Origin of the sequence: Chondromyces apiculatus DSM 436, from assembly GCF_000601485.1 — a bacterium.
Taxonomy (GTDB): Bacteria; Myxococcota_A; Polyangia; order Polyangiales; family Polyangiaceae; genus Chondromyces; species Chondromyces apiculatus.
This window is the reverse complement of record NZ_ASRX01000030.1, coordinates 57672-115342: the sequence shown is the minus strand read 5'-3', so window position 1 is coordinate 115342 and position 57671 is coordinate 57672. Positions and strand designations below refer to the sequence as shown.

Sequence of the window (57671 nt, the reverse complement as noted above, 5' to 3'; positions counted from 1 at the left end):
CAGGGGTGAGCCAGGAAAGTCTGACGAGAAAGCTGGCGAGAGGGCCAGGGGCGCGTCAGAGAACGCTGGCAACGCTGGCAACGCTGGCAACGCTGGCAACGCTGGCAACGCTGGCGATGCGCACCAGAAGCACCACGAGGAGGACGCGCGATGATGTCTGAGCTTCCGTGCAGGCGGGTGGAGCTGCTCGGCGACGCCCCTGGCGCAGGTGAGGATCCGGAGCACGGAGAAGACCCGGCGAGCGCGGAGTGGCTGGTGACCAACGGCCTCGGTGGGTACGCCTCGGGCACCATCCCCGGCCTGATCACCCGCCGCTTCCACGGCATCCTGATCGCGGCGCTGCCTGCGCCGCGCGGCCGCACCATGATGCTCAACCACCTGCGCGAGGTGGTTCACCCCGAGGGCTGGGTCGACGGGGACAAGCACGCGCTGGCGCTCGGCGCGCAGGGGGAGCCGGGCCTCACCCACGACGGCTGCGCGCTCGCGAAGCTCAGCGCGTTCCACCTGGAGGCGGGGCTGCCGGTGTGGCGCTACGCGCTCCCTTCCGGGGGCACGCTGGAGAAGCGGCTCCTCATGGTGCACGGCCAGAACACGACCCACGTCACCTACCGCCTGGAGGGCGGCGGCCCGGTCTGTCTGGAGCTGCAGCCCTGGGTGAACTTCCGCCCCCACGAGGGCGCGCTCGACAGGCCCCAGACCGGCGGCTACGCGCTCACCGTCATGCCGGAGCGCTACGAGCTGGCCGGCGAGGAAGCGCTGCCCCCACTGCGGCTGGAGATCTACGGCAAGCAGGCCTCGATCCACATCGAGGGCAAGCCCATCCGCGACATCCCCTACCGCATCGAGCAGAGCCGCGGCTACGACGCGAGCGGCGACCTGTACACGCCGGGCACCTTCCGGCTGGATCTCGCGCCGGGCTCGGAGGTCACCCTCGTCGCGTCGACCGAGGCATGGGACGTGATCCGGGCGCTCTCGCCCGAGAATGCGCTGCGCTCGGAGCACGAGCGCCGAAAGCGCCTCCTGCTCGCGACGAAGCCCGAGCTGCGCGAGGGGCTCGCGGCCGAGCTGGTGCTCGCGGCTGACCAGTTCCTGATCACCCCCGCCGGGCGCGTGGCCGACGCGGCGCGGTGCCGCGCCTCAGGCGACGAGATCCGCACGGTGATCGCCGGCTACCCGTGGTTCACCGACTGGGGGCGCGACACCATGATCAGCCTGGAGGGCCTGACCCTGACCACGGGGCGCCACGATGAGGCGGGGTACATCCTCCGTACCTTCGGCAAGTACGTGCGCGACGGGCTGATCCCCAACATGTTCCCCGACAACCAGAACGCGGGCCTCTACCACACGGCCGACGCCACGCTCTGGTTCTTCCACGCGATAAACCGCTACCTCGCCGCGACCGGCGACCGCGAGACGCTGCAGATCCTCCTGCCCACGCTGAAGGACATCGTCGCGAAGCACCTCGCAGGCACGCGCTTCGGCATCGGCGTCGACCCGAAGGATGGCCTGCTCCGGCAGGGCGAGGAGGGCTACCAGCTCACCTGGATGGACGCCAAGGTGGACGGGTACGTGGTCACCCCGCGGCGCGGCAAGGCCGTGGAGCTGAACGCGCTCTGGTTCAACGCCCTCCGCCTGATGGAGCGCTGGGCGGGCGAGGAAGGAGACGCGAGCGCCGCGGGCACGTACGCCGGGCACGCCGAGAGGGCGCAGGTCTCGTTCAACGCGCGGTTCTGGTACGAGCAAGGCAACCACCTCTACGACGTGATCGACGGCGAGCAGGGCGACGACGCCGCCTTCCGCCCGAACCAGCTCTTCGCCATCGCGCTGCCGCACCCCATCCTCGCCGAGGCGCGCTGGGCGCCCGTGGTGGAGCAGGCCCGCGAGAAGCTGCTCACGCCCTACGGCTTGCGGTCGCTGTCGCCGGACCACCCGGACTACCGCCCGCGCTACTTCGGCAACCTGCGCACGCGGGACATGGCCTACCACCAGGGGACGGTGTGGGGATGGCTGATCGGGCCCTTCATCGACGCCTGGCTGAAGGTGCACCCGGACGCGCGCGCGGAGGCGCGGGGCTTCGTGACGACGTTCGCGCCGCACCTCAGCGAGGGAGGCGTGGGCACCATCAGCGAGATCTTCGACGCGGAGGCGCCGTTCGTGCCCCGGGGCTGCGTGGCCCAGGCGTGGAGCGTGGCAGAGGTGCTGCGCTGCCTCGCGAAGACCACCACGCCGGAGCCACGGCGTTGACGAGGCCCTGAGGCGACGAAGCCGTGGGGGGGCCTCGCCCTTCCCGCGATGACTCGCGGCGATCTGCGCCTCTGAAGCGGTCGCCGCCCCGCCCGGGGCGGCGACGTTCTATGATTTTGCCTGCATGCCCCCGGATGCCCCCGTCGACGCGCACCTCTGCGGCTACGCCGAGTCCTACCGCATGAACAATGGATCCCTGGAGAGCGCCCTGCGGCAGCTCTCCGAGGTGTCGTCGCTGGATGAGATCACCGCGAGGCCGCTCACCACCGCGGTCGCCGTGCTCCTCGCGGCGGTGCTCCTCTGCTGGATCCTGCAGTGCATCACCCGCAACTACTCGTGGGTCGATCGGCTGTGGTCGGTGATGCCCGGCATCTACGCCTGGATCTTCGCGCTGTGGAACCCCAACCGCGACGGGCGCATCGTGCTGATGGCGGTGCTGGTCACCGCGTGGTGCGTGCGGCTGACCTTCAACTTCGCACGCAAGGGCGGGTACAACCCCAAGGAGGAGGACTACCGCTGGCCCATCGTGCGCGCCTGGCTCGCCGAGCACGACCCCACCCACCCGCTCGGGCGGGAGCTGTTCAGCCTGCTGTTCATCTCGGTGTACCAGCACCTTCTCATCGGGCTGTTCAGCATCCCGCCGCTGTTCGTCGCGCATGCGCTGTTGCAGCGGGTGAGCTTCGGGCCGTGGGACGGCGTCGCGGCGCTCGCGTTCCTGGCGCTGCTCGTGGGGGAGACAGTGACCGACCAGCAGCAGTGGCGCTTCCAGCAGCGCAAGGCGGCCCTCTCCCCGGAGGAGCGCGCGCAGGCCGGGGGAGACCTCGCCCGGGGGTTCCTCACAACGGGGGTGTTCCGGTACTCGCGGCACCTCAACTTCTTCTGCGAGACGAGCCTGTGGTGGGTCTTCGCCTGCTTCGCGGTGATCGCGGGGGCGTCGGTGATGAACTGGACGTGGGGCGGCGCCTTCCTGCTGACGCTGCTCTTCCAGGGGTCGACGTGGCTCACCGAGCTGATCTCGGTGAAGAAGTACCCAGCTTACCGCGACTACCAGCGCACCACCTCGCGCCTCCTGCCGCTGCCGGCCGGCAAGCCCCTCGACTGAGGGGAGCGCCGCGGGTCAGGGGGGGGTAGGGGCCCGGAGCGGGACCACGGCGTTGCACCCGCCGCCGGTGATGGTCGCGGTGGCTCCCTTCACCGTGGCGCGCACGTCGCTGGACCACGCCGTGAGGAGCAGCAGCGCCTCCCCCGTGGTCAGCGCGTGGTAGGTCTGGGTGCGGGTGTCCCGTGACAGCGTGGCCGCCTGGCCGCACTGCGCGCACTCGATCCGGCCCAGCTCCACGTCCGCCTGCAGGTCGGGCTTGCAAGCGCCGGGCAACGGGGCGCTGTCATCATCGGCTTGATCGCTCCAGACATCGAGCGCGTTGAGCGTGACCCCCGCGCCGTCGGCTGCGGGGATCTCCTCGGAGCGTGGCTCGTCGTCGAGGAGCATCCATGCTTCGCCGGCGCGTTCGAGCGGGCGTGGTGCAGAGCCTCCGCAGGCGTATCCGCATGTGCGCTGTCCCGTCGTGCCGGATGCCGATCTCTGCGGGATGCAGGTCGCTGGCGCGGGGGCAGGGTCAGGGGTTCTTGCGGGGCGCGGCTGCGTCGGAGACCACCTCCACCGGGGTGAGCCGCCCCTCGACGAGCTGGCAGGTCAGCACCTCGCGCGGGAACCGCGTCACCTTGCCGAGCGTGGGGAGCTTGCCGTGCGCGAGCTTGCTGGTGGCGAGGAGGCGCTCCTGCTTGCCCCCGTCGCTGTCGCTGTAGACCACCGTCAGCGCCTCGTGATCGCCTGGCAGCACGATCTTGAAGCGCACCGGGCCGACGCCGCCTGCGGGGGCTGCGCGCTCGACGGAGAGCGCCAGGGCATCGGGCTTGCCGAAGGCGGGGAAGACCTTGCCGTCAGCGACGCGGATGCCCCACTGCTGCGGCAGGTTCCCTGCGTCGACGCAGTGCTGGTCGTAGCTCGGGAGCGCCTTGCCGAGCCAGATCTCCAGGTGATCGTCGCGCACCCAGTTCGCGCTGGGGCCGACCAGCTTGTCGTCCTCGATCTCGACGTAGAGCGTCCCCGGAGGCGCGCTGAACACGCGCAGGGTGGCGTCGGAGGCCTCTCCAGGCTTGCCATACGTCACGAAGCCTCCCTTTCCTGTGCCGTCGATGGAGAGGGCGCAGCGGCCGAGGCCCGCGGTCTTCCAGCCCGAGGTGGCGAAGGAAGCGTCGACTTCAGCCTGAGGAATGGAGGCGAAGGTGTACTCGTGGTCGCCGCGCTCGCCGGGGCCGCTGTCGAGGAGCGCGGGGGGGAGGTCGGGCGCGCCGTTCGCGTCGCAGGGCGGGCTGTACCAGGAGGTGGTGCCGGCGAAGTCGTCGAAGCTCCACTGGGTCTCCTGGAAGTTCACGGAGACGTTCCAGTAGCCGAACGACGAGGTGCGGCGGGTGCGCAGCGGCGTGAGGGTACGCTCGGTGGTGTCGCTCCAGCGCCAGGCCGAGCCGCCCGACACCGCATGCGTGAAGGCGTTGTCGCCGATGGTGATGGTGTCCTGTCCGACGCTGGCGGCGCCGTAGCCGTCGTTGCACGTGTCGAGCAGCTTGGTGGTGTCCTCCACGGCATCGCCGCTCCAGGTCACGCGCCAGTAGTCGATGCGGTGACAGCCGGCGTGCATCAGCGCCGGCGCGGTGACGTCCTCGCGCTCGCCCTGATCGAGGCCGATGTCCGCGGGCAGGGGCGGGTTCTCCTGCGGAGGGGCGCCGTCGTCGGTGGTCTCGCGCGCCTCTGCTTCGTCGTGGCGCTGCTCGCCCTTCCACACGCTGACCACGGAGAGGGGGCGGCCGTCGGAGGTGCGGCCTGCGGGGCGATCGCGCAGGACGTGGCAAGGCACCTGGTCCCCGCAGAGCGCGGCGCGGAGTGCGGCGCTCCGGTCGGGAGGACGGGAGGCGGTGGACGTGGCCGGCGCGGCGGGGCCAGCGGGAGGCGCTGCGGGGACCTGGACGGTGGGCGTCGTGCCTGGTGGCGAAGGCGCGCAGGAGAGCGCGGAAGCGGTGCAGGTGAAGAGGAGCGCGCCGAGGCGAGGCGAGGGCAGGAGACGCACGGGTTCAGGGTGCAGAAGGTGCCCTTGCGGCGCAAGCGCGTGGCGGGTCGGGGGATGCAGCCCCGGAGGCGCTACTGGCCGGGCGGGGTGGCGAACTGGCCGGGGAAGGGGTTCGCGTCCTGGCGGCGCTGGATCTCGGAACCGGTCCAGGGGTTCGTGCCGCGCTCGTGGAAGAGGGCGACGCCGATGACGCCGACGTTCCTGGTGTCGCCGTGCTTCTGGTTGGCGTACGAGCTGCGCACGGAGCCGAAGCGGAAGGCGGCGACGGTGTCCATGCTCTGCCGGAAGCCGTCGATCTCCACCTCGCCGTGAGGATCGAGGAGGTAGCCGCGCTTGGAGAAGGAGGCGGCCTGGCCGTCGAGCACGTCGAGCCCGTCGACGCTGACCACGCACTCGACGCGGTTCGGGGTGAGGTTGCGCAGGACGATGGAGTAACGCTGCCCGGGCTGGCCGATGGCGAACGTCTTCTCGCCGGCGACGAAGCCGTTGAGGAAGCCGCCTCCCTCGCCGCGCAGGCCGACGGCCACGGCGCCGTTCGCGAGGGTGAAGGTCTGGGCCTGGAGGCGGCGGAAGCCGGAGGCGTTCGCCATGGCGCGCGCTCCCTGCTCGTCGTTGTAGAAGAGGCTCGTCATCCCGAACGGGTTCATGGGCTCGGCGCGCACGAAGGGGACGGTGGTGATGCTCGAGTGGCGCGTCTCGCCCCACTGCGTGGCGAGGCCAGGGCGGTTCTGCGCTTCCCGCTGATCGGTGGGCTTCGCGGCGCCCTCGCTCTCCCGGCGCATCTCGCTGGGAGGCATCATGCTGGTGGACGGCGCGGCGCCCGCCGGGGCCTGGGCAGGAGCGGCGTCCATCATGACGGCGCCCTTGGCCGCGGCAGGCTCGGACGCCTCGGCCATGGGCGCGCCCGGGGCGAAGGTGTTGCCGCCCGCGGACGGAGGCGGCGCGTTCATCGCGGCGCTGCCTCCGCAACCCGAAACCGCCCCGAGCAGTGCCATCGCCAGAGCCGAACTCCCGAACCAGTGCGTCGCCTTCATGACTCCTCCGAATCCACCTTGCCGTGTCGCCCCCTGAGAACGGAGCCCGAACGGTTACCTTACAGTCGCGTGCCTCGATCCGTCGATGGGCGTGACCTCGCGCGTTCCCAGGGTCAGGGCGAGGGCCAGCAAGGCGGCGAGCAGGGCGCACACCCCGAGGGCGAAGGCAGGTGAGGAGCGTCGCCGCAGGCGTGGCGGGCGCGTCGTGATCTGGCGGCTGGCACACGGAGAGAGGCGGGTGGAGAGGGGGAGGGTGCGGCGTCCGCGCAGGCTCCAGGTGGAGGAGCGCGGGTTGTTGCGGCGCGTCGTGTGGAGAGACGGCGGGCCTGGTTCGTCCTCCACGGTGGAAAGATCGATCCAGGGGGCGCAGAGATCGGTCGGGTGGGCGGGAGGAACGGTCCGCGGCGTGGCGCCATCGAGGTGCTCCTGCGCGGCGTGCACCGCAGCGGCCATCTCACGGGCCGACTGGAAGCGGTGGGCGGGATCCTTCTCAAGAGCGCGCAAGATGAGCGCCTCCACCGGCAGCGGCACCGGCTGCGGGGCGAAGCGAGACGGAGGGTGTGGCTCGCGGTCGCAGTGGGCGAAGCGCAGGGCGAGCGGGTGCTCGCAGAGGTCGTCGAAGGGGCCCCTGCCGGCGACGAGCTCGTAGAGGACGAGTCCCACGGCATAGAGGTCGGTGCGCGCGTCCACGGCACTGCCGGGGATGCACTGCTCGGGGGCCATGGTCCGCGGGGTGCCCACCACGGCTCCCGCGGCCGTGCGGGAGCGGCTCGGGCGACGCGCGCTCCTGGCGACGCCAAAGTCGACGAGCTTGAGCGCGCCACGGTCATCGAGGAGCAGGTTGTCGAGCTTGATGTCGCGGTGGACGATCCCCGCTGCGTGCACGGCGTCGAGGGTGGCGAGGAGCTGCGCGACGAGGGCGAGGGCCTCGGCGGGAGGGAACGCCCCGCGGCGCGCGAGCGCGATGCTCAGGTCCCGCCCCGAGAGCAGCTCCATGACGAAGTAGGGGCGGCCATCGCCGGTCATGCCGAGGTCGATGACCTGGACCACGCCGGGATGCCGGATGCGACCGAGGAGGTGGGCTTCGTCGGCGAGGCGCGCGGCGCTGTCGGGGCAGTCGTGGAGGTCGCGGTGCAGCACCTTGAGGGCGAAGCGGCGGCCGAGGGCGGGGTGCTCCGCTTCGTAGACCTCGCCCATCCCCCCCTGCCCCAGGAGCCGTCCCACCACGAGCCCGCCGCTCACGAGGCGGGCGCCAGGGCGGAGCCTCTGCGGCGGAGCTGCGGCGCGTGGCACTCGGGTGCATGCCTGCCACGGCGGGAGCGTCGGCCGCGAGAGCACGTCGGGGAGGGCGCGGAGTACGCGGGAGCGTGTGGAGGGGTTGCTCGTACGGTCCAGGTGGCGCACCTCTCCCGGAAGGGAGGGGGCATGCGGGGCGGCGTTCATCGGGCCTCGGCGCTCCGGGGCAGGGAGGACCTGGCGCCGCCCCGCACGACCTTGAGGGAGGCTGCGAGGAGTGCTTGGGACATGGCGTCTGCGCTGGGCCAGCGTCGGTGGGGTGTCTTGGCGATGGCGCGCGCGACTACCTGGTCGAGCGCGGGGCCGACGTCCGCCACGTCGCGGAGCGAGGCCGGGGCGGTGCGGATGTGGGCCCGCATGATGGCGAGCGCGTCGGTGTCCGGGAAAGGGCCGCGCCCGGCGATGGCCTCGAAGAGGAGCATGCCGACGGCGTAGAGGTCGGTGCGTCCATCGATGGCGCCGCCGATGAGCTGCTCCGGCGCGAGGTAGCGCGGGGTGCCGATGACATGAGAGCCCGAGGTGGGCGGGAGGCCGCCCCAGCTCACCTTGGCGATGCCGAAGTCGAGGAGCACGACGCGCCCGAGGTCCGCGGTCTCCGCCGGGTCCTGGCGCTCGGGTTGGGCTCGCCCCAGCAGGGCTTTCGAGCGCGGCGGCTGCGCGAGGAAGACGTTGGCGGGCTTGATGTCGCGGTGGACGATGCCAGCGCGGTGCGCGGCGGAGAGGCCGGCGAGGATCTGGCAGGCGATGCGCACGGCGGCGCCCTGAGACAGAGGGCCGCGTTCATCGAGGCGGGCGCGGAGGGTCTCGCCGTCGAGCCGCGGCATGACCAGGAAGGGGCGGCCGTCGTGGGTGACGCCGGCGTCCTCGACGCGGACGACGTGGGGATGGTCGAGGACGGCAAGCGCGCGGATCTCCTGGAGGTGGCGCGCGGTGGCTTGCCAGGACCTGGCGTGGGAGCGCCGCAAGATCTTGATGGCACACGCCTCGCCGTGCGGTCCGATGGCCTCGTGCACCTCCGAGGTGGAGCCCTCGCCGATGCGCCGCACGAGGCGGTAGTCCGTGCCCTGGAGGGGCCGCCCTTCCTTCTTCCGTTCCATGATGGATCCCTTCCGGGAGGCGCATGCCGATAGGGGCGCGCCTCTCTCCATGGAATCGGTGGGTCGCGGGCGTCAGTTGCGCGCGTCGTCGCGATTTTTCGGAGCGCTCACCGGATGCGCAGCGTCGGTGCTGCACATGGATTCAGGGCGGCGACGATGCGGACAGGGGTGGCGCGGGCGCGGGCAGCGGCGCGGACACCTGGCGGAGGGTCAGTGCACCAGGAACCAGCGGACGCCTGGCTTGATCTCCATGTGGAAGTGATCGGCGTGCGCCACGTCGTAGTTGGGCGTCAGGGTGTAGGTGAAGATGCCCTGGTCCATGGCCTCGCAGGCGATGGCGCGGAGCTCGCGCGCCTCGGAGCGCTCCGGTGTGCGCGCCGTCGCGCCGCAGGTGCGCTCGCCGCGGTGGCCACCGAAGTGATGCGCGACGCTCAGCCAGGTTCCGTCACGCTTCCTGAGGCCTCCGACGTCGATGGCGAGGCCCGCCGGGTGTCGGGTGCCCGGAGGGGCCCACTTGGGGCGAGGCTTCACGGGAGCGGCAGGAGCATGCACCGCGGCCGGCGCTGTGGCCGTGGGAGCGGTGGCAGCCCGCTCGGCCTCCGTGGTGCCGTCCGGCCTGGCCGCAGGGGCTTTGTCGCTGGTCCTGGTGGCAGGCTTGTGCGCAGCGGTCGCGTCGTCGGTTTTGGTGGCAGGCTTGTGCGCAGCGGCGTGCCTGTCGGCTTTCTGAGGGACACTGTCATCGCTGGAGGCGCTGGTTGCGGCCTCCTGGTGCTTGCCGGTCCTCTTCGGAGCCGCGCCCTTTGGAGCCGCGCTCGTGCCCTTCGGCGCTGCGTCGGTGCCCTTCGGCGCTGCGTTGACGGCTTCATCGGGCTTGCCGGTCGCCCTGGACGCGGCGGGCTTGTTCCTGGGCGCGGGAGCCGCAGCCTCGGAGCGTTGCGTCGTCGCCTTGGGCTCGGCCCCCGGTTTGCTGGCCTTCGCTGCGGGTGTGCCCGGATCGGGCGCGGCCTTCTCGGGGGGCGTGGCCGTCTGCGTGGGTTTCGGCGTGGTCGGCGCCTTCTTCTCGCGCAGGCTCGTGGCCTCCGTGGCGCCCACCTTCTGCGCGCGCTGTCCGGGGGCCTTGTCCAGAGCAAGAGGGGCCGGTGACCCGACGGTCGCGTGCGCGGAGGAAGTGGGGTCGTTGGCCGTGCCGTCAGGCAGCGTCGCGCGGGAGAGAGGGCTCGCCTTCGCGGGACTCTGGCCCTGTGGCGGCGACGTCCGGCGCGTGGCTGCCGGCTTCTTCCGCGTGGCGGTCAGCCCTGCCTTGCCAGTGCGCTTCGGCTTCTTCGCGGTGGCCTTCCCGGAGAGCGAGGCCGCCTTCCCAGGGGCCCCTGGCGCGGCCTCGGCGTCCTGTCCGCCGGTCTTTGTCGCGGCGGCCTCGGCACCGGCAGAGGGCGTGTGCGGAGCCGCGCCCGTGGTCGCGCGGTGTGGCGATGCTTGCGCGATGGAGTGGGCATGGCCCGGCGGGGAGACGTTCGGGCGGTACATCGTGTAGTGCACCACCTCGTCGATGTCGTGTCGTTCGAGCAGCGCTGCGAAGTCGTCGAGAGAGAGCGCGAGGCGCGCGTCGAGGATCTCGAACATGGTGGTCGCGCGCTGTTCGAGGGGAAGCGAGGAGTGGATGTACACGCCATGCAGACGGCCCGTGAGGCGGATGGGCGCGCGCACGCCCGGCGCGTTGTCGACGCGCTCGTGAGGGATCTGTCGCCGATCGAGCTCGGCGAAGGCCTCCTCGTTGGTCATGTTCGCGTAGCGGTACGCAGCAGAGGCCTCTGCGACGGCCGGATCGGGGACGACCAGGAAGGGCGACGATGCAGACGCCTCGGCGGAACCCAGGGTGGACGCGGCCAGGGCGAGCGCTGCAGTCAGCAGCGCCGCGGCGGAGCGGGGGCGGGGGAACTGCACGGCCAGGCCACTCTACGCAGGCACCTGGAGAAGGCCAGAAAAGCACGGCGCGCAGGTGCGGTGTCGCGAGCGGGCAACCCTGACGGGTCATTCGTGCTGGACAGGCGCCCGGGCTGCGACGACAAGGAGGGCCATCATCGAACCTGGAGGTCTCCGGTGAACCGCTTTGCCATCGTTGCCCTGTCGCTGCTCACGTCGCTCCCCGTCGCTTGCAGCTTGATCGTGAGCCCCGGTGAGGTGCGCAACCCGACTCTCGGAGGCGGCGGCGCTGGAGGCGCTGGTGGTGAGGGCGAGGGCGGCGCAGGAGAGGGCGGGGAAGGTGGCGCGGGGAACGTGGGTGGTGCGGGCGGGGAAGGTGGCGCGGGGAACGTGGGTGGTGCGGGCGGGGAAGGTGGCGCGGGCGGGGAAGGTGGCGCTGGAGGCGCGTGAACGGCGCGGTGGGGTGAGACGCGCGTCGAGGTGAGACGCGCGTCGAGGTTCAGCCGGTCGCCACGGCGGATTCGCGCAGCGCGTCCACGATGACCTGGCCCTCGTCGTCGACGTCGATGAGGGCCGTCGTGCCGTCGTCCAGCTCGCCGCGGAGGATGAGGTCGGCGAGGGGCGCTTCGATGAGGCGGGCGATGGTACGGCGCATGGGGCGGGCGCCGTATGCGGCGTCGAAGCCGCCAGCGTCGAGCAAGGCCTCCACGGCCGCAGGCTCCACCGACAGCTCGACGCCGCGCTCCTCGAGCTGCCGGCCGAGGCCCTGGAGCAGGCGCCGCGCGATCTCGGCGACCTCGTCGCGCGCGAGGGCGCCGAAGCAGAGCACCTCGTCGATGCGGTTGTAGAGCTCGGGCGGGAGGGCCGCCTTGGCCGCGGTGATCATGGCCTCGCCGAGGCGCTCGGGGGCCGGACCACCGGAGGGACGGCCGAAGCCCACGGGACGCTCGGTGCGGAGCGCGCTGGCCTCGGCGGCGCCGAGGTTGGAGGTCATCACGATCACGGCGTTCGTGAAGTCGACACGGCGGCCGCGTCCGTCTGTCATGCGGCCCTCGTCGAGCACTTGCAGGAATGCCTCGAGCACGTCGCGGTGGGCCTTCTCGATCTCGTCGAGCAGGACGACCTGGTAGGGGCGGCGGCGTACGGCCTCGGTGAGCTGACCTCCGGCTTCGTGCCCGATGTAGCCAGGAGGCGCGCCGACGAGGCGGGCGACGGCGTGCGCTTCGGCGTACTCGGAGAGGTCGAGCCGGGTCATGGCGTCGGGGGAGTGGAACAGGGTCTCCGCGATGGCCTTGGCGGTCTCGGTCTTGCCGACGCCGGTGGGGCCGAGCAGCAGGAAGGAGCCGATGGGGCGCCGGCCGCGGATCCCCGCGGCGTTGCGGCGCAGGACCCGGGCGATGCGGCCGAGGGCGGCGTCGTGGCCGACGACCCGATCGGCGAGGAGCCGCTCCAGGCCCAGCATGCGGTCGCGGTCGGTCTCGAGGAGCCGCTCGACGGGCATGTCGGCGATCTCGGCGACGACCTCGGCGACCTCGGGGGGACCGACCTCGATGGCGCTCCCGACCCGCGGGGTCGCGCGGCGGCGGGTGCGGGCGCCGGCGAGGTCGAGGATGGAGAGCGCCTTGTCCGGGAGGGCGCGGCCAGGGAGGTAGCGCATGGACCAGGAGACGGCCGTGGCGATCGCCTCGTCGCTGAAGGTGAGCCGGTGGTGCGCGCCGAGGCCCTCGGCGACGCTGCGGAGCAGGAGGAAGGCATCCTCCTCGGAGGGCTCCTCGACCTCGACCACGGAGAAGCGGCGGGCGAGGGCTTGGTCGGCCTCGACAGTCTTCCGGTACTCCTCGGGCGAGGTGGCGCCGAGGAGGCAGATCTCGCCGCGCGCGAGGGCGAGCTTGATCTCGGCCATGGCCTCGTCGAGCCCGCCGCCGAGCAGCTCGTGCACCTCGTCGACGAAGAGGATGACGCGACCCGCGGCCTCGCGCAGCTCGGCGCGCATGGAGGCCATCCGCTCGGCCAGCGCGCCGCGGGCGCCAGTGCCGGCAAGCAGCTCGGAGACCACGACCTCGACGAGCACCTGCGGGGGCTCGGTGGGCTCGGCGATCTCGAGGAGGCGGTGGGCCACGCCGCGCGCGACGGAGGTCTTGCCGACGCCCGCGGGGCCGACCAGGCAAGGGCTGTTCGCGTGGCGCTTGGCGACGATGTCGAGTACCTGCTCGATCTCGCGCTCGCGCCCGATGACCTGCTCGATCTCGCCGAGCGCGGCAGCGAGGGTGAGGTTCTTGCCGAGGGTGGACAGGACGGGAAAGCGGGCGCGATCCAGGGCGAAGCGCGCTGCCATGGCCTTGGGCAGGGGAGCCGGACGCCCAGCGCTCTGGCGCGAGAGGCTGCGCGTGGCGTCGGCGAGGCGGGCTTCCTCGGGCGTGAGAGGCGCGGCGTGAGGTGTGGCAGCGGGAGCTGGCGGCATCGCCAGGGCGGTCGGAGGCGCGGTGAAGGCGGCCGTCGGCGCTGCCGGGGTGACCGGTGGGGCGAAGGCGCCAGGCGTCGCGAAGGGAGAGGGGGGAGGCGCGGACGGCGTCGCGCTGCTGCGGGAGGAGGGGGCTGCGTCCGGGCGCCACCCGGGGGGTGGGAACAGCGGGACGGCCACGGGGCGCTCGGCAGCAGGCCCCAGCTTCGCGGTGGGGCGCGGCTCCGGAGTCGTCCTCGGGGCCCCACGCCGCGTGGGGGGACGGGCATGCCCGAGGGCATCGCCAGGTGCGCCGGTCGTGCCCGTCACTGTGCCGTGCGCGCCGGTCGTGCCGTGCGCGCTACCGGTGCCGATCACGCCGTTCGGGCCCATGAGGCTGTTCATGCCTGGCGTGGGACCGTCGACACGGCGCCCGGGTCGCGCCGCCTCGCCCTCACCTTCGGGGCGCATGCGCAGGGGAGTGCGTCTCGCGGCGACGACACCGAGCGCGATTTGCAGGGCCGCGGTGCGCAGCCGCGCCAGATCCACGCCCGACTGCAGGAGCGCCCGGTGGGCGCCCGAGCCGCGGTCGGAGAGCAGGGAGAGCAGGAGGTGGAGGGCGGTGGGCTCCTTGGCAGCAGCGCGCTTGGCGACGTCGCGGGCAGCGCCCATGGCACGGCCGATGGGATCCGCGCCCTCGTCGTCGACGGAGCGGCAGGCCTTGAGGATCGCCTCGTCGTCGAGGCGGCGCTCGCGCAGCAGCTCGCCTCCGGGGCCGCCCTTGGCGGCGATGGCGGCCAGGAGGTGCACGCTCGACAGCCGCTCCTTCCGGCGCGTGGCGAGGTCCTGAGCGAGCTTGCGGAGCGTGACGAGCTCCGCGTGGGAGCGGGGGCTGTTCATCCTGACAGGTCCTCTCCCTCCTCGCCTCGCATGAACGCGGAGGGCCGGCCAACTTCTGGGAATGCAAAAGAGCTGGTCCGACAGGACACCGCGCGTCCTCCCGCACATCCCCCGCGCGTCAGGTGCGCGTCAGGCGCTCACGACGACGCCTTGCGCGGCCGCGGGACACCGTAGGCGTCGAGCCGCGAGAGCAGCGTCCCGCGAGAGATGCCGAGCTGTCTCGCGGCCTGGGTCTGGTTGCCGCCGCAGCGCTCGAGCACGTCGAGGATGCGCTGCCGTTCGAGCGGCTCCAGCGCGCCGCGGAGCGTGGGGGGTGGCGCGTCGTCCCCCGGGAGGGACGATATCCGGCCTGGCGCGCTCGCCGGCGCGCTCGGGACGCTCGAAGGCGGCGAAAGCTCTGCGGGGGGCCTGCCCTGCGCCACCGAAGGGGGAGGCGGAGACGCGGCGGTGATGTCGAGGAGCAGGTGCTCGGGCAGGATCTCGGCGCCTCCACACAGCACTGCCGCGCGCTCGACCACGTTGCGGAGCTCGCGCACGTTGCCCGGCCAGGAGTGGCGCTGCAGGAACGCGAGCGCCTGCTCTCCCAGCCGCGGCGCCGGCCGCCCCAGCCGCTCGGCGGCGTTCGCGAGGAAGAGGCGCGACAGCTCGGCGATCTCCCCGAGCCGCTCCCGCAGGGGAGGGATGGTGAGAGAGATGCCGTTCAGCCGGAAATAGAGGTCGCGCCGGAACGTGCCCCGCTCGACCTCCTGGGTGAGATCACGGTTCGTGGCGGCGACGAAGCGGACGTCGATGGGGCGTGGGCGCAGGCCGCCGACCCGCAGCACCTGACGCTCTTCGAGGACGCGCAGGAGCTTCACCTGGGTCGACAGGGGCAGCTCACCTACCTCGTCGAGGAACACGGTGCCGCCCTCGGCGGTCTCCAGCAGCCCGGGCTTGGTCTGCGCGGCGCCGGTGAAGGAGCCCTTCTCGTGCCCGAACAGCTCGCTCTCGAGCAGGCTCTCGGAGAGCGCCGCGCAGTTGAGGCGGAGGAAAGGCCGATGGGTGCGCTGCGAGCGGACGTGGATGGCCTCGGCCGTGACCTCCTTGCCGACGCCCGTCTCGCCGAGGAGCAGCACGCTCAGCGGGCTCGCGGCCACGCGATCGACGAGCGCGTAAAGGGCCTTCATAGCGGGCGCCATGACCACTGGACCGGGCGCACCCCCGCGCGCTGAGACCTCCGGGGCAGAGACCTGGAAGGGGGGAGCCGTGGGATCGTCCAGCAGCGTCGGCAAGGGCTCGCGGGCCGGCGGCACCTTCGGAGGACCAGCGTGAGGGCTCACGGCTTGCGGCTGCGGCGAGGAGGCAGGCACCCTGGCGACGCCGCCCTGAAGGATCAGCAGCAAACCGCCAATCTGCACCACCTCACCTGGCGCGAGTTCGACGGGCTGGTTGGGGGCGAGGAGCTTCTCGCCGATGCGGGTGCCGTTGGCGCTCCCGAGGTCCTCGATGGTGACCGGGGGGCCGGTGCGCAGGACGGCGTGCTGCCGCGAAGCAAGCCGGTCATCGACGGGCACGTCTACCGTGCGGGCGCGTCCGATCACCAGAGCCCGTCCCGGTGCGAGCCGGTGCGTCTCGACCACCCCGATCCCCACCACGCGCAGCTCCATGGCGGGCGCGGAGCCTGCATCGGCGGTCGAGCTGCGGCAGAGCGTAGCGTCCTCCTCGCCCGCTCCCGCGCCCGGGGGCCCCTTCACATCGGTCTTCACCAGCCCGCCAGAATACTGAACCGAGCGTTGTTCGCCAGCACTCTCTCTGCCGGCCCCTGGGCCGGGATCCTGCGGCGAGCCGGGGTTGCCGGGCGTGATCAGGCGCCGACGTTGGCAGTGAACAAAGGAGAGCGCGCGTACCGCGTGAGGTGGGTGTCTTCGTCGCCGAACAGAGCGTTCAGCACGTGCATGCGCTTGAAGTAGAGGGCGATGTCGTGCTCGTCGGTCACCCCGACGCCGCCATGGAGCTGGATGGCCTGCTGCGTCACCTGCCGTCCGCCCCAGGCGAGCTGCACCTTGGCCGCCGAGATGGCCGTCTTGCGCTCTTCCTCGTCGGCGTCGGCGACCTTCAGCGCGGCGAGGATCATCATCGACCGGCACAGCTCCGCCTCGATGAACATGTCGACGGCGCGGTGCTGCAGGGCCTGGAACGAGCCGATCTTCACCCCGAACTGCTCGCGGGTCTTCAGGTACTCGACCGTCATCTGGAGGGCGGTGTTGATGACGCCGAGCCCCTCGGCGCAGGCCGCCGCGGCGCCGAGGTCTGCCGCGTACTCCAGCGCGGCCAGGGCTCCACCCTCCGCTCCGAGCCGCTGCTCCTCGCCGACCTCGACGCCCTTGAAGCGGAGGAGCCCCGCGTGGTGGCTGTCCATCGTCTTCACCGGCTGCACCTCGAGCCCCGGAGCGTTCCGGTCCACCGCGAAGAGGGAGATGCCTTCGCGGTCGCGGGGGCCTCCCGCGGTGCGGGCCGACACCACGATCGTGTCGGCGGCGTGCCCGTTGAGCACCCACACCTTCTCGCCGGTGATCCGGTAGCCACTCCCGGCGCGCTCCGCTTTCGTCGCCACGTCGGCCACGTCGAACCGGCTCTGCGCCTCGGCGGCCGCGAGCGCGAGAGATCCCTCACCGGCGAGCGCCGGGGCGAGCAGCCGGGTGGCTTGCTCCTCCGTGCCGGCCCGCACGATCGCTGCCGCCGCGGTGAGGGTCGGGATCATCGGCTCGGGCACCAGCGTCGTCCCGAGCTGCTCCAGGATCAGCGCGGCATCGATGAAGCTTCCCCCGAGCCCGCCCACGGACTCGGGAAGCGAGATGGAGATCCACCCGAGTTCTCCCATCTGCCGCCACGCATCGCGGGACCACCCGGTCGGGTCCTCCCGCAGCGCGCGCAGCCGCGAGAGGGGCGACTGCTTCTTCACGAACGACTGGACGGTCTCGACGAGCTGCTTCTGCTCGTCGCTGAGATCGAAGTCCATGCCCTACGCTCCTCTGCTGCTCTTCGTCCTGGGGCCTTCGTTCATCGGTCGGGTATGCCGAGGATGAGCTTGGCGATGATGTTCTTCTGGATCTCGTTGGTGCCGCCGTAGATCGTCGTCGCCCGCAGGTAGTTGAAGAGCGACGGCACCCACTGCTCTTCGGGGTGCACCACCCCCGGCTCGTTGAACCAGCTCATCGACGCGAGACCCATGGCCTCCATCGCCAGCTCGTAGCACTGCTGCTGGATCTCGGAGCCACGGATCTTGAGGATCGACGACTCGGGGCCCGGGGCGCGGCCGAGCTGCGCGCCGGCGATGGCGCGGTAGTTCGCCATCTGCAGGCCCCGCAGCTTGATCTCGAGCCGGGCGATCTTGGCGCGGAAGAGCGGGTCCTCGAGGAGGGGGCGCCCGTCCTTCTGGGTGCGGGCGGCGATGCGCTTCACCTTGCGGATGGCGCGGATCGAGGCGCCCACCGCGGCGATCAGCGTGCGCTCGTGGCCGAGCAGGGCCTTGGCCAGCGTCCAGCCGCCGTTCAGGGGGCCGACCAGGTTCTCCTTCGGCACCACGGCGCCCTCGAAGAACGTCTCGCTGAAGGCCGGGGTGCCGCCGGAGGTCAGGAACGGCTTCACCGTCACCCCGGGCGTCTTCAGGTCGATGAGCAGGAAGCTGATGCCGGACTGCTTCTTCGCACTCGCGTCGGTGCGCACCAGGCAGAAGATCCAGTCGGCGTACTGCGCGTAGGTGGTCCACGTCTTCTGGCCGGTGACCACGAAGTTGCCCTTGCCGTCGTCCTCCGCCCGGGTCTTCAGCGACGCGAGGTCGCTGCCGGCGTTCGGCTCGGAGTAGCCCTGGCACCAGACCTCCTCGCCGGAGAGGATCCTGGGGAGGAAGCGCTTCTTCTGCTCCGGGGTGCCGAACTGGATGATCAGCGGCCCCACCATCACCAGACCGAACGGCGACAGGGCAGGGGCGCCCGCGAGTTCCAGCTCCTCGGAGAGGATGAAGCGGCTGGTGACGTCGAGGGACGAGCCGCCCACCTCCGCCGGCCAGTGCGGCGCGACCCAGCCCTTGCGGTGCAGGATCTTGTGCCACTCCATCACCTCGTCGTGCTCGAAGTGGCTGTCTGCGGCCGCCTTCGTCATCAGGCTCGGCGGCATCGCCGAGGCGATGAACGCGCGGACCTCCTCGCGGAACGCGAGGTGCTCGGGGCTGAACGAAAGGTCCATGGGATCTGCCGGTTAGAGCACCAGCGCCGGGGCGGCAAGTCGCTCGTCACGCGCTCCGGCGCAGCACGGACCGATCCCCGCGCCGCGGCGCCCTGCGGTGGCTCCCGGTGATCAGGGCGTAATCGACGTCGCCACCGTGCCCGGGCCGAACCGCGCCACCACGCCACGGCGTGGCCCGGCCGCGGGGGACGTGAAGAAGTCGCCGCCTGCGGCCCAGAACGCCCCCTGCCCGTCGGCCCAGGCCGAGTGCAGGTCGTCGTTCGGCGGGTCGAGGAAGTCGCTCACCCACTGCCCCTCGACCAGCCGGTGCTTCACGCCCCCGCTCCCGACCACGAGCACCGAGCCGGGAGGCCCGCACGCCACGCCGTTCACCAGGTTGGGCAGGGACACGTCGAGCGCCGTGAACTCCCCGCCCTCTGCGCGCAGCACCGACGAACCTCCGACTGCCCAGACCTCGTCCGGCCCGCACCCGGTCACCGTGAACAGGGTGGACTGTGTCAGCTCTGGCAGCCGCGTCCAGGTTCCCGCCTGCCGTCGCCACATCACCCCTGCCTCGCCGACCACGTACACGTCATCGGCGCTCGCGCCCCACACCTTGTACAGCGCGCGCCCGAGCGGGGCACCCGGCAGCACCTCGCGTATCCACATGGTCCCGTCCCAGTGGAGCACCACGTCGTCTTCGCCGGCCTGACCGCCCGGCGTTCCTCCGACCGCCCATGCCTCGTCGGGCCCTGCAGACCAGACGCCCCACAGGGTCGCTGTGGTGCCCGAGGTGTGCTCGGTGAAGCCTTGCCCGCCCAGGTGGGTGATGCGCCCGCCCTCGCCGACCATCCACACGTCGTCGGGCCCGGAGCCACCCACCCACCAGAACGTCTCGTTACCGCCTGGCGAGAGCCTGCGCCACGAAGCGCCGTCGAAGTGCACCACGAGCGAGGTGGGGCCGCTGTTGCCGAGGGGGCCGCCCACCGCGTACACGTCCTCGGGGCCGCTCCCCCAGATGGAGAGCACGGCGCCGTCCAGGTCCCCTTCGTCGAGGGCGACCTGCCACGCGGGCGTCGTGCCGGGGTTTCCCGCCCCCCCGGCGCCGCCTGTCCCGGTGCTGCCCGCGCCCGCATGCGCGCCGCTCCCGGCGCCACCACCCGAGGTGTCGCGCTCGTCCCCCCCGCAGGCCCCCGCGAGGGACATGCCCACTAGGAGGAGCAGGCCGACGCGCGCACCTCCGCGGGCGAGGGCATGCGCGTGCTGCGCATGCCGCCTGCGAATCCCGAGCGCCAGTGTCATCGGGTGCTGGTCATCACCACCAGCTCGTTCGTGGCGCGGTCCGTGATCAGCAGGTCGAGGTTCCCGTCGCCGTCCACGTCCACGGCAGCGATGGACGAGGGATTGCGCAGGGTGTCGATCACCGGACCGGCCTCCAGGGCGCCCTGGCGGTTCACGAGCACGAGCACCCGGGACCCGACGATGAACGTCAGCTCCGGGAACGCGTCGCCGTCGAGGTCCGCGACTACCGCCGCGGAGACCCTGCCGTTGAGATCGATGTCCTGGGGCGCGAAGTTCTCCCCGTCGCCCGCGCCGTACATCACGGTGACGACCTGTCCGAAACTCGGGGTCATCAGGAAATCGAGGTGGCCGTCATGGTTGATGTCACCGAGCGCGATGTGCGCCACGAGATCGTCCGTCGGATGGATCAGGGCTGGCAGCGTGAAGGTGCCATCGCCCTGGCCGTGGCCGATGTAGGCGCTGAACTCGGAGACCATGGCCGCGTCGAGGATCGTATCCCCGTCGAAGTCGGCGAAGGCCACCGCGTCCACGCCGTTCGCGTACTCCGAGGTGAAGGTCCCGTCCGCGCTGCCGCGCATGAGGAACGCCCCCTCGTGGACGCTGGCGGTCACGTACACGTCGAGGTCTCCGTCGCCGTCGAGGTCGCCCATGTCGGCGTCCCGCGTGTAGAAGCCATCGCCCACGGACTGCGAGGGCGTCAGCGTGCCGTCTCCGGCGCCGGTGAGCACGTCGAGGAGGCTGCAGTCCGCGAAGGGGCAACGGTTCGCGCTGACGAGATCCAGGTACGCGTCCCCGTCGACGTCGACCACGAACATCTTCACCGGCCAGCCGTTGAGCGGGTAAGTGCCGACCACCTCCAGGGCGCCCCCGCCGGTGCTCCGCAGGGAGGTGAGCACGCTGCTCGGGGCGATGCCGAACAGCACGTCGACCTCCCCGTCGCCGTCGAAGTCGCCCGTGGTGATGGCCTCTGCGCCGCACCCGAAAGGCGTCCCCAGCAGGGGCTGGAAGCTGCCGTCGCCATTTCCGGCGAGGAAGCCGAGCCCGGGGTTCTTGTTGCCCACCACGAGGTCGGTCAGCGTGTCGCCGTCGATGTCTCCCGTGACTCCGCTCCCCACACCGCGGCCAGCCGCGAGGGGCACCGCGGCGCCCAGTGCGCCCGCGCCGTCGTTCGTGAGGAGGAACATCTGCTCCTCCTTCTCGCTGTCGGTGACGAGGACGTCGAGCGCGTCGTCTCCGTTCAGGTCCACGAGGCCGGCGAGGACCATGAACCGCCCTGCCGCGTAGGTGGTGAGGGCTCCGAAGGTACCGTCGCCCTGGTTGACCAGCACCCCGACTCCGTATGCGCCGTAGGTATCCGAGCCCACGATGATCTCCGGCCTCCCGTCCCCTGTCAGGTCGCCGAGCGCGATCGAGGAGGCGCGTTTGGCCGGGATGGGTGTCCCGGCGAGCAGCGTGCCGTTCGCCGCGCCCTGGAAGAGGTAGACGTTCGTTCCATCGCTGTCGCTCGCGACCACGTCGGGCAGGCCGTCGCCGTCCACGTCTCCCGTGGCCACGGACGTCAGGACGTGGCCGGTGCCGACCGGGTAGCCCTGCGGCGGGAGGAGCGCGCCGCTGCCATCCCCGCGCAGCACGTCGATGCGATCGGCATACGTGTAGGCGATGAGAACGTCGTGCGCGCCGTCTCCGTCCAGGTCCGTGACCAGGAGGCTCTTGTGGCTGTTCGTGCCGGCCGTATACGCCACGGGGGTGCCCAGCGTCCCATCCCCCTGGCCTGGCAGGATGAGCACCTGGCTGCTCGCCGACAGGATCACATCGAGCATGCCGTCGTCATCCATGTCCGCCACCTGGACCACGTCGTGCAAGACGGACCCGGGGAGGTGATCGGTGAGGTAGGTGCGGTGCACCTCCTCGAACGAGCCGTCTCCGGCCCCGCGCTGCACGCTGACGAACGCGCCGATGGTGTTGACGACGACGAGATCGTGGAGGCCATCGCCGTCCAGATCGGCGAGGCCGAGGCCCCTGTTGCCCGCGCCCACGCCCCCGGGATACCGGCCCGCCTCGACGAATCCGAGGGCGCCGCTCTCGCCGCCCTGACCGCCAGCGCCGCCCTGACCGCCGGCGCCGCCCTGACCGCCAGCGCCGCCCGCGCTGGTCGTGGTGCCCTGACCACCTGTACCGGAAGGATCGGGAGGGTCCCCGTCATCGCCACCGCAAGCGCCGAGCGCACAGCCCAGCGCCATTCCTACCGTCAGACGTCTCCAGTGATTGTCGATGCTCATGTGCGAGGCTCCTCAAGGGGAGGATCGAGGTTGCTCAGAACTCCAGGATCTCGGTGTCGATCACGACCGACTGGGTGACCTCCTGGGTGCTCCCGTCGGCGTCCGAGACTGTTGCCGTGACCTGCATCGGCTGACCGAGCAGCTCGTCGATGGTGAGGGGCTGGTCGAGGCGGAAGAGGAACCCCGTCGTCTCGCAGTAGCCGGCCTCCTGGTAGTCACGGAACACCGAGACCGCCGAGAAAGGGCCGATGGTGGCAGCGAGCGAGGGCACCTCGGCGTGCACGGTGGTGACGGCGCTCTGCCTGAGATGGCGCATCCGGGCGCCGAAGAAGGTGTGATACCCGCCCTGCGAGCCTGCCCAGACCTGCACCACGTCGCCCTCGGCGAGCGGGGTGAAGTCGCTCTCCCCCTTGCCGAGCATGAGCGTTGGATCCCCCGCCGCCTGCGGCTTGCACCAGCTACGGCTCGCCCAGTCCGGTGTGTGGTCCTCCAGGTGCTCGGGGCTCACCGCGGGGTCGAGGCAGCGTCCCCAGGAGCAGGTGAGGCCATCGTCGCAGGCGGCACAAGGCGCGTCGCTTATCGTCATCCGGAGGAGCAGCTTCCGCCCCGCGACCACGCGCGTCCTGCCGACCTGCTGCACCAGCGCGCCGTCCGCGCGCTCTCGCTCGAAGACCACCTCGACCTCGGCGCCGTCCACCTCGGCTTCGAGGTCGAATTCCATGGGGAAGGGGATGAACGCCGGAGCGCCGTCTCCCCAGGTCTCCTCGCGCACGGTGGCCCCGTCGAGCTTCAGGGTGGTGCGCAGCCGCGTCGCCTCGACGAACGGCTCGCTGGGCGCATTGAGCAAGCCCACCACCACTCCCGTGGCCCGCTCCTCGACCGGGTGGCCGCCGGCGCCGCCCTGACCGCCGACACCGGTGGGAGGGCTTCCTCCGCTGCCGCCCTGACCTTCCGCCGGAGTGTCTCCACCGCAGGCGGCGAGCATGAGCGGCAACGAGCAAGAGCAGAGGAGGCGCCGGAGGGGGGCGAGGGGGCTCACGAGGGCGATAGTACGAGAGTCGGTCGAGGACACCATCACGGCGTGCGGCCTGCACGTGCGACAGCGGGGCGCCTCTTCGGGGTGCGTGTCAGTGCGGGTGTTCCGGCGGCGTCCCGTCTGCGCAGGCCAGGATGGCGAGGTTCCTGGGGGTCACTTCGATGTCGAAGACAGTCCGCACCATCACCTCGTGGCCCTGCTCCTCCAGTGCAGCGGCGCGGTCGAGCACCACGGTCACCTCGACGAGCCGCGACAGCATGGCCCGGGGCAGCGAGAGCCGGCGCATGCGCGCGAACTCCTGGTGCGCCGCCGCCTCGTGTTCTTCCACCTCGGCCGCGCTCGCGGGCGCGAGTCCCCGCAGCGACAGCGCCCTCGCCGCGAGCGCTGCGAGCCCATCGCGGGCGCGGCGCCGGTTGATCCCGCGCATCTCCTCACCTGGCGCGAGAGGGAGCCCCCGCGCGCGGAGCAACCGCAGGAGCGCGTGGCGACGTTCGCGCATGGCGAGCATGTCCCCGAGGCTCGCCTCCACCCCCTCGGGCCTCGGGGTGAGGTTGGCGAGGCCGAGCGCCTCCCGGGGCAGCACGAGCCCCGCCTCCTCGGCCGCGCGTGACAGCGGCGCCCGGCGTGGCGTGTCGATCTTCTGCAGGCAGCACGACACCAGCACCACGTCGCAGCGGGCGCTGGCCGCCGCGGCGATCATCCGGTCGCCGAGCGCGCCGCAGGCGTGGAGGCCCACCGGCAGATCCCCGGGCCCGAAGGAAAGCTCCTGCGCGCCCGCGTCGAAGGTGACGAAGCTCGCCCGGGTGCCGCGCGCGAGTGCCTCGGCGGTGGAGACCCGGGAGGCGTCGCGCTCCAGGCCCACCGCGTCGATGTCGAACAGATCGGCCGCGACGCGCGTGAAATGCCCCCGGCCAGCGCCCACGTCCACGATGCGCTGCGCCCTCGCGGCGAGGGGCGCGACGGCGCCGAGCAGCGCTTCGAGCTGGAGGCGCTTGCGTTCGTGCACCGAGCGGAGCCGCTCGCGCGGCGGGGGCAGGGGGCTCGCCGCGAGGGGCGGGACCCGGGTGACCTCGGCGGTGGCGCGCGCCAGGTCCACGAGCTGCGCCGGCGCCCCGGGCAGCGAAGACGCGCAGACCGCGAGCCCTTCCGCCTCGCAGCGCCCGAGCGCGGCGTCGTCAAGGGAGAGCAGGAATCCCGTGAGCCCGCGCGCCTCGCACCACGCGGGCGGCGCGTCACCGTCGGGCCGGCTCCCGGCGATGTCGAGCACTGGCAGGAGCACCGCGAGCGCGCGCGCGAGGGCGGCGGAGGCATCGTCGTGGGGGTGGACCACGCCTCGGCCCCTAGAACTCCATCATCAGTGCGATGCCCGGAGCGACGACCAGGCTGTCGAGGTCCACGGCGTGCACCGGCTGTCCGAGGACCGTCATCTCCGAGGCCGCCGCCAGGTACGCCATCGACAGCTCGAAGCCGACGAACACGTACTTGTATCCGAGCGCGACGCCCCCCTGTGCGCCCAGGTAGAACGCCGTCCCGTCGAAGGAGGCGAGCTGCGTCTCCTGCGAGGTGCTGGAGCCCGACACCTCGGGCGTGGTGAGCACGAGCTGCGTGCCGAAGGTGGTGAACATTCCCTTCGGGCCGCCCCAGAGCCGGTACCAGTCACCCGACTTGCCCACCAGGATGGGGATGTCGAACTGCCACCGCTCGAAGTCTTCCAGCTCCAGGATGCCGAGGACGCTGCTCACCGGGAACGCCAGGGTGTAGCGCGCCGCGCCGAACCCGGCGCTCAGGTCCACCCCGTGCCGCGCCTTGGTGAGGAACTGGTAGCGCAGGCCGAGCCGCAGCGCGCCCGAGTAGCGCACCGACACCTCCAGCTTGTCGACCGGCGTGTAGGCGAGCCCCACATGCGGCACGGGCGAGAGCGCGTTGATGGCGAGCGCCGCGCCTGCGTCGAAGAGCGTCTGCTTCTCCTCGTCGCGCAGCTCTCGCTGCTCGGCGACGTCGACCAGCGCCTCTGCCGCGTCCACGAGCCGGCCCACGCCGCTCGTGGGGATGGAGATGTCGCTCCCGGCCTCGATCTGCACGTGACCCTTCCTCGCCACGTGCGCCGGCTGGAACGTCGAGAGCGAAGGCGCACACCCTGTCGTCCCGATCAGGGAGGAGAGCGCGCTGAAAGCAAGGCACAAACGAAAGCGCATCGCGCGGCAGGGTACAGAAATCACGCGCCTCCGTCTGCGCGTCCCGGCAGATCCTCGGGCCTCCAGCAAGGATGCGACGCTACCCCCGCACCCGCGTGCGCTGCACCAGCACGTTCACCGGCGCCCCTGCGTTGCCGCGGCGCACCAGCAGCGCGACCGTGCTCCCCTCCGGGCCGCGAATGCGCCCGATGGCCCCCTCGAAGCCCAGGTCCACGACCCTGACGCCGTCGATGGCCACGATGGCGTCCCCTGGCCCGAGCCCTGCCGCCGCAGCGCCGCCACCCGCCATGACCTGACCCACGACGAGCGCGTCGTCCTTCGCGGAGAGCACGGCGCCGATGCCGGTCATCTCGATTCGCGGCTCCTCGCCCTCCTGCAGCGGCGTGAGGGAGATGGTGACCGGGCCGAGCGTGCCTCCCTCGGCGATCACCAGGCCGGAGAGGATGCGCCCGTGGTGGCCCGACGCCATGGCTGCGACCGAGCGCAGTCCCTCGGAGAGGCCAGCGAGGGAGAAGCGCCCTGCGGGGTCGGTGGTCGCCTCGGCCACCACCGGGACCGGCCCTGCCCCGGGCCCGAGTCCTCCCTCCACGGTCACGCGCGCGCCAGCGAGGGGTGTACCAGTGCCCTCCTCCACGACCAGCCCGTGAAGGTTCCCGCCTCGCCCGAGCACCAGATCTGCCGTCGCCTCCCCGCCGGCCTGCACGGTCACGGTCACCGTCTTCGACGAGGCGTGTCCCATGGCGGCGGCCGTGACGGCGTAGGTACCAGGCAGGAGGTCCTCGAACGCGTAAGCCCCGGAGGCGTCGAAGAACGACGCCGCGGCCGCCGTCTCCCGCTCCAGGGGGCCACGGTGGAGCGCCACGAGCACCGAGAAGGCCTTCACCAGCTCCCCGCGCTCCCCGCCCGCGGAGCGCACCACCCCGCGGAGGCGCCCCGTCCCCCCGAGCCGCAGGGTGACCTCGCGCGCGCCTCCGGCCACCTCGTCGAGGTACGCCGCCCGCGTGCCCTCGCGCGCGGTCAGCGCGTACCGGCCCGCATCCAGCCCCTCCAGCAGGAACGCGCCATCGGCATCCGTCGTCACCTCGTCCCCGGGGTGCAGATCGGCGCCCAGCACCCCGGGATCCCCGCTCCACCCGGCGCGCACGGCGGCCCCCACGACCGGCGCGCCGGACGCATCGACGACAGTCCCTGCGATGGTCTGCCCCGCGCGCTCCTCGCCCTTCGCGCCGAGGCGCAGGGTGATCCGGCGGCCCGCCTGGACGCGCAGGTCCACGCGCCCCCTGCCCGGCGCGTACGCCGGGTGGCTCGCTTCGAGGAGCGCCTCGTCCGGCGCGGTGAACGTGAACGCGCCCTTGTCGTCCGCCATGAAGCGCGCGCCCACCGCACCCTCCGGCGCATCGAGGATCCGCACCTCGGCTCCGGCTGCGGGCTCACCGCCCGGGGTGAGCACCACGCCCTCGTAGCGCGCCTCGGGGCTCAGGGTCACCGTCAGCCCGCGGACCACCTCACCCGCGCGGGCCACCAGCGTGACGGGACTCTCTCCCCAGGCCGGCGCGAACGGATGGAAGCCCTGCGCCGTCACCAGCGCCAGCACGTAGACGCCGGGCTCGGGGGGTTCGAGCAGGAACGCGCCGTCGGCACCCGCGCTCACCGTGAGCGTTTCGTCCTCGTGGTCGAAGGTGAGCGTCGCGCCGCCGATGGGTTCCCCGCCCCGCTCCGAGACCACCCGGCCCGAGAACGCGCCCGCCTTCCTGGCCGCATCGGCGGCGATCTCGCCGCTCGGCAGCCGCAGCGGCCCCCGGTGATCGCCAGCCGCGCCGTTCACGCCGGGCTGCCGCGCCCGCAGCGAACGCGGCGCCCCGGGCGACCCCGACGGACGCGCGGACGCAGAGACCGCCGGATCCCACCCGCTGCGCCCTCGGAGCCCGACGAACAGCACCAGGCACCCCAGGATGCAGGCGATCGCCACGGCGAGGAGGAGGCGCACGTTCCGGGGCGGCGGAGCCATGCCGAGCAGGATACGCGCCGCGCCGGAGTGTGCGATCCTCCTCCCGCCCCATGAACCGACCTGCACCCCTGCGCACCGTGGCCCGCCTCGCCCTCGCTGGCCTCTTCCTGGTCCCGGCAGCCTTTCCTGCTGCCTCGTGCGCGCCGGTGGAGCGCGACTTCGGGGTCGCCAGCACCGGCAGCGCCTCCGGCCCCTGCGAGACGGCGGCCTCCTGCTACACCGGTCCCGCGGGCACGGAGGGTGTCGGCGCGTGCCGCGCGGGCTCCCAGGTATGTGACGGCGAGGGCTACGGCGCCTGCGAGGGGGAGGTCCTCCCTGCTGTCGACGACTGCACGACACCCGAGGACGAGGACTGCGACGGCGTCGCTGCCCCCTGCTCGCTCTCGACCGTCTGGGCGCGCGGCTTCCTCGGCGTCTCCCCGCAAGACACGCCGCGCCTGGCCATGGATGGAGAGGGGAACATCATTGTCGTGGGCTCGTTCGTGGAAATGATCGACTTCGGCGACGGCGATCCGCTCACCACCTCCGCCGAGCGCCAGCCGTTCATCGCCAAGTTCGACCCCTATGGCACGGTGCTCTGGTCGCGCAAGATCAGCGGCACTGGCCAGTCGGCCATCAAGGGCCTCGCCGTCGACGCGCTGGGCAGGATCCTCATCGCCGGGGATCTCAGCGGCGAGGCCATCTTCGACGACACGGTGCTCACGAACTCCCAGGGGTTCGACGACATCTTCCTCGCCCGGCTCGCCTCGGCCACGGGCAACGTCGACTGGGCTTACGGGTTCGGGAGTACGGACTACGACCGGGTGAACGACCTCGCCGTGGACGAAAACGGCAACCCGGTGTTGATCGGCGAGTTCTCGGGCACCCTGGCATTCGGCAGCGTCTCGATGACTGCCCAGAGCGGCTCCGAGTCCTTCCTCGTGAAGATGTCCCCCGACGGCGTCTTCGGCATCTACGCGCGCAATTTCGGCTCCTCGAACGGCATCCTGGACTTCGAGGCCCTGGCCCCCGACCGCGCCGGGGGCGTGCTCCTCAGCGGGCGGTTCTCGACGACCGCCCCCTTCGACAATGTTCCCCTGACCAGCCTCGGCTCGAACGATGGGTTCCTCGCACACTTCAGCAGCACCGGGAGCGCCGTCAGCGCGAAGAACCTGGGTGGCGTGGAATGGGACAGGACCTACGACGTTACCAGCACCCCTGACGACGGCAGCGCGGTGAGCGGCACCTTCTCCGGCTCCGTCGACTTCGGCGGCGGGCCGCTGGAAGCGCTCGACGGATCGAGCTTCTTCGTGGCCGCCTACGACGCTGAAGGCAGCCACCGGTTCAGCGTCGCCTTCGGCACGGGCGAGGACACCGGCCACAGCGCCGTGCTGCGCGTCGACGCCGAAGGGAACACCGTGGTGACCGGCTACTTCAACAACGAGGTGACCTTCGGCGAGGAGACGTACCCGCTCACCGGCACCCAGGACCAGGATCTCGATGGCTTCGTGGTCAAGCTCGACGGCACGGGCGAGGTGCTCGCGAGCCGCGCCATCGGCACGACGCTGCCCGAAGGCATCTTCGACGTGGTGATCGACCCGAGCGGCACTCCGGTGATCGTCGGCATGACCGTCGGCGGCACCCTCGACCTCGGCACTGGCCCGCTCCCCTCCGACGGCATGACGCCAACCCTGTTCATCGCCAAGCTCGCGCCCTGATCTCGCGGCGCGTGATGGCGTCGCGAGGAGGACGAGGCGCGCGTCCCGGAGAGGGCCGCCACGCCGACCAGGATCCGCGCCGCGCCGAAGTGTGCGATCCTCGTCCTGCCATGAGCCGATCTACTCCCCTGCGCACCGTGGCCCGCCTCGCCCTCGCCGGCCTCTTCCTGGTTCCGGCAGCCCTCCCCGCCGCCTCGTGCGCGCCGGTGGAGCGTGATTTCGGCGCCAGCACCGCCAGCACCAGCAGCGCCTCTGGCCCCTGCGAGACAGGGGCCTCCTGCTACACCGGCCCCGAGGGCACGGAGGGTGTCGGCGCGTGTCGCGCGGGCTCGCAGGTGTGCGACGGCGACGGCTACGGCGCCTGCGAGGGGGAGATCCTTCCCGCCGTCGACGACTGCACCACGCCCGAGGACGAGGACTGCGACGGCGTCGCCGCCCGCTGCCCGCTCTCGACCGTGTGGGCGCGAGGCTTCCTCGGTATCTACCCCGAGGGCCTCCCGCGCATCGCCGTGGATGGGGAGGGCAACGTCATCGTCGTCGGCAAGTTCAGGAACACCATCGACTTCGGCGACGGCGACCCGCTCACCGCGTCCATCGAGTATGCACCCTTCATCGTCAAGCTGGACCCGGAGGGCAACGTGCTCTGGTCCCGCAAGATCAGCGGCACCGGCGAGTCCACCATCCGGGGCCTCGCCCTCGACGTGACGGACAGGATCCTCGTCACCGGCGACTTCAACGGCGAGGCGATCTTCGACGACACGGTGCTCACCAGCAACCAGAACACCACCGACATCTTCCTCGCCCGGTTCGCGTCGGAGACCGGCAACGTCGACTGGGCCTATGGCTTCGGGGGGGCCGGTTACGACAACCCGACCGGCCTCACGGTGGACGCCAACGGCAACCCGGTGCTGATCGGGACCTTCTCGGACACCCTGGCCTTCGGCAGCGTCTCGATGACGACCCAGGGCAACTTCGAAGCCTTCCTCGCGAAGATGTCACCCGAGGGCGTCTTCGGCATCTACGCGCGCCAGTTCTCCAGCACCGGCGGCACCGTGGACTTCAGCGGCGTGGCCCCCGACCGCGCAGGGGGCGTGCTGGTAGGCGGGCGGTTCACGGGCGACGTCACCTTCAGCGATGGCAACACCCTCAACAGCCTCGGACAGAGCGACGGCGTCCTTGCCCGCCTCAACAGCACGGGCACGGCCCTCGCGTCGCGAGGCCTCGGTGGCATGGGCTCGGACAGGGTCTACGACATCGCGGGCACCGCCGAGAACGGCTGGGTGACGGTCGGCACGTTCGAAGATTTCGCCGACTTCGGCGGTGACGCGCTGGAGGCCGTGATGGGATCGAGCTTCTTCGTGGCCGCCTACGATTCGAGTGGCGCGCACCGCTTCAGCCTCTCCTTCGGGGAGAACGAACTCTCCGACCACGTCGCCGCGCTGGACGTCGACGCCAGCGGGAACACCGTGGTGACCGGCTACTTCAACCACACCCTCGTCTTCGGCGACGTGACCTACCAGGTTCAGGGCACCCCGGGAGACGACGTCGACGCCTTCGTGCTCAAGCTCGACAGCGCAGGTCAGCTCGTCGAGAGCCGCGCCATCGGCAGCACGAAGGTCGAGGGCGCCTTCGACGTCGCCCACGATCCGAGCGGCGCTCCGGTGATCGTCGGTATCTCCCTGGGCGGCGAGCTCGACCTCGGAACGGGCCCCCTCCCTGCCGACCCTGCGATCCCCACCCTGTTCATCGCCAAGCTCGCGCCCTGATGCGTGACGGCGCTCAGGTCCAGCGGACCACGCGCTTCAGGAGCACGATGGGAAGCCCGTGCGCCTCGCCTGCGGGCTCCAGCGGGTGGCGCTGGATGCGCACCCCCTGCGCGCCCGCCATCTCCAGCGCGGCGCGGATGGCCACGTCGCTCACCGTGAGGTAGGAGGCCGCGGCGAGCGCGGGCACCCCGGACGTGAACGACTCGTACGTCTTCTCCCGGACCCGCTTCGACTCGATCCGGACGAAGTCGAAGTACTTGTCCCCGAGCCGGGGCAGGTTCGCCATCATCACGTCCGGCGTGGTCAGCTTCAGCAGGAAGCGGTGGATGCCGTTGAACTGACGGGGGACCTGGAACTGCGCGATGTCGCGCTCCAGCTCCAGGAACCCGGTGCCGGTGATACGCGCCGCGAGGCTGTGCAGCGCGAGCAGCGGGAACACGTCATACCAGCCGCCGATGATGAATTGCTGGGACAGGAAAGAGGAGAACCCCGGGCCTTCCACGTGCCTGAGGATCGAGCCCCGCCCACCCTTGAAGTGCTCGTCGAAGTACACGAACGAGTCCTGGTAGAGCACGCCCTTGCATCGGAACGGGCTCGCGCCGGGCTTGAATGGCACGTCCTGCATCCAGAACACGGATCGCTTCCCGCCTTCGCCCCCCGGCGCAGAAATATCACGTGTGAGGCGCGCGTATCCAGCGCCGGCCCCGCCCGGTGCAGCGCTCCAGCGACCCCCGGATGGCGTGATGGTAGACACTGGAACCGGGCGTCGGAACTCGTGCCGCACGCCACCGAGGAGTCATGTTGCGAAGGTTTGCGCGCAAGGTCGTCATCGTCACGGGCGCATCGAGCCCCGCCGGTATCGGGGCAGCATCGGCCCGCCGCTTCGCCGAGGAGGGCGCCACCGTCGCGGTCGTCGCGCGCGGCGCGTCTGGGCTCGATGCTCTGGTGGACGAGCTGCGGGCACGCGGTGGCGAGGCGCGTGCGTTCCCGGCGGACCTCACGGACATCAGCGCTTGCGAGCGCCTCATCCAGGATGTCACGGAGGCCTTCGGGGGCATCGACGTGCTCGTCAACAATGCCGGCGCCAACGTCCGCGGCCCCGTCGAGCATCAGGATGCGCGCGCCCTGGCGGGCATCCTCCAGATCAACCTCGTCGCCCCGGTGGTGCTCACCCGCCTCGCGCTGCCCTCTCTGCGCAGCCGCCGCGGCGCCGTGGTGCAGGTCGCCTCCATCGCCGGGCAGATCCCCCTCGCCAGCGAGGCCACCTACTCGGCCTCCAAGTTCGGCCTCCGCGCCTTCACCTTCGCCCTGCGCGACGAGCTTGAGAACACCGGCGTCCGCCTCGCCGTGGTCTCGCCGGGCCCCGTGGAGACGGGCTTCCTCCTCCAGGAGCTGGACGACGTGCCCGACATCATCTTCGCCCAGCCCATGTCCTCCGCCGACCAGGTGGCAGCCCTCGTCGTCGAGAGCGCCGTCGACGGCCGCCGCGAGCGCACCATCCCCGTCCAGACGGGGATCCTGGCCCGCCTCGGCGCCGCGGTACCCCCGCTCCGTCGCGCCCTCGTCCCCCTCATGGAGACCCGTGGTCGCGCCATGAAGGAGGCCTTCCGGGCCCGGCACGGCCGGAGCTGACCTCCCCCGCCGCGCTCGCGCAGGCAGGTCGCGCAGCCGGTTGTGCAGGCCGGTTGTGCAGGCCGGTTGTGCAGGCCGGTTGTGCAGGACCTCGCACAACGACCCTCCCATCCTCTGCACAACCTCGTGCAACGCCCCGCACAGCCCCTGGCCTGCCCCCCGCATTTCAGGCCTTTTCACAGCCTCGCGGGGTCCGGCACGCCGGCTGCAATACCGTCGCCCATGCACAACGCTACCTCGCGCCTCGCCCGACGTTTCGCCCTCCTCGCCCTCCTCGTGGCGGCGCCTGCCAGTGGCGTCGGCTGCATCGCCCCCACCGACGGCAGCGACGACGTCGACGAGGCCGGCGAAGAGGTCGGCGGTGACGACATCACCGACGGCGCCGAGGACGTGGAGAGCAGCGAAGCCGCCGTCTCCGGTGGCACCGTCCTCCAGGCCACCGCGTCGAGCTGCTCGACGACCAGCGTCAAGAAGCTCTCGCAGCAGATCATCGACGAGGTCCGCTGCATGAACCCGAACGCCTACGTGCTCGTGCCCAAGAAGAGCAACATCACCTTCGGCTCGGCGGCCTTCCGCTACATGGAGAAGCCCGCCCGCGACAAGCTCGTCGCCGCGCTCGAAGCGAACCCGGGCAAGCAGATGACCGTCAACTCCATGCTGCGCACCGTCGCCCAGCAGTACATGCTCTACCGCTGGTACCAGACGGGTCGCTGCGGCATCGGCCTCGCCGCGAAGCCGGGCAGCAGCAACCACGAGAGCGGCCTCGCCATCGACATCAACCAGTACTCGAGCTGGAAGAGCGCGCTGAACAGCCGCGGCTTCAACTGGCTGGGATCGAGCGATCCCGTCCACTTCGACTACGCCGGCAGCGGCGCCGTCAGTTACAAGAGCCTCGGCGTGAAGGCCTTCCAGAGGCTGTGGAACCGTAACCACACCAGCGACAAGATCGACGCCGACGGCGCCTGGGGGCCCCAGACCGAGGCGCGCATGAAGAAGGCGCCTGCCAACGGCTTCACCAAGGGCGCGACCTGCAACGCAACCCTCCTCGGACCCTCGTTCCCCGGCGACGAGATCGACGCGGAGGAGACGTCGGAGCTCGAGGACTCGGCGGACTTCGGCGCCTCGGCGGAGATCGAGCGCGCCCACGTCGAGGAGCCGGTGCTCCTCGACCCCGAGCCCATCGACGCCGCCCTGGTCGAGCAGCTCGCGCTGGAGAGCGAGGGCGAGGTCTGCAGTGACCACGCGCTCGAAGCGGTCGAGCACGGCGAGCACGCGCACTGACCCATCACGGCGTCAGGTCCCTGCCTTCGTGACATTGTTTAGCCCTCCACACCAGCGCTCCGGGTCCGGGAGAGTTAAACTCTCATCACCCCTCGGAGGCCATGAATGGGCAGAGTCTCGGAGCAGGAAAGCAAGCCAGCAGAAGACCCACCTCTCAACACCGACCGCCTCTGGATCCTCCTCGACAGGCAGGATCCGGGGGACAGCCCCACCAGCGCATCCCCTCCCCGCGGACCCGCGGGCCGCACCCTCGTCGTGCGCGACGGCCGCAAGATCCTGATCAGCGTGCCCGTCGAGCGCGGCTCCACGCTCGCAGCCCCCCTCAGGATCGACCAGCTCCCCTGGTCCGGTGCGCGCCTCGTCGTGCGCGTCTCGTCCGACGCCACTCCCTGCGCGGCCTGCACCGAGGAGCAACTCCTCGCGGCCTGTGCTGCGGGCGACCTCGGCGCCGCCGGGATCTTCGCCGCGGTCCGCGAGGGCATCGCCCGTTGCGCAGAGCGTCAGCGCCTCGAACCACACCACGGCGTCGCCCGTGACAGCGGCCCGGTCACCGCGCGGACGCACGCCCTGCTCCTCACCCCCCCGAACGCCCGCGTCCCCACCGGCAACCCCCGCACGGACGGCGGCGACATGGACCTCATCCTGATCGTGTGACGCATGCCGGCGCGTCGCGGCGCCTCACGTCACGTCGGCGGGATCAGGTCCGGTACTGTGCGACAGCATCTCCCAGCCGGGTGGCCAGGTCGCCGATGTCGCGCGCAGCGCGCTCGGACTGGCGCGTCCCCTCCACGGTCTGCGAGGCGGCCTGCTCGATCGCGCGCACCGCTTGCGAGGTCTGCCCGATGACAATCACCTGCTCCTCGGCCGCCGCCACGATCTGCGCGGCAGCGCTCGCTGCCTGGGAGATCGTCGCGGCGAGCTGCTGGATCCGCTCCCCCGCGACCTGCGCGGTCTCGACCGCCGAGTTGACCGTCTTCGTCCCCTCCTCGGTCGCGAGCACCGCCGCGTTCGTCGAGCGCTGGATCTCCCCGAGGATGCCCCGCACCTTGTTGGTCGCGTCCTTGGACTGCTCGGCCAGGCGCCGCACCTCCTGCGCCACCACCGCGAAGCTCCTGCCGTGCTCCCCTGCGCGTGCCGCCTCGATGGAGGCGTTGAGCGCGAGGAGGTTCGACTGCTCCGCCAGCTCGTTCACGGTGGTGATGATCTGACCCACCGCCTGCGCCTGCTCGGAGAGCACCAGGATCCGCTCCGAGATCGAGGTCACCTGCGTGTTCACCCGGTCCATGGCCCCGAGGCTCTGGTCGACGGCCTTCTGGCCCGAGCTCGACACCTCCACGCTGCGCTGCGACGCGATCGACACCGCCTTGGCGCGGTCCGCCACCTGCTGCGCCGTCTGGGTCACCTCTTCCACGGTGACCACGGTCTTCGTGACCGCTGACGCCGTCTCCACCGTGATCGCCGACTGCTCCTGCGTCACCGCGAGGATCTCGCTCGTCGCGCTGCTCAGCGCCACCACCGCCTCGTTGATGCGCACCGTCATCGTGCGCAGCGCGTGCCCCATCGCCCCGAGGTCCTCGCCGAGCTGCCGCAGCTCCGGTCCCCCCGTGGGCTCCACCGAGGCCGACAGGTCTCCGCGCGCCAGCCGCCCGATGAAGGCTCCGTAGATCCTCACCGCGCGCGCCAGCTCCTCCTTGCTGGCGGTCTCTGCCTCCACCCGCGCCGCGAGCTCCTTCTCCGACACCTGCAGCGCGCCCGCCCTCTCGTGCGACTCCGAGAGCGCCTTGCCGAAGGCGCTCGACACCGAGAAGAGCTGCCTCCGCGTGAACAGCGCGATGAACACCGCGATGGCGAGGATCATTCCCCCGCCCACCCAGAGCACCGTGCTCGACGCGTTCTGCGCCGCGGAGGACCGGCTGTCGCGCAGGTTCGTCTCCACCCGGGTGAACTGGCCGATCTGCGCGCGCATCCGGTCCATGTGCGTCTTGCCGATACGGTGCAGCTCCAGGGGGATCGGGCTCTTGCGCCGCTGCAGGTCCAGGATGGGGCTCGCGGCCTCCGCCTCCCAGCGCCCGTGCTCCTCGCGGATCTCCCTGACCCGCCTCTCCTGATCCGGGTTGTCCTTCACCGAGGCCTGCAGCTCGTCGAACCTCGATTCCAGCACCTCGTTGCCGGCCTCGTAGGGCTCCAAGAAGAGATCCTCGCCCGTCGCCACGTACCCGCGGACGCCGGTCTCCTTGTCGACGAGGAGGCGCTCCACCAGGGCCGCCTGCGCGATCACCTTGTCGGTGTGGTCGACCCAGCGCGCCAGCTCGACCAGCCGGTTGATCTGCCAGAACAGGAGCGCGCCGACGGCGGCCATGAGCAGTGTCGGGATCATGACGGCGCGGTTCAGCACCGCGCGGACGTCGGTTGGCGAGTCGTTCTCTTTGACCATGGGTGGGGTGGCTTCGCGCGCGTGCCGCGCCGTGCTGCGCCAGGGGAGCGCGGGCGCGCGGCAGTATAGGCGAGCGACTCCGGACACGCCGATCATTCGCCGACGCTGACGCGTACGCCCTTCACCTGATGTTGGCGCGTACGTCCCTCACCTGACGCCCGTCGTCTGGCACCCGCTGCTCGATGCTCACCGCATGACGCCCTGTCACGGCCCGAGCGGCCTCGTGCCAGCCTGACAAAGACCTCTTGCCTCGTGCGCTGCCCTCGCGCGCCGCCTGGGCGCGTGAACGCCGCGTCTCCCCGCGATCGCCACGCTGCCGCGCCCCCTGGCACGTCCATTGCGATTCACGCCTCAGCCATGGATGCCACCACGCGCCCCGACCGCCTCGACCAGCTCACCGGGGTCTTGCTCGGCACCGCCGTGGGCGACGCTCTCGGCTTGCCCCGCGAGGGCCTCACGCCTTGGCGCGCCGCGCGCCTGTACGGCACCTCCCCCCTCCGCCACCGCTTCGTTCTTGGCCGCGGCATGGTCAGCGACGACGCCGAGCATGCGTGCATGACCGCCCAGGCCCTCCTCGCCGCGCCCGACGATGACGCGCGCTTCGCCCGATCCCTCGCCATGCGCCTCCGTGGCTGGTTCGTTGCGCTCCCGGCCGCGATGGGCTGGGCCACCCTCCGCGCCATCGTCAAGCTCTGGCTCGGCTTCCCTGCCGACCGGAGCGGCGTCTTCTCCGCGGGCAACGGACCCGCCATGCGTGCACCCGTGATCGGCGCCTGCCTCGCCGCGACGCCAGCGCGCATCGCCCCGGCCGTGCGCGCCTCCACCCGCCTCACCCACACCGATCCCCGCGCCGAGGAGGGCGCCCTCGTCATCGCCCTCGCCGCCGCGCACGGCGTCACCCGCGGCCCGCACGGCGTCGACGCCCCCGCGCTCCTCGACGAGCTGCGCCGTCACGTCACCGGCGACGAGCTGCGCCGCGCCCTCGACCAGGTGGCCGACCACCTCGCGCGCGGCGCCTCCGCCACCGACCTCGTCGCCGCCCTGGGCCTCGAGCGCGGCGTCACCGGCTACATGCTCCACACCGTCCCCGCGGCCCTCTTCTGCTGGCTCCAGAGCCCTGGCGACGTCGCCCGGAGCGTCGAGGAGATCATCCTCCTCGGCGGCGACGCCGACAGCACCGGCGCCATCGTCGGCGGGCTCGCCGGCGCGACCGCGGGCGCCAGCGCGATCCCTCCTGCCTGGCTCGACGGCATCTGCGACTACCCCCGCTCCATCTCCTGGATGCGCCGCCTCGGCGCGCGCCTCGCCGCCCGCTTCGGTGGCGCGTCCGCGGCCGTCTCGGCCCTCGAACCCGGCGACCGTCTCGGCCCCTTGCCCCTCTTCTGGCCGGCCATCTTCCCGCGCAACGCCGTGTTCCTCGCGCTTGCGCTCGCGCACGGGTTTCGCCGCATGTTTCCTCCCTACTGACCCTCGCGTGCTGCCGCGTGTGCGGCCTTCGCAGGGATGGACCCCGCGACGATCCGCTGCGCATCGAGGTGGCCCGCAAGAAAGTCCTCTGGCATCGTCCGCCCATGTTCGTCCGCTCCGCCCTCCGATCTCTCCTCCGTGGCACCACCCGTGGCGCCCCGCTCGCGGCCCTGCTCGTCGTCCTCGTCGGTTGCGGCGGATCGACCTCCACCACCCGCCGCCCTGCCGCGAGGCCCGAGACCGCGCTGCGCACCCCGGACCGGGGCCCCAAGGCCCCCGCGGGACCGCCGCTCCTCCCCGCGCACGTCGTCGCCCAGCTCGACGACGAGGAGGTCGCCCCGTACTTCACCCGCCGCGGTGACGAGGCCCTCCTTTTCTGGGCCGCTGGCGGCAAGTGGTGGTCCCGCAGGCTCGCCGCCGACGGCGCGCCGCTCGCCCCCACCCTCGACATCGGCCCTGCCGTGGGCGAGGTCCCCGTCGCCTCCCTCCGCCCCACCGCCTCCGGCTACATCGCCGTGTGGATCGAGGACCAGGGAGGCAGCCGCGCCATCCGCACCCTCACCCTCGACCCTGCCGGCAAGCCCACCGGCGCCCCGGTCCTCGTGCTCCAGTCCGCCGACGAGATCGCCTGGGTCGACGTGCTCGTCAGCGCCCAGAGCACCACCGTCATCTGGGAGATCCCACGCGACGAAGGCTCCGACGTGCTCACCGCCAGCCTCGCCTCGGGCAAGGCCTCTGCGCCCATTGTCGTCGCCCGCGAGATCCTCGCGTGGCAGGCTGCCGCGAGCGACAAGGGCGCCGCCGTGGGCATCGTCCGCCGCGCTGGCCCGAAGCCCGCGGCTCCGGACGCCGACCCCATCCCCAAGCTCGGCCAGGTCGCGCTCCTCGAGCTCAACGCCGCCGGCAAGCCCGGCGCCCCGGTCATCATCTCCAGCGAGGCCAGCGCGCAGATCGACCTGGAAGTCGTCTTCCTCGACGGCAAGTACCTGCTCGCCTGGTCCGACGAGCGCGACCTCGACGCCACCGTCTTCGTCGCCGTCGTGGAGCCTGGGGGCCGCATCGCCGTCCCTCCGCGCCGCGCCACCGCCCCTGCCGGCGAGCAAGCCCTCGTCTCGCTTATCGCCCCTGGCTACGTGCCCGGCGCCGCGGGAGCGCCCGCCGGCGCCTCCGGAAAGCGCGCCCTCCTCGCCTGGGAAGACCTCATCCGCGCCCCGCGCGAAGCGCGCCTCATCCACCTCGCCTCCATCGGCAGCGACGGCGTCATCGGCAAGGACCAGGCGGGGCTGATGATGAGCGCCAGCGGCCCGCCCGACCTCACCCTCGACGGCGACGGCTTCGCCGCCCTCACCCTCGCCCCCGCCTCTGGCCCCGCCGGCACCGTGCCCGAAGGTGACGCCGAGCTTCCCATCTGGCCGACCTACGTGCGCTTCGGCCCCGACCTCTCCGTGCGCGCCGGAGAGCCGGTGCGCGCCGCCCCCTTCACCGCGACCGGCGGCATCCCCTACCTCGTGCGCGGCCTCTCCTGCGCCAGGGGCCAGTGCACCGCGCTCGCCAGCGCTGCCTCCACCGAGCCCGCCAGCCCCGCCCCCGCCGCGAAGGGCGACGCGAAGGGTGCCACCGCCGGGAGGAGCGGCACCTCTTCCGCCAAGCCTTCCGCCGCCCCCGCCGCGCCTCCTGCCGGAGACGCTGCGAGCGCTCCCCTCGCCGTGGTGTCCCTCCCCGTCCGCGAAGGCCCCTGGCGCGCCCCTGCCCTCCGCGAGACTGGCGACCAGATCCCGCGTGCCACCGCCGTGCGCGCCCTCTACGACGGCGACCACGTCTCCGAGGTGACCGCCGCGAACCTCGGCGGCGGCCGCGCCCTCGCAGCCTGGATCACCTACCACCTCGACGGCGCCTCCACCGAGCCCCGCGGCGCCCGCGGCGCCCGTGGCGCCGACACCAAGGACCAGGGCGCCACCCTCGCTGTCCGCACCGTGCGTCCCGACGCCCTCGGCAAGCTCACCGTCCTCTCGCAGAAGGCTTCCTCCCTCGGCGGCGTCGCCCTCGCCAGCGCCCCTGGCGACAACCCCGACAGCGTCCTCGCCTGGGTCGCCCGCGAGAAGGGCGAGCCCCAGGTCTACGTCACCCGCCTCGACGCGAACGGCGAGAAGGTCACCCAGAAGAAGGTCACCAGCGCCCAGCGCCGCAAGGGACAGGGTGGCGCCACCAGCGAGGCCACCGACGTCGCCATCGCCCACGACGGCCAGGACGGCTGGATCGTCGCCTGGATCGACACCCGCGACGGCAACGCCGAGGTCTACGCTGCCCGCCTCGACAAGAACCTCCAGAAATCCGGCCCCGACCAGCGCATCACCAGCGCCCCCGGCGACGCCGCCGAGGTGCAGATCCAGGTCCGAGGCAAGGAAGCCTGGCTCGTCTGGTCCGACGCCCGCCAGGACAGCGACACCGCCGACATCTGGATGGCCCGCCTCGACGCGAAGACCCTCAAGAAAGCGGCCCCCGAGACCCGCCTCTTCACCTCCCCCGAGCACTCCCGCAGCCCCTCCCTCGCCCCCTCCGGCGCCGGCATGCTCGCCGCCTGGATCGAGGAGCCCGCGGGCGAAGGCGCGACCGGCGCCGGCTCCGCCCGTATCGTCCAGCTCGACGAGCGCGGCATGATGCAGGGCGCCCCTGCTCCCCTCGGCCCCCAGGGCACCACCGCCGCCTCCGTGGCCCTCACCTGCGACACGGCCTGCCGCGCCGTGCTCACCATCTCCGAGAACGACGTCCTCTCCCTGCGCGGCCTGGAGCTGACCCCCGAGGGCCGCCCTGGTGAAGCCAAGCTCCTCGGCGTCCTCACCGGCAACTCGGCCCAGGACGTCTCCCCCATCTTCGCCGGCCCCGGCGCCCTCTTCTTCTCCGACGACGCCATCAGCGGCTCTGGCCGCGTCCGCTGGATGTCCGTCGCCTGGAAGCGCTGAGCGAGGCTGCGCCCCGCTCAGCCCTTGGCGCCGTCGCTACACCACCTTCACCGTCCGGCCGGAGCGCGCGGACTCCTCGATCGCCTTGATCACCTTCACGTCGGCGAGGCCCTCCTCGCCGGGCGTCTCGGGCGCCTTGTCGTTCATCACGGCCGCGGAGAAGGCGTCCATCTCGGAGGTGAACTGGTTCACCTCCTCGATCTGCATCTTCGTCGTCCCCTCCTTGCGGTTCACGCGCATCTCCAGCCCCTGGTAGGAGAAGGCGGGGTCCATGTCGATCCAGCCGTCGACGCAGTGCACCCGGTAGCGCGCCGACTTCGCCGCGCCGAAGTGGCAGTCGCAGTGCGCGAGCACCCCCGAGGGGAAGCGCATCGTGAAGGCGAAGCCCGCGGGCACCTCGCGGAAGCGCTCCTCGTCGGAGGGCTGGTGCGCCATCCCCGTCACCTCCACCGGCTCCTCGCCCACGATGTAGCGCGCGGCGTTGATGCAGTAGATGCCGATGTCCCCGAGCGGACCGCCCGCGAGCTTGGCGCTCAGCCGGATGTTCGGCGCGTTCGTCACCTGCACGTGGCTCGCCTCGAAGGTGCGCAGCGCCCCGAGCTCCTTCTTGCGGCACATCTCGATGGCCTTCCGGTTCATCGGCTCGTAGCGCAGCCGGTAGGCGATCATCAGCTTCTTGCCGGCCTGCTTGCCGGCCTCGATCATCCGGTTGCACTCGTCGATGGTCGGCGCCATCGGCTTCTCGCAGAGCACGTGCTTGCCGGCCTTGAAGCCGCGCATCGTGAACTCCGCGTGCATCGAGTTCGGCAGGATGATGTAAACGATGTCGACGTTCGGGTTGTCGCGCAGCGCCTCGTAGTTCTCGTAGGCGTAGACGTTCTTCGGATCGAGCCCGTAGACCTGCGCCACCTGCTGCGCCTTCTCCTGGTGACCGCTCACCAGCGCCACGAGCTTCGAGTACTTCGCCGCCGCGAACGCCGGCAGCACCTCCTCCAGCGCGAGCTTGCCGAGGCCGACGATCGCCCAGCCGAGCTTCCTCGTGACCTTGGGGACCTCGGCGTCCGGCGACTCCGCGTTGGGCGGCTCCATGGGCCCGCTGTAGTTGGAGGGCGGCGGCTGCCCCGGCACGTTCTCCGGCGTCGCAGCCGTGCTGGACGGCGGTGATGCGGGCGGCGTGGCCACGGCCGACGCCTGGCCGCTGTGCGCGATCTGCTTCGTGATCAGGTGGCCCGCGACGCCGCCCACCCCTGCCGCACCTGCGGCGAGGAAGAAATCACGACGCGAGAACCCGCGGCCCTCCGACTCCGGCATCACCAACCTCCTGAGCGATCTCTGGACATCGCGTCTCCACCTACGCTGGCACACGCGATGTGCTGACGCATGCCGGATTGCCGGCATCACGCCCGGGACCTTCCTTCGTCACATCGTTGATGCTGAGACGTGAGACCCGGTCGCCCTGGCACCTCACAAAGAGATGTGCGGGGTCGCCTGAGGGGGAGTCATCCGGGGACGCCGAGGCGCATCGCCGTGATCGTCACGGCGACCCATCCGGCGAGCATGAAGAGGCCGCCGAGCGGCGTCACCGCGCCGAGTGCGCGGATGCCCGTCACCGTCATCACGTACAGGCTCCCCGAGAAGAGCAGCACGCCTCCTGCGAAGCAGAAGCCCGCCACCGTCGCCGTGGTCGCCCCGGTGCGTCCGGCCAGGTAAGCCGCGAGCGCCAGCGCCAGCGCGTGAATGAGGTGGTACTGCGAGCCCGTCTCCCACCAGCCCATGCGTTGCGCTGCATCGGGCAGGGCTTCGAGGCGCATCTTGAGTCCGTGGGCGCCGAACGCGCCGAGCGCGACGCCGAGGAACCCGTAGATGCCCGCCAGCATGAAGAAGAGGCGCTCCATCCCGTGCGTCTAGCGTGGCGTGGGCGGAGGGGCGAGTCTTAGCGCAACGCGACCTCCTCCGCCCGCCGTTTGAGTGGATGATGCCCGCTGCCTGGTCCTTCCAGAACACCGTCTTTGCGTCCACGGTCTGGCTGGTCGGGTACCGGCTCACGGGATCCCACGTTGTGATGCGCGTGCCGAGCTTTCGCGGGTATTCATCGAAGAGCTTCACGTCCATCTCGATGAGCGTCTGGATCTTGGGCTTCCCCTGCCAGTTCACGAGGCAGGTCGTGTCGCCCGCAGAGACCCCAGCTTCCCCCTCCAGGGGGTTGGAGTGGCCACTCCACGGGGATGACCGGCGCGAACGGTGCGGTTGCTCTCTCGCAGCCCGGGAGGATGTCGGTGGGGAAGGTCACAGAAGGATCGCTCGGGAGCGAAGAGGTGATCGCTCGGGAGCGATATCCGCAGTGCTGGCGACGTTGTCAGGACCACCATCGCCGCTCTCCTTAACTATTCTGCTGCCTTTGACGACCTGTACGGCACGTGGGGCTCCTCACGACGATGCCGGCGGATCTGAGCCGCGGAGCGGATGCCGGAGGTGTGGCACACTGCACCTGCACGGAGACGCCGATGGGATACCCGGCAGAAACGCAGCAGCGCCCCGCGACCTACGCCGACCTGGAGGTCGTCCCGGAGCATCTCGTCGCGGAGATCCTCCACGGCGTGCTCTACACGTTCCCGCGCCCCGCAACGCTACGCTCGGGCGCGGCGGGTGTGCTGACGATGGATCTCGGCTCGCCTTTCAGAGGGGTCGGGGCGGACCAGGTGGATGGTGGTTCCATCCGGAGCCCGAGCTGCACTTCGGCGAGGACGTGCTCGTCCCGGATCTCGCGGGATGACGTCGTGAGCGGGTGCCTCAGATACCCAGCGCGCCGTTCATCACGTTGCCGCCGGACTGGGTCTGTGAGGTTCTGTCTCCTTCCACCGCGGCCCATGACCGGACGAGGAAGATGCCCGTCTACGCCCGCGCCGGGGTGACCTGGGTGTGGCTCGTCGAGCCAGCGGCGCGCTCGCTGGAGGTCTTCCACCTGAACGGGCGAAAGCGGTACGAGCAGGAGCAGGGCTTCTCGGACGGAGAGATGGTCCGTGCGCTGCCCTTCGACGCCATCGTGCTGGAGCTGGCAGCCCTCCGGGAGGGCGTGGCGCGTGATGAAGGTGCGCGCACGTAGCTTGCCGGCGCCACCAGCGCACCGGACCCGGAGCGCGAGCGCTGCGCGGTCGGGGTGGTGAGCATGCATCGGTCCGGCGATGTGCACGCGCCTCGACGTGCGTCGTCGGGGGGTATGCCGCGCCGGCAAAAGGGATCCACCCGTCAGGAGAAATGGGTATCCTGCTGCACCGATGTCGTTCCATAGCCTGAACGCCCCGCGCAAGATCCACTCGCTCGATGCCGAGATCCGTGGCGCCGCCGTGCTGGCGAACCCCGGGCTCGTGGCCATGGTGTCCACCGATCCGGTGCGCCTCGGGGTGTGTCCCCTGGGCGGGTCGGCCGGGAAGACCACCAACATCTCGCTGTCGTCGGCAGACGATGTGGCGCTCCTCTCGAAGGATGCGGCGGTGGTGCGGAGCGAGGGGGACGTGTGGGCGGTGCTCGGGATCCAGCACTCGCCGAAGATCGATCAGGTGGGGCGGGATGCGCGGCTGCTCGCGGCGCGGCCCGGCGGGGAGACGGCGCTGGGGCTCGGGTGGGACGAGTCGGCCACCGAGTTCAAGCTGGTGAAGAACGACGTGGAGGGGCGGCAGTTCGTGCTGCGAGGGTCGGTCAGGGCGTTCGACGTGACCGAGGCGGAGACGTACGCGGTGGTGGACGCGGGCGGCGAGGGAGGCGAGCTGCGCGTGCACCCCGGGGCGACGCCGGAGCCGGGGGCGAGCCACAGGGCGACGCTGCCGCGCGAGGCCAAGGGGCTCGACCGGGTGCGCGGAGGGCAGCAGCTCTCGGCGATCTACAAGCGCGGGGGCAGCGCGGTGTGCGCGGTGGTGAAGTCGGCCGGCAAGCTCGTGGCGAAGATGATCACCCTGGAGGCGGCGGCGGTCGACGTGGCGGTCCTCGAAGGCAGCCTGTTCGTGGCCTTCGCGGACGGGCGCATCGCGATCTACAGCGACGCGGCGATCGAGGGGGCTACCGGGGCGGCGCTCGCGCCCACGAACAAGGTGCAGCTCGGGGGGCGCGGGGAGCCGCGGGTGATCGTGGCGACCGCCAAGGGCGGGGCCACGCTGTGGATCGGGACCAGCGCGGGCGAGATCTTCAGCGCGGCGATTGCGCGGAAGTCCGCCGGCTGAGGCGCCCCAGGGAGTGAGAGGCGACCCGATGGGCGTGTCACGGTCGTGGAGCACGGCGCTCGGGTCCGCGGCGTCGGGGTGCGTGGCGCTCTTGCTCGTGGGGTGCGGGGGGGCCGAGGGGGCGCTGCGGGGGCCCCTGCACGATGTGCCGGTCGCGGCGGGAGAGCCGCGCGCGGAGCTGCGCCTCAAGGTGGCGCTGCGGCCGGGGCCGGGATGCGAGGAGGCCTTCGACCTGGCGCTCTACGAGGACCGGGGCGTGGACCTCATCGCGTGGGATGGGCAGACCGGCGCGTGCCACTGGCGCGCGGTGACCATCCGTTACTTGCCGCGGCGCACCTCGGAAGGGGCGCTGCTCAACGCTGTCCGCAAGCTGGCGTCAGGGGTCGAGAAGACCACGGCGGCGCCGGAGACCGCTCGATGACACGACCTGGCTGGAAGGTGGCGCTCCGGCGCTGGATGGGGCCCGCGGCGCTGGGCCTGGCCGTGCTGCCCGCCCTGGGGGTCGCGCTGCAGGCTGCGGCCGACGACGCGGTGCCCGCCGAGGAGAGCCCGGCCGAGGCGCGGAAGCGCGTGCTCGCCGCGATGGCGCGCGACGCGACGGTGCTGATCAACGTCACCGCTCGGGAGATGCCCGCGAGCCCCGACATCCTCGGGCTCGGCAAGCGGGGGACGCTGGCGCTCGCGAGGTGCCTCGCCGACAACGTGGATGGGGACATCCGCCGCTCCTGCGCGCTCATGCTGGGCAGCCTCGGCGACCGGCGCGGGCTGCCGGCGCTGCAGGCCGCGCTCGAAGACTGGGAGCCGGCGGTGCGGGCGCAGGTGATCTCCGCGCTCACCCGGATGCCGGACGCGAGCTCGTACGAGCCACTCCTGCGGCTCTTCAGGCGCGCGGACGAGTCGGCGGACAACCGCGCCGCGATCCTGGAGGCGCTCGGGGCGCTCAGCCTGCCCAAGGCGGTGACGGTGCTGCGGCAGGAGCTGCGGCGGGCGCCCACGAAGGACGGGACCGATCTGCGGGCCTCGGCGTTCGAGGCGCTGTGGATGAGCCGCCACCTGATGGCGCGGGCCACGCTGGAGGGCGAGGTCGCCGCGGCGCTCGCGAGCGACAACACGGCGCTGCAGCTCGCGGCGGCCGAGGCGGCGGCGTCGCTGCGCGGCAAGCGGCTGGTCGCGCCGCTCACGCCGCTCCTGGAGCACCCGGACGCCGACATCCGCAACAAGGCGGTGTACGCGCTGGGGCTCATCGGCGACAGGTCGGCGGCGCAGGTGCTCCTCTCGCGGCTGCCGACGGTGCGCGAGTCGCGCATGCTCAACAACATCGCCTTCGCGCTGGAGCGGCTCGATCCGGGGGCGTTCTATGCCTCGGTGCGCCAGGTGATCGAGCACAAACAGGCGGTCATCCGGCTCAACGCGGCGTTCGTGCTGGGAGACGTGAAGCGGCCCGAGGGGCTCCCGCTCCTGGAGAAGGCGCTGGGGGATCCCAGCGACTTCGTGCGGACGAGCGCGATCGTGGCGCTGGGGAAGCTCGGGACCGACGCGGCCCGGAAGCCGCTCGAACGTTTCGTGAGCGATCCGAACCTGTCGATCCGTCAGGAGGCGATCTACGCGCTGCACGCGCTGAGCGGCGGGAAGCGCGCGGACCTCATCCACGACAAGCTGTTCACGACCCGCAACTCGTCGGTGCGGCACCGCGCGGCGGTGGCGCTGGGCAAGGCGGGGGACGCCCGGGTGCGGGACTACCTGCTCACATGCCTCGAACAGCAGCGCTGCAGCGTCGACGAGGTGGCGCCCTACGTGCGCGTCGACCGCTCGCCCCAGGTCGCCGGGCGGATGCTGCTCCTCTGGGCGAAGGGGCAGGACGCGCTGACCGATCTCGTCGCCGAGCTGCGGCCGACGGGCACCTTGCCCATCGCGCTGAGCACCGTGGACGCGGCGTTCGCGGTCGGGGGGCGCTACGACGCGATCCCCGCGCTGGATCTGGTGGGGGATCTCGGTGATGCCTCGGCGCGGCCCAGGCTCGCCCCGCGGCTCGGCGAGCAGGACACGTGGCTGCGCCTTCACGCCCTGGTGGCGCTGTCCCGGCTCGGGGACCGCGACGCGGACGCGCGGCTCCTCACGGACCTCGACAACTACCCGGCGTCCTGGCTGTCGAGCGTCGTGGAGGTGATGAGCCGGATCAAGGAGCCGGAGGTGAAGGCGCGCCTCACGCCGGAGCTGCAGCGGCGCGCGCGGGGGGCGGCGGCCAGCAGTGGCGCCGCCGGCGGGGGAGCCAGCGGCGGTGGGACGAGCGGCGGTGGGGGAAGCGCTGCGTCCTCTGCGGCGCCTGACCTGGAGGTGGCGCTGGCCGCGGCGGCGGTGCTGCTCGCGTGGGATCCGGAGACTGCCATCTTCCGCTTCCTCGAAGCGCTGGCGTCGCCCTCGGCGCGAGAGCGGGAGCTCGCGGAGGAGTATCTGCAGGACAACCGCGACCAGAAGGTGACGTGGGTCCTGCGTCGGGCGCTGTCGCGCGAGAAGCGTGAGGACGTGCGCGACAGGCTCCGGGAGCTGCTCGTCGGGCGTGACTGAGCGACGCGGCCGGGCAGGTCGTCCGCTCTCCGAGGCGACGGACGTCAGGCCCGATGCGGTGGAGCGCCGTGGGATCCGCGCGCGCATCGCGAGGTGGGGGCGCCCGGAGGTCCTGCTCGGGGCGGGCGCGGCGCTGGCGGCGCTGGCGTGGGACGCGCGCGCGCCCGCGGTCGATGCGAAGCGCACAGCGCTGCTCCTCGCTGCCGCGGTGGCCCTCGCGGCCGGGCTCGGACAGGGGGTCCGGTGGGGGTGGCCGGCTGCGCTGTGGGTGGGGTTCGTGGGCTGGTCGGCGCTGTCGCTCGGGTGGGGCTGTCTCGCGGGGGTCGGTGCGCTCGGGGCCTGGGTCGCGGCGTCGGGGTTGATGCTGGCGGCGATGCGCCTGCCCACGGGGAGCACGCGCAGGGTCGCGGCGGTGGCGGGCGGGTGCCTCGGGGGTGGGTCGTCGGTGTTCGCGCTGGCGCAGGCGCTCTCTGGAGGGCGCGGGTTCGCGGTGCACGGGGGGCATGGCAACCCGAACTGGCTGGGGCTGTCGCTCGCCGTGGCGCTGCCGCTCGCGATCGAGCTTGCGGTGACGCTGAGGCGCGCGGGCTCACGGGTGTGGCTCGCAGCCGCAGCGGCCGTGGGCGTGAGCATGCCGGCGCTGTTCCTGTCGCATTCGCGGGTCGCCTGGGTGGCGCTCGGGGTGGCGCTCGGGGTGTGGTTGCTGGCGCGCGGCGTGGCGCGGGTGGGCGCGCGTCCAGGGCGCGCAGCCTGGCTGGCGGTGCTCGCGGGAGGCCTGGTGCTCTCCGGGGCGGGTGGCGTGCTCGCAGCGGCGCCTGCCGGGGATGAGGCGGCAGCGCCTGCCGGGGAGGCGGCGGTCCAGGCGGACGAGAGGGGGGACGTGCCGCTCGCTGCGGCGTGGGAAGGGCGGGTGTGGATCTGGCGTGCCAGCGCGGACGCGGCGGTGAAGGCGCTGCCGTTCGGGGTGGGGATGGGAGCGTTCGCGCACGCCTACCTCGACGCGCAGGGCGAAAGACTCGCGCCGCTCACGCCTCCCGCGGCGGCGCGCCGGTTCATCAACGCGACCACTGCGCACGAGGACTGGCTCCAGGCAGCGGCGCAAGGTGGCGCGCCAGGGTTCTTGCTGCTCGTGGCGGCGGTCGTGGCAGGGCTCGTGGGGGCCTTGCGTGGCCAGTGGGGAGGTGGGGTGGCGTCGCTCGTCGCGTTCGCCGTCTGCGCCAGTGGGGATAGTCCGCTGGAGCAGCCGGCGGTCGTGGTGCTTCTCGCATTCACGCTGGGAGGCGCCGCGGGGGTGCTCCCGGGAGGCATGGCGGGCGGAGGCGGCGATGCTGGCGAAGGGTCGCGCGGACGTGTAGAGGAAGCATCGCACGGGGTGGTCGGCGAGGCGCGTCGCGGGCTCGCTGGATCGCTGGTGGGCCTCGCGGTGGTGGCGCCGTTGCTCGCGGTGGCGGTGCGGGGCTGGCTCTCGGATCGGGCGCTCAGCGCGGCGCGCGATACGGAGCCCGCGGTGGGAGAGGCGCAGCTCGCGCGGGCGGCGCGGCTGGATCCCTGGAGCGGGGAGGCGGCGTTCGCGCTGGGGATCGCGCGGCTGGAAGGAGGAGACGCGCTCGGAGCGATCGGGGCGCTGGAGCGCTCGGCGGTGCTGCTCGCGAACGTGGGGACTGACGTGGCGCTCGGCAACGCGCTGCTCGACCTCGACCGGGATGAGGAGGCGGTGGCCGCTTACCGGCGCGCCCTCCGCCGTCACCCGGGCTCGCTGCGCGCGCACGCCAACCTGGTCGAGGCGCTCACCCGGCTCGGGAGGCTGGACGAGGCGGAGGTGCACCTCGGGGCGGCGCGTGCGATCTCACCAGGGCATCCGCGGCTCCCGGCGATCACGGAGCGGCTGCGGCGCGCGCGGATCGAGGCGGAGTCGGAGGGAACGCGCTGAGGCGGCCGTCTACAGGCGGGGGTGCTGCTCCAGCCGGCGTGCGGCGAGGTGGAGGAGGCCGGTGATGGCGGCGGCGGCGAGGGTGACCGAGGCCAGGGCGATGGTGGGCATCCACGCGGGGGCCCAGAGCAGGTTGGCGGGAAGCACGAGCAGCGCCGCGGCGAGGGGATCGGTGAGCAGGTCGGGGCGGTAGAGGAAGAGGGCGCCGGGGATGAGGGGGGCGAGGCCGAGGGCAGAGGCCACGAGGAGCGCGTTGTCGACCTCGCCGAGGTGCAGGTAGACCACGTTGAGCAGGGCGAGGAGGGCGAGCACCAGCGCGGTGAGCGTCACGACGGCCGTGAAGACGGCCAGCGCGTCGGCAGGAGGGTGCAGCACGGTGACCTTCGCCGCGGTGACCAGGGCGAGCACGACGCCGCTGGCGCCGGTCAGGGTGAGGGTGGGCACGGTCCGGGCGATCACGTAGTGCCGCCGCGTCACCGGCTTGGTCAGGTACAGGTCGAGCTCGTGCTCCTCGGCGGGGCGGACGAAGACGCGGGTCAAGGCGAACGCGCCGGGGAGGTAGAGCAGCAGGTAGATGGCGATGTAGTCGTTGAGCAGCACGAGGTCGGCCATCGTCTGCACGTGGAAAGCGTGGCGCAGGAAGTCGAGGACGGGCGCTGGCAGCCGCGGGATGATCCACGAGATGAGGGCGAGGTTCGCCAGCGCCACGAGGAGGGGGAGGGCGGGACCACGGGCGAGGGCGAGGCGGTACTCGGCGCGGAGGAGCGGGGGCACGTCACACCTCCAGGCGGCGCACGCGGAGCGCGCCGAGGGCGACGACGGCCGCGTGCATGGAGAGGAGGATCGCGGCAGGACGCGCGACGTCCGCGGGCCGCAGCGTGTCGATGTGGGCGAGGACCGACACGCCCTGGGAGAAGGGGTTCAGCGTCAGGGCGGGCGCCCAGGCAGGCGCGTAGAAGCCCAGGAACGCGGTGCCGATGAGGGTGAAGAGGAGAACCAGGCTGGACAGCATGGCGCCGAGCCGCAGCCGCACCCACACGGCCATGGCGCCGCTGAGCACCACCGCGGAGAGGGCGCCGAGCAGGTGGAGCGCGCTGGCGGCGAGGAACACGGGCGCCCTGAATCCGGGCACCTGGGAGGGGAACAGGAGGAGCCCCGCGAGCGCGGCGCCGCCGAAGAGCAGCGAGAACACGATGGCCGCGGCGCCGAGGCGGGTGAGGAAGTAGCGGGCGCGGGTGATCGGCTTCGCCAGGTAGATGGGGAGCATGCGCTGCGCCTCCGCGTCGAGCACGATGCCGCCCGCGAGCACGACGCCGATCAGGGCGGCGAGCTTGTTCAGGCCGAGGTCGAACCAGACGAAGAGGAACAGGGCGAATGCGGGGTCTCGGCTCGGAAACCAGCGGGCGACCGCGGAGACCACCTCCGCGGGCGGGCGGGCGAGGAGGAAGGGGACTGCGATCACGGCGTAGAGCAGGAGCCCCGCGGAGAGCTTGGTGCGGCGCGCGCGGAGGAGGGTGCGGGTCTCCGCGAGGAGGAGGGAGGCGCTCACGACGGCCTCCGCACGAGCTGCAGGTAGAGGTCGTCCATGGTCGCCGCGGCGTGCTCGGCCTTCAGGGCGGCAAGCTGGCCGGCGGCGAGCAGACGCCCCTGGTGGAGGATGGCGACGTCCTCGCAGATGCTTTCGATGTCGCCGAGGATGTGGGTCGAGAACAGGACGGTCACGCCCTCGTCGCGGGCGAGGCCGCGGATGTACTGGAGGAAGTCGTGGCGGCCCAGGGGATCGAGGCCGGCCGTGGGCTCGTCGAGGAGGAGGAGCCGGGGGCGGTTGAGGACCGCCTGGGCTAGGCCGACCTTCTGCGCCATGCCCGTGGAGAGGCTGGCGAGCTTGCGGTTGGCGTAAGGGCCGATGCCGAACAGCTCGACGAGTTCGGCGACGCGTCGTCTGCTCTCGCCGCTTCCCATGTCGAACATGGCCGCGACGTAGTGGAGGAACTGCACCGCGGTCATCTCGCGGGGCAGGCTGTACTCCGCCGGGAGGAAGCCGGTCAGCCGCCGGATGGCGAGGCTCTCGCGGACGATGTCGCAGCCGAGCACCTCGCCGCGGCCCGAGGTGGGCCAGCACAGGCCGAGGAGCATGCGCAGGGTGGTGGTCTTGCCGGCGCCGTTGTGGCCCATGAAGCCGAAGACCTTGCCCTCGGGGACACGGAAGGACACGTGATCGACCACGTCGACGCCGCCGTAGCGTCGGGTCAGCTCCTCGACTCGGATCGCCTCCATCTTCGCCTCCTCTCGCGTGAGTCCAGTGCTCCAGGCAGAGGCCTCCCTTCGCGAGAGGAGAACCCCCGCGCAGGACATCCGCGCCTGTTCGTCTGTTCGTCGTGACGCCGGTCAGCCGGGCGTCTCGCCCTGTGTCCTATCGCCCGGGCGGGCTTCGATGCCTGCGATGACCAGGTCGATCAATCCATCGACGAGGCGGCTCCGGTCGATCCGGTCCAGCGTCGCGAGGGAGGTGTGCAGGTGCAGGAACTTGAGCGCACCGAGCACGAAGGGCGTGACTTCGAGGTCCAGGTCCGGTCGGATCTCTCCCGCGGCGATGCCGTCGCGCAGGATGCCGCGGAGGTGCTCCAGCGCCGCGTCGGCTTCGGTGACCTTCGCATCCTGCCTGGCGAAGCGCTTCATCACCTTGAAGTCGGGGTCCTCGACGAGGAGCTTCACCATCAGGGGCTCCTCGTCGAGCGAGGCGAAGGTGAAGCGCAGCATGGCGCGTAGCCAGGCGACCGAGGAGCGCGCGTCCTGGGTGGCGGCGGCGAAGCGCTGCTTGATCCGGACGCGCGAGGCGTCGAGGACGGCGAAGAAGAGGGACTCCTTGCTGGGGAACTCCAGGTAGAGGGAGCCCTTGGCGATGCCGACCTCGGCGACGATGTCATCGATGACGGTGCGCTTGTAGCCGTACCGCTCGAAGTGCTGACGCGCGACGGCGAGGATGCGGCTGCGCCGGTCGTCGCCGGAAGTGTCGCCTGGAAGGGCGGAGGACATGACCTATGACCTTATGACTCGAATCGTTAAATTGGTCAACGACCGTTTTTGATGCTGCGTGCGTGCCGTCGGGGAGCCTGGGCGTCTCCCGAGGAGACGGGTGTCAGGTCCGACGTGGTGCGCGCTTCCCCGGGGGGACTCACAGGCGGCTCTTCAGGCGATGAGCAGGGCCTGGCGTACGGCGTCGACGTCGGCGACGGCGTGGAGCACGGGCTGCAAGCCGAGGCCGGGGGGCTCGCCGAAGGCACCGCTCGCGGCGACGGCCCTGGCGCGGGGGCCGTCGAGGACCAGGAACACGTCGCGGAGGCCGCCGGCGGAGGGGGCGTCGATCACGTCCACGATCCGGGCGCGGTCGAGGTGCAGCTCGTCGTCGCCCTGCTGGATGAGCACGCGGCGATCCGTGATGAGGTAGCGGGTCTCCAGGGCGAGGCGCGCGGGGCGCACCACGGAGGCGTAGAGGGTGAAGCCGCCCGCGGCGACGAGGAGGACGATGGTCAGGGCCAGGGTCGCGACGAGAGACATGAAGGTGAGGCTCTCGGGGTGCACGCCGGCGCGGACGACGAGGCGGAGGATGCGCACGGACTGCGCGGCAGTGCCCGCCCCGAAGCCGAAGAAGGAGAGGCCGAGCGCGACGGAGAGGACGCTGCGCAGGCCGCGGGGTACCCAGCGTCGAAAGCCAGCGTCGGGGTGGCCCGACCAGAGCACGCGCTCGCCATCGTCGAGGCGCTGCGCGAGCAGGCGGTGTCCGTCACCGGCAGGGGTGGAGGGGGTGACGCCGCGCAGGATGGCCCAGACGCGGTCGGGGGCGATGACGCCGGGGAGGGTGATCGACAGCCGCCGCCGCAAGGCGCCGGTAGGCACGGCGCGCACCAGCTCCAGGTCGCCGACGCCAGGGTGCTTGGGGTGCCAGTGGATGCGGGCGTAGCTGATGGCGCGGCGCTCGATGGTGCGGCGCAGCTTGCCGCGCTGCATGACGATGTGCTGGTCGGTGAGCACGTACTCCAGCTCGGAGCGCCACCACCGTGGCACGGCGCGCGCGGCGATGGCGAGCGTCGCCATCCAGGCGGCGAAGAGCAGGAGCTGCGTGGGGCGGACGTGTACCGCCGTGGCCACGACGATGGCCGAGGCGGTGCAGATGGCCGAGGTCACCGCGCATACGGCGGAGGCGGCGCGGTTGAGCGGCGGGATGACGACCACCTTGGGCCTCCCCGTCCACAGCACCGGTTCGTTGAACACCGCGTCGCGCTTCATCGCTGCCTCCCCTCTGCGATGTCGACGTGCCGGAGCGGTCGCCGCTCAGTGCATGCCGGCAGGCGCCCTCCTCGGGGGTGAAGGTGGGGCGGGCTGTCGCGCTGCCGGCGGCTTCGCGATCGAGGGTTTCCCGTCGGGGGCTCTGCCGACGACCTTCCCGCCGGGCGCCGCGGCCTTCCCGAAGCCTCCCTCGGGGCGTGCCTTCTGGGCCTTGCGGAGCGCCTCGTCGCGCTCCTTCGTACACTTCGCGAGGCGCACCCGGGCGAGGGGAGCCCACTGGTCGTCGGTGGGCGCGCTGTCGAGGTACGCCTGCCACGAGGCGAGGGCGAGGGCGTAGAACTGCGCGCGGGCGGCGCCGGTGCCGGCGGCGCGGGCGCTCTGCCAGTGGCCGAGGGCCTTGTACCAGTGCTCGTCGTAAGGGGGCACGTAGAACCAGCCCGGGCCGTCGATGCGCTTGTCGCGCGGGTCGTAGGTGCGCGCGAGGGTGATGTTCTCCAGCGCGGACTCGAGGTCCCCGGAGCGGTCGAGGGCGACGCTCAGGCCCCAGAGCGTGGTCACGCCGTAGCGGAACATCTCCATGGTGCCGAGGAGCGAGAGCGAGGCGCGGTAGCCCGCCACGGCCCGGGTGATGTCGCCGAGGGCCATGTGGGCCTCGGCGCGGTTCGCGAAGAGCAGGGCGCGCGTCTCGGCGTGCGGTTCCAGGGCGAGGGCCTCGCCGTAAGCGCGGATCTCCTCGTCGTGACGGTCGAGGCGCGCATAGCAGACGGCGAGGTCGCGGTAGACCTCGGCGCGCAGCGGCGCCGGGGCGTCGAGCGCGAGGATGGCTTCGAGCTCGGCCGTGGTGGCCTCGTACTCGCCGAGTTCCTGCAGGATGCCTGCGTAGCGGTTGCGCACGAAGGGATCCCTCGAGGTCTTCACGCCCGCCATCTCGTAGAGGACGCGGGCCTGGGTCAGGTAGAACTGGTCGAGCTGGGGCGACGACGGCTCGCCGGGCATCTCGCGCCGGAGCAGGGCCATGTCGGCAGCGTGGATCATCTCGCGCTGCTCTTCGCGCTTCGGGTCGCGCGCTCTGGCCCACACGCTGGGGCGCGCCTCGGCAGGCGCGGGCGTCGTGATCCAGGTCGCCGCGAGCACGGCTGCGGCCACCGCGCGGGTGAGGAGCGCGCGCCAGCGCCGGTTCAAGGTTGCTTCCCCTTGCCGGAGACCGGGGCTGCTGCAGGGCGCCCTGCCGCGGCCGGAGCCTGCGCCGCGGCTCCCGGACGTCGCGGCGCTGTCGCGGCAGCGCGCGGTGCGGTGCGCGCGGTGGTGCCCAGACGTGCCACGCGCGCCTGAGCAGCGGAAGCCCAGGGGCCCTTGCCGCCCTTGCCGCCCAGGAAGGCCTGCCACCTGGCGCTCGCGGTGGCTGGATCGGAGCGTTCGAGGGACAGCGCGTCGAGGGCGAGCGCATCCTCCTCGGCGACGAGATAGCTCGACGCGTGCGTGCGTGCCCCGACCTCGGAAGCGCTGTCGAGCGCCGCGTCGGCGAGGGCCCTGTCGCCCGAGCGGTCGAGGACCAGCGCGAGGGAGAGCAGCACGTCACCCGTGAGCTGGCCCGGAGGCCGCAGGCGCGCTTCGCGCAGGTAGGCCGCTGCCTCGTCGAGCCGGGCGCGCGCTTCGTCCTTGGCGTCCTTGGCGTTCGCCGGGGGCGCCGCGGCGACAGCCATGGCCACGTGCGCGGCCTCCAGCAAGGTGGCCACGCGGCGATCCGCGGGGCCCAGCAGATCGAGGCGGGGCACGAGCGCCCTGTAGACGACGAGCGCGTCCTCGTGCTTGCCCGTGAGGCGCAGGGTGCGCGCCAGGTCGTACATGGTGGAGGGGTCCTCGACGCTGCGCGGGTCGAGCTTCCGGGCCTGTTCGAAGAGGGGCGCGGCATCGGTCGCCGAGCCGAGCGCGAGCAGGGCGCGGGCGTGGACCACGGCGGGCGCGGCGTGGCCCGGGAGCTCCTTGGCAGCGAGGACGGCGGCGTCGCGGGCGGCGCGAGGATCCGTGGCGAGCTGGGCGTGGGCGCGGGCGATGAGATCGCAGTAGCGCTGCAGGCTGGGGATGCGGGCCCGCTCCCAGACCGTGGGGCCGCGGCCGAGGGGGCGGCGGGTCCGGAGGGAGCACTCGGGAGGGCGCCCCGCGGCAGCGGCAGCGGCAGTCAGGCTGGGTCCGGCACTTCCCGCCAGCGGGAGGCTCAGGGGAAGACTGAGGAGTGCGGTGAGGACGAGCGTGGCCGCAGGCACGGGGTCGAGCATACCAGCATGTGACCCCGAGGGCCCGCCGCCAGGGTCCTGCTGCCAACGCCGCGGGGAAGCGTGGGCCCGGTGTCCGTCGTCGCCACCCGGATCACCACCCGCGTCGCGGGAGGGCGTGGTCCGTGCGTCACTCGTCGCGGACGACGGGTATGTAGACCTGCCGGGCGGCGAGCACGGTGGCGTCGCCGGCCGGGCCTGCGTCGGGTTTGATGGTGGTGCGGCCTTCCACGAGCACGCCGGCGCCCGTCAAGAGCTGCCGCATGGCGAGGCCCTTCTGGGCATCGGTGCCCGCCGCGCCGCTCAGGTCCACCTCGTGGATGGCCGAGGTCTGCTCGGAGTTGAGGAGCGCCATGTCGTAGCTGGGGCAGGGCGCGGCGATGCACTGCAGGCCGTTGTTCTCCACGTGGAAGAGGGTGGAGGTGACCTTGCCCGCGGTGAGACCGGCCCAGGCTTCCTCGACCACGAGGTCTCCGATGGGGCGGTTCACGTCGTCGCGGGGGACGATGGAGCCGTAGAACACGGTGTTCCCTTGCCGCAGGGAGGCCTCCTGCGGGTTGCTGACGCCGAGCGAGAAGAGATCGATCGCGGCGACGTAGCAGCTCGCGGCATAGGTGCCGTCCACGCACCGGGTCCGCTTCTGGTTGACCTCGGAGACGAAGTAACCGCCGCAGTACGGCTGCGCGCAGCGGCGCACGTCGACGGCAGTCACCACGTAGAAGGTCTCGTCGCGGACCTCGTCCTCGCCTCCGGAGGAAGTGGGGGCTGCCTTCGCGTCCGAGGAGATCCCCAGCAAGGCCACCAGACCGATTCCTGCAACGAGTGCTCTGACCATGGTCGTGCCTCCCGTTCACACCTGGATCCCGGGGGGGTGTGAACACTCGGTTTCATCGACGCTCGCGGATCACGCGGTTCGCGCGACTCACGCACCTTGATGAAGTTGCAGGAATGGGGCCAACTTCCAGAACTGGCACGAGAGGACCCGTGGGGCTTCGAACGCACAGTCTGCCCGTGAGCTGGGATGCACGGTGTCAGGCGGCGAGTTGTCGTGCGCGCTCCGCCAGGCCCTGCACCACGGAGTGGAAGCTGCGGAGGTTGTGCATCTTGCCGGGGCCGAAGCGCTCTTCGAGCGCCGCAGCGATGCGGGGGACGCGCGCTGTGCCGCCCGTGCAGCAGACCATGTCGATGTCCGCGAAGGAGACGCCAGAGGCGGCGACGGTCTGGTCGAGGGACTGGACGATGGTGTCGATGGCGCGGGCAGCGCCGGCCTCGAACTCGCCGCGGGTGACCTCCTCGTGCAGCTCCACGGTGGGGTAATCGAAGCGGAAGGTGGTGGTCGCCTTGTCGGACAGCTCGCGCTTGGTGCGCTCGATGGCCTCGAAGACGCGGAAGGCGAGGGCGTCCTCCACGAGGCAGAGGAGGTTGTCCATGCGCTGCCGGTCGGCGCCGCCGAGCGACCAGGCCTTCACGTCGCGCAGGAAGTTGAGCACGTCGCGGTGCTGCAGGGTGGTCATGTCTGCCGGCGAGCAGAGCTTCTCGACGATGGGTCGGGGCATGGTGAGCACGTTGGCGCCGAGGGGGACGCGGTAAGTGACATCGGCGCCGAAGTGGTGCGAGATCTTGTGGCGCATGAGGCTGCCGTCGAGCGCGTCGCCGGCGATGGAGACGCCGCCGAGGGCGAGCACGCCCGAGGGGTCGAGGGTGTGGCCGTGCATGCGCACCACGGTGAAATCCGAGGTGCCGCCGCCGAAGTCGGCGATGAGGATGCGCGAGGGGCGGTCCTCCTCGAGGTGGACGTCGTGCGCCGCGGCGACGGGTTCGGGGCAGAAGGAGACCTCGCGGAAGCCGGCGATCTTGGCGGCGCGCGTGAGGCGCTCCTCGGCGAGCGCGTCCTCGTTGGGGCCTCCAGCGAAGCGGGCAGGTCTGCCGAGGAGGACGCGGTCGACGGTGACGCCGAAGTGGCGATCGGCGCGTTCACGCATGGTGCGAAGGAAGCGGCCGATCAGCTCCTCGATGGTGAGGGTCCGGGTGCCGACCTGGGTGCCGGAGAAGCTGCGGTCGGGGAGGTACTTCTTCGTGGAGCGGA

Annotated in this window: 44 protein-coding genes and 1 pseudogene (2 of these 45 cut by a window edge); 16 read left to right on the top strand and 29 right to left on the bottom strand. The window is 71.9% G+C overall.

Going from position 1 to position 57671, the window contains the following annotated elements; translation table 11 throughout:
• The 3 genes from treZ to CAP_RS20565 all read left to right on the top strand — a co-directional run.
• Positions 1-9, top strand: the end of a protein-coding gene (treZ, locus tag CAP_RS20575) for a malto-oligosyltrehalose trehalohydrolase (protein ID WP_044243671.1). It extends 1881 nt beyond the left edge of the window; the window shows 9 of its 1890 coding nt (coding positions 1882-1890); its start codon lies beyond the left edge, outside the window; its stop codon occupies positions 7-9.
• A gap of 144 nt (positions 10-153) precedes the next feature.
• Complete coding sequence (locus CAP_RS20570) at positions 154-2244, top strand: amylo-alpha-1,6-glucosidase (RefSeq protein ID WP_370865990.1); 2091 nt, start codon at positions 154-156, stop codon at positions 2242-2244.
• A 124-nt stretch (positions 2245-2368) separates the two neighbouring features.
• Positions 2369-3346 (top strand): DUF1295 domain-containing protein, encoded by a 978-nt coding sequence (locus CAP_RS20565; protein WP_197041273.1) that lies wholly within the window; start codon positions 2369-2371, stop codon positions 3344-3346.
• Positions 3347-3361: 15 nt separating this feature from the next.
• On the opposite strand, the gene CAP_RS20560 is transcribed toward CAP_RS20565, so the two are convergent.
• The 6 genes from CAP_RS20560 to CAP_RS50695 form a co-directional block, all read right to left on the bottom strand.
• On the bottom strand, positions 3362-3733 hold the full coding sequence (locus CAP_RS20560; RefSeq protein WP_044243667.1) for a hypothetical protein: 372 nt from the start codon (positions 3731-3733) through the stop codon (positions 3362-3364).
• Between the two features lie 127 nt (positions 3734-3860).
• Positions 3861-5369, bottom strand: coding sequence for a hypothetical protein (locus CAP_RS20555; RefSeq protein ID WP_044243666.1), 1509 nt, complete (start codon positions 5367-5369; stop codon positions 3861-3863).
• A gap of 71 nt (positions 5370-5440) precedes the next feature.
• Entirely contained in the window at positions 5441-6403 is a 963-nt protein-coding gene (locus CAP_RS20550) for a hypothetical protein (protein ID WP_081865086.1), read from the bottom strand.
• Between the two features lie 54 nt (positions 6404-6457).
• Positions 6458-7846 (bottom strand): serine/threonine-protein kinase, encoded by a 1389-nt coding sequence (locus CAP_RS45100; RefSeq protein WP_081865085.1) that lies wholly within the window; start codon positions 7844-7846, stop codon positions 6458-6460.
• On the bottom strand, positions 7843-8796 hold the full coding sequence (locus tag CAP_RS20540; RefSeq protein ID WP_044243664.1) for a serine/threonine-protein kinase: 954 nt from the start codon (positions 8794-8796) through the stop codon (positions 7843-7845). The genes CAP_RS45100 and CAP_RS20540 overlap by 4 nt, the downstream gene beginning before the upstream one ends.
• Positions 8797-9006: 210 nt before the next feature.
• The gene (locus CAP_RS50695) at positions 9007-10737 is read right to left on the bottom strand and encodes an extensin family protein (protein WP_044243663.1); all 1731 of its coding nucleotides are present in this window, start codon (positions 10735-10737) and stop codon (positions 9007-9009) included.
• A 156-nt stretch (positions 10738-10893) separates the two neighbouring features.
• Between CAP_RS50695 and CAP_RS50690 the strand changes: the two genes are divergently transcribed.
• Positions 10894-11166 (top strand): hypothetical protein, encoded by a 273-nt coding sequence (locus CAP_RS50690; protein WP_044243660.1) that lies wholly within the window; start codon positions 10894-10896, stop codon positions 11164-11166.
• Positions 11167-11215: 49 nt separating this feature from the next.
• On the opposite strand, the gene CAP_RS20525 is transcribed toward CAP_RS50690, so the two are convergent.
• The 10 genes from CAP_RS20525 to CAP_RS20480 form a co-directional block, all read right to left on the bottom strand.
• Entirely contained in the window at positions 11216-14056 is a 2841-nt protein-coding gene (locus tag CAP_RS20525) for an AAA family ATPase (protein WP_044243656.1), read from the bottom strand.
• A 137-nt stretch (positions 14057-14193) separates the two neighbouring features.
• Complete coding sequence (locus tag CAP_RS20520; protein WP_231511589.1) at positions 14194-15801, bottom strand: sigma 54-interacting transcriptional regulator; 1608 nt, start codon at positions 15799-15801, stop codon at positions 14194-14196.
• Positions 15802-15899: 98 nt separating this feature from the next.
• Positions 15900-17054, bottom strand: a complete 1155-nt coding sequence (locus CAP_RS20515; protein WP_044243653.1) for an acyl-CoA dehydrogenase family protein — start codon at positions 17052-17054, stop codon at positions 15900-15902.
• A 41-nt stretch (positions 17055-17095) separates the two neighbouring features.
• Positions 17096-18280: an acyl-CoA dehydrogenase family protein gene (locus tag CAP_RS20510; RefSeq protein WP_044243650.1), complete on the bottom strand. Its 1185-nt coding sequence runs from the start codon at positions 18278-18280 to the stop codon at positions 17096-17098.
• A gap of 111 nt (positions 18281-18391) precedes the next feature.
• Complete coding sequence (locus CAP_RS20505) at positions 18392-19465, bottom strand: beta propeller repeat protein (RefSeq protein ID WP_052375568.1); 1074 nt, start codon at positions 19463-19465, stop codon at positions 18392-18394.
• A gap of 92 nt (positions 19466-19557) precedes the next feature.
• A complete protein-coding gene (locus tag CAP_RS20500) occupies positions 19558-21840 on the bottom strand; it encodes an FG-GAP repeat domain-containing protein (RefSeq protein ID WP_081865084.1) in 2283 nt (760 codons plus the stop codon).
• 34 nt (positions 21841-21874) lie between these two features.
• The gene (locus CAP_RS20495) at positions 21875-22879 is read right to left on the bottom strand and encodes a hypothetical protein (protein WP_156040982.1); all 1005 of its coding nucleotides are present in this window, start codon (positions 22877-22879) and stop codon (positions 21875-21877) included.
• Positions 22880-22967: 88 nt separating this feature from the next.
• Positions 22968-24206, bottom strand: a complete 1239-nt coding sequence (locus tag CAP_RS20490; protein WP_044243647.1) for a methyltransferase — start codon at positions 24204-24206, stop codon at positions 22968-22970.
• A 10-nt stretch (positions 24207-24216) separates the two neighbouring features.
• Entirely contained in the window at positions 24217-25071 is an 855-nt protein-coding gene (locus CAP_RS20485) for a hypothetical protein (protein WP_044243644.1), read from the bottom strand.
• A gap of 79 nt (positions 25072-25150) precedes the next feature.
• Positions 25151-27079, bottom strand: coding sequence for a carboxypeptidase regulatory-like domain-containing protein (locus tag CAP_RS20480; protein WP_052375566.1), 1929 nt, complete (start codon positions 27077-27079; stop codon positions 25151-25153).
• 50 nt (positions 27080-27129) lie between these two features.
• Here CAP_RS20480 and CAP_RS20475 point away from each other — a divergent pair, with 50 nt between their 5' ends.
• Positions 27130-28776, top strand: a complete 1647-nt coding sequence (locus CAP_RS20475) for a hypothetical protein (RefSeq protein WP_044243642.1) — start codon at positions 27130-27132, stop codon at positions 28774-28776.
• 110 nt (positions 28777-28886) lie between these two features.
• Positions 28887-30542: an NHL repeat-containing protein gene (locus tag CAP_RS20470; protein ID WP_156040981.1), complete on the top strand. Its 1656-nt coding sequence runs from the start codon at positions 28887-28889 to the stop codon at positions 30540-30542.
• Positions 30543-30555: 13 nt separating this feature from the next.
• On the opposite strand, the gene CAP_RS20465 is transcribed toward CAP_RS20470, so the two are convergent.
• The gene (locus CAP_RS20465) at positions 30556-31176 is read right to left on the bottom strand and encodes a hypothetical protein (RefSeq protein ID WP_044243640.1); all 621 of its coding nucleotides are present in this window, start codon (positions 31174-31176) and stop codon (positions 30556-30558) included.
• Positions 31177-31340: 164 nt separating this feature from the next.
• Here CAP_RS20465 and CAP_RS20460 point away from each other — a divergent pair, with 164 nt between their 5' ends.
• The 3 genes from CAP_RS20460 (at position 31341) to CAP_RS20450 (ending at position 34109) form a co-directional block, all read left to right on the top strand.
• Complete coding sequence (locus CAP_RS20460) at positions 31341-32174, top strand: SDR family NAD(P)-dependent oxidoreductase (protein WP_044243638.1); 834 nt, start codon at positions 31341-31343, stop codon at positions 32172-32174.
• A gap of 222 nt (positions 32175-32396) precedes the next feature.
• On the top strand, positions 32397-33455 hold the full coding sequence (locus CAP_RS45095; protein WP_052375565.1) for a M15 family metallopeptidase: 1059 nt from the start codon (positions 32397-32399) through the stop codon (positions 33453-33455).
• Positions 33456-33560: 105 nt separating this feature from the next.
• A complete protein-coding gene (locus CAP_RS20450) occupies positions 33561-34109 on the top strand; it encodes a hypothetical protein (RefSeq protein ID WP_052375564.1) in 549 nt (182 codons plus the stop codon).
• 43 nt (positions 34110-34152) lie between these two features.
• Here CAP_RS20450 and CAP_RS45090 read toward each other — a convergent pair whose 3' ends face one another.
• Entirely contained in the window at positions 34153-35889 is a 1737-nt protein-coding gene (locus tag CAP_RS45090; RefSeq protein ID WP_197041272.1) for a methyl-accepting chemotaxis protein, read from the bottom strand.
• Between the two features lie 357 nt (positions 35890-36246).
• Here CAP_RS45090 and CAP_RS20440 point away from each other — a divergent pair, with 357 nt between their 5' ends.
• Complete coding sequence (locus tag CAP_RS20440) at positions 36247-37356, top strand: ADP-ribosylglycohydrolase family protein (RefSeq protein ID WP_044243635.1); 1110 nt, start codon at positions 36247-36249, stop codon at positions 37354-37356.
• A 104-nt stretch (positions 37357-37460) separates the two neighbouring features.
• On the top strand, positions 37461-40316 hold the full coding sequence (locus tag CAP_RS20435) for a TolB family protein (RefSeq protein ID WP_044243632.1): 2856 nt from the start codon (positions 37461-37463) through the stop codon (positions 40314-40316).
• A 36-nt stretch (positions 40317-40352) separates the two neighbouring features.
• Here the strand turns inward: CAP_RS20435 and CAP_RS20430 are convergent, their stop codons facing one another.
• Both CAP_RS20430 and CAP_RS20425 read right to left on the bottom strand, forming a co-directional pair.
• Complete coding sequence (locus tag CAP_RS20430; RefSeq protein ID WP_081865083.1) at positions 40353-41627, bottom strand: Gfo/Idh/MocA family protein; 1275 nt, start codon at positions 41625-41627, stop codon at positions 40353-40355.
• A 188-nt stretch (positions 41628-41815) separates the two neighbouring features.
• Positions 41816-42211 (bottom strand): DUF423 domain-containing protein, encoded by a 396-nt coding sequence (locus tag CAP_RS20425; RefSeq protein WP_044243630.1) that lies wholly within the window; start codon positions 42209-42211, stop codon positions 41816-41818.
• A gap of 609 nt (positions 42212-42820) precedes the next feature.
• Here CAP_RS20425 and CAP_RS55805 point away from each other — a divergent pair.
• The 5 genes and pseudogenes from CAP_RS55805 to CAP_RS20400 all read left to right on the top strand — a co-directional run bounded on the left by CAP_RS55805 (position 42821) and on the right by CAP_RS20400 (position 49025).
• Positions 42821-43419, top strand: a pseudogene (locus tag CAP_RS55805) (Uma2 family endonuclease).
• A gap of 172 nt (positions 43420-43591) precedes the next feature.
• Positions 43592-44530: a hypothetical protein gene (locus CAP_RS20415; protein WP_044243629.1), complete on the top strand. Its 939-nt coding sequence runs from the start codon at positions 43592-43594 to the stop codon at positions 44528-44530.
• Positions 44531-44558: 28 nt separating this feature from the next.
• Positions 44559-44951, top strand: coding sequence for a hypothetical protein (locus tag CAP_RS52430; RefSeq protein ID WP_197041271.1), 393 nt, complete (start codon positions 44559-44561; stop codon positions 44949-44951).
• Positions 44948-47095: a HEAT repeat domain-containing protein gene (locus tag CAP_RS20405; protein WP_197041270.1), complete on the top strand. Its 2148-nt coding sequence runs from the start codon at positions 44948-44950 to the stop codon at positions 47093-47095. Before CAP_RS52430 ends, CAP_RS20405 begins: the two co-directional genes overlap by 4 nt.
• Positions 47088-49025 carry an O-antigen ligase family protein gene (locus CAP_RS20400; protein ID WP_156040979.1) on the top strand — a complete coding sequence of 646 codons (1938 nt, stop codon included), beginning with the start codon at positions 47088-47090 and terminating at the stop codon, positions 49023-49025. The genes CAP_RS20405 and CAP_RS20400 overlap by 8 nt, the downstream gene beginning before the upstream one ends.
• A gap of 9 nt (positions 49026-49034) precedes the next feature.
• On the opposite strand, the gene CAP_RS20395 is transcribed toward CAP_RS20400, so the two are convergent.
• The 9 genes from CAP_RS20395 to CAP_RS20355 all read right to left on the bottom strand — a co-directional run.
• Complete coding sequence (locus tag CAP_RS20395; protein WP_044243620.1) at positions 49035-49799, bottom strand: hypothetical protein; 765 nt, start codon at positions 49797-49799, stop codon at positions 49035-49037.
• A 1-nt stretch (position 49800) separates the two neighbouring features.
• Entirely contained in the window at positions 49801-50574 is a 774-nt protein-coding gene (locus CAP_RS20390; protein WP_044243618.1) for a hypothetical protein, read from the bottom strand.
• Positions 50571-51302 carry an ABC transporter ATP-binding protein gene (locus CAP_RS20385; protein WP_044243615.1) on the bottom strand — a complete coding sequence of 244 codons (732 nt, stop codon included), beginning with the start codon at positions 51300-51302 and terminating at the stop codon, positions 50571-50573. Before CAP_RS20385 ends, CAP_RS20390 begins: the two co-directional genes overlap by 4 nt.
• Positions 51303-51413: 111 nt before the next feature.
• Positions 51414-52061 carry a TetR/AcrR family transcriptional regulator gene (locus CAP_RS20380; protein ID WP_044243613.1) on the bottom strand — a complete coding sequence of 216 codons (648 nt, stop codon included), beginning with the start codon at positions 52059-52061 and terminating at the stop codon, positions 51414-51416.
• Positions 52062-52214: 153 nt separating this feature from the next.
• On the bottom strand, positions 52215-53312 hold the full coding sequence (locus CAP_RS20375) for a hypothetical protein (protein WP_044243611.1): 1098 nt from the start codon (positions 53310-53312) through the stop codon (positions 52215-52217).
• Between the two features lie 45 nt (positions 53313-53357).
• The gene (locus CAP_RS20370; protein WP_063748725.1) at positions 53358-54494 is read right to left on the bottom strand and encodes a tetratricopeptide repeat protein; all 1137 of its coding nucleotides are present in this window, start codon (positions 54492-54494) and stop codon (positions 53358-53360) included.
• Positions 54491-55576, bottom strand: coding sequence for a tetratricopeptide repeat protein (locus tag CAP_RS20365; RefSeq protein WP_231511588.1), 1086 nt, complete (start codon positions 55574-55576; stop codon positions 54491-54493). The genes CAP_RS20370 and CAP_RS20365 overlap by 4 nt, the downstream gene beginning before the upstream one ends.
• Before the next feature lie 139 nt (positions 55577-55715).
• The gene (locus CAP_RS45085; RefSeq protein ID WP_156040978.1) at positions 55716-56420 is read right to left on the bottom strand and encodes a DUF6748 domain-containing protein; all 705 of its coding nucleotides are present in this window, start codon (positions 56418-56420) and stop codon (positions 55716-55718) included.
• A gap of 196 nt (positions 56421-56616) precedes the next feature.
• Positions 56617-57671 carry the 3' portion of an Hsp70 family protein gene (locus tag CAP_RS20355; RefSeq protein WP_044243609.1) on the bottom strand. The gene runs 229 nt beyond the window's last position, so the window shows 1055 of its 1284 coding nt (coding positions 230-1284); its start codon lies beyond the right edge, outside the window; it ends in the stop codon at positions 56617-56619.

Coding starts and splice junctions, on each gene's coding strand:
- CAP_RS20570 (WP_370865990.1), top strand. CDS start 154: ATGTCTGAGCTTCCGTGCAGGCGGGTGGAGCTGCTCGGCGACGCCCCT.
- CAP_RS20565 (WP_197041273.1), top strand. CDS start 2,369: ATGCCCCCGGATGCCCCCGTCGACGCGCACCTCTGCGGCTACGCCGAG.
- CAP_RS20560 (WP_044243667.1), bottom strand. CDS start 3,733: ATGCTCCTCGACGACGAGCCACGCTCCGAGGAGATCCCCGCAGCCGAC.
- CAP_RS20550 (WP_081865086.1), bottom strand. CDS start 6,403: ATGAAGGCGACGCACTGGTTCGGGAGTTCGGCTCTGGCGATGGCACTG.
- CAP_RS45100 (WP_081865085.1), bottom strand. CDS start 7,846: ATGAACGCCGCCCCGCATGCCCCCTCCCTTCCGGGAGAGGTGCGCCAC.
- CAP_RS20540 (WP_044243664.1), bottom strand. CDS start 8,796: ATGGAACGGAAGAAGGAAGGGCGGCCCCTCCAGGGCACGGACTACCGC.
- CAP_RS20525 (WP_044243656.1), bottom strand. CDS start 14,056: ATGAACAGCCCCCGCTCCCACGCGGAGCTCGTCACGCTCCGCAAGCTC.
- CAP_RS20515 (WP_044243653.1), bottom strand. CDS start 17,054: ATGGACTTCGATCTCAGCGACGAGCAGAAGCAGCTCGTCGAGACCGTC.
- CAP_RS20510 (WP_044243650.1), bottom strand. CDS start 18,280: ATGGACCTTTCGTTCAGCCCCGAGCACCTCGCGTTCCGCGAGGAGGTC.
- CAP_RS20505 (WP_052375568.1), bottom strand. CDS start 19,465: ATGTCCCTCGCGGGGGCCTGCGGGGGGGACGAGCGCGACACCTCGGGT.
- CAP_RS20500 (WP_081865084.1), bottom strand. CDS start 21,840: ATGAGCATCGACAATCACTGGAGACGTCTGACGGTAGGAATGGCGCTG.
- CAP_RS20485 (WP_044243644.1), bottom strand. CDS start 25,071: ATGCGCTTTCGTTTGTGCCTTGCTTTCAGCGCGCTCTCCTCCCTGATC.
- CAP_RS20480 (WP_052375566.1), bottom strand. CDS start 27,079: ATGGCTCCGCCGCCCCGGAACGTGCGCCTCCTCCTCGCCGTGGCGATC.
- CAP_RS20475 (WP_044243642.1), top strand. CDS start 27,130: ATGAACCGACCTGCACCCCTGCGCACCGTGGCCCGCCTCGCCCTCGCT.
- CAP_RS20470 (WP_156040981.1), top strand. CDS start 28,887: ATGAGCCGATCTACTCCCCTGCGCACCGTGGCCCGCCTCGCCCTCGCC.
- CAP_RS20460 (WP_044243638.1), top strand. CDS start 31,341: ATGTTGCGAAGGTTTGCGCGCAAGGTCGTCATCGTCACGGGCGCATCG.
- CAP_RS45095 (WP_052375565.1), top strand. CDS start 32,397: ATGCACAACGCTACCTCGCGCCTCGCCCGACGTTTCGCCCTCCTCGCC.
- CAP_RS20450 (WP_052375564.1), top strand. CDS start 33,561: ATGGGCAGAGTCTCGGAGCAGGAAAGCAAGCCAGCAGAAGACCCACCT.
- CAP_RS45090 (WP_197041272.1), bottom strand. CDS start 35,889: ATGGTCAAAGAGAACGACTCGCCAACCGACGTCCGCGCGGTGCTGAAC.
- CAP_RS20440 (WP_044243635.1), top strand. CDS start 36,247: ATGGATGCCACCACGCGCCCCGACCGCCTCGACCAGCTCACCGGGGTC.
- CAP_RS20435 (WP_044243632.1), top strand. CDS start 37,461: ATGTTCGTCCGCTCCGCCCTCCGATCTCTCCTCCGTGGCACCACCCGT.
- CAP_RS20430 (WP_081865083.1), bottom strand. CDS start 41,627: ATGCCGGAGTCGGAGGGCCGCGGGTTCTCGCGTCGTGATTTCTTCCTC.
- CAP_RS20425 (WP_044243630.1), bottom strand. CDS start 42,211: ATGGAGCGCCTCTTCTTCATGCTGGCGGGCATCTACGGGTTCCTCGGC.
- CAP_RS20415 (WP_044243629.1), top strand. CDS start 43,592: ATGTCGTTCCATAGCCTGAACGCCCCGCGCAAGATCCACTCGCTCGAT.
- CAP_RS52430 (WP_197041271.1), top strand. CDS start 44,559: ATGGGCGTGTCACGGTCGTGGAGCACGGCGCTCGGGTCCGCGGCGTCG.
- CAP_RS20405 (WP_197041270.1), top strand. CDS start 44,948: ATGACACGACCTGGCTGGAAGGTGGCGCTCCGGCGCTGGATGGGGCCC.
- CAP_RS20385 (WP_044243615.1), bottom strand. CDS start 51,302: ATGGAGGCGATCCGAGTCGAGGAGCTGACCCGACGCTACGGCGGCGTC.
- CAP_RS20380 (WP_044243613.1), bottom strand. CDS start 52,061: ATGTCCTCCGCCCTTCCAGGCGACACTTCCGGCGACGACCGGCGCAGC.
- CAP_RS20375 (WP_044243611.1), bottom strand. CDS start 53,312: ATGAAGCGCGACGCGGTGTTCAACGAACCGGTGCTGTGGACGGGGAGG.
- CAP_RS45085 (WP_156040978.1), bottom strand. CDS start 56,420: ATGGTCAGAGCACTCGTTGCAGGAATCGGTCTGGTGGCCTTGCTGGGG.